Origin of the sequence: Luteimonas galliterrae (assembly GCF_023374055.1) — a bacterium.
Lineage (GTDB): Bacteria > Pseudomonadota > Gammaproteobacteria > Xanthomonadales > Xanthomonadaceae > Luteimonas_C > Luteimonas_C galliterrae.
The window spans coordinates 457,108-513,501 of record NZ_JAMBEP010000001.1 but is presented as its reverse complement, the minus strand read 5'-3'; the positions used below and the strand labels follow the sequence as shown (position 1 = coordinate 513,501).

At 65.6% G+C, this 56,394-nt stretch carries 54 protein-coding genes and 1 pseudogene (2 of these 55 cut by a window edge); 23 read left to right on the top strand and 32 right to left on the bottom strand.

Going from position 1 to position 56,394, the window contains the following annotated elements:
- The 5 genes from M2650_RS02380 to M2650_RS02360 all read right to left on the bottom strand — a co-directional run.
- Positions 1–260, bottom strand: partial view of a hypothetical protein gene (locus tag M2650_RS02380; RefSeq protein ID WP_249470659.1) — the 5' portion only. The gene continues 199 nt to the left of window position 1, outside the view; 260 of the gene's 459 nt are visible here — the first part of the coding sequence; it begins with the start codon at positions 258–260; the stop codon falls past the left edge of the window.
- A 49-nt stretch (positions 261–309) separates the two neighbouring features.
- The gene (gene sdhA, locus M2650_RS02375; RefSeq protein ID WP_249470657.1) at positions 310–2,100 is read right to left on the bottom strand and encodes a succinate dehydrogenase flavoprotein subunit; all 1,791 of its coding nucleotides are present in this window, start codon (positions 2,098–2,100) and stop codon (positions 310–312) included.
- Positions 2,101–2,104: 4 nt separating this feature from the next.
- Positions 2,105–2,503, bottom strand: a complete 399-nt coding sequence (sdhD, locus tag M2650_RS02370; protein ID WP_249470655.1) for a succinate dehydrogenase, hydrophobic membrane anchor protein — start codon at positions 2,501–2,503, stop codon at positions 2,105–2,107.
- Positions 2,500–2,889 (bottom strand): succinate dehydrogenase, cytochrome b556 subunit, encoded by a 390-nt coding sequence (sdhC, locus tag M2650_RS02365; RefSeq protein WP_249470652.1) that lies wholly within the window; start codon positions 2,887–2,889, stop codon positions 2,500–2,502. The genes sdhD and sdhC overlap by 4 nt, the downstream gene beginning before the upstream one ends.
- A gap of 91 nt (positions 2,890–2,980) precedes the next feature.
- A complete protein-coding gene (locus M2650_RS02360; RefSeq protein ID WP_249470650.1) occupies positions 2,981–3,133 on the bottom strand; it encodes a DUF1674 domain-containing protein in 153 nt (50 codons plus the stop codon).
- 60 nt (positions 3,134–3,193) lie between these two features.
- Here M2650_RS02360 and ygfZ point away from each other — a divergent pair, with 60 nt between their 5' ends.
- The 5 genes from ygfZ to M2650_RS02335 all read left to right on the top strand — a co-directional run bounded on the left by ygfZ (position 3,194) and on the right by M2650_RS02335 (position 8,191).
- Positions 3,194–4,045, top strand: coding sequence for a CAF17-like 4Fe-4S cluster assembly/insertion protein YgfZ (gene ygfZ / locus M2650_RS02355; protein ID WP_249470648.1), 852 nt, complete (start codon positions 3,194–3,196; stop codon positions 4,043–4,045).
- Between the two features lie 158 nt (positions 4,046–4,203).
- Entirely contained in the window at positions 4,204–4,683 is a 480-nt protein-coding gene (locus M2650_RS02350) for an OmpA family protein (RefSeq protein WP_249470646.1), read from the top strand.
- Between the two features lie 97 nt (positions 4,684–4,780).
- On the top strand, positions 4,781–5,626 hold the full coding sequence (gene fdhD, locus M2650_RS02345) for a formate dehydrogenase accessory sulfurtransferase FdhD (RefSeq protein WP_249470644.1): 846 nt from the start codon (positions 4,781–4,783) through the stop codon (positions 5,624–5,626).
- The gene (locus M2650_RS02340; RefSeq protein WP_249470643.1) at positions 5,623–7,971 is read left to right on the top strand and encodes an FdhF/YdeP family oxidoreductase; all 2,349 of its coding nucleotides are present in this window, start codon (positions 5,623–5,625) and stop codon (positions 7,969–7,971) included. The genes fdhD and M2650_RS02340 overlap by 4 nt, the downstream gene beginning before the upstream one ends.
- Entirely contained in the window at positions 7,934–8,191 is a 258-nt protein-coding gene (locus tag M2650_RS02335) for a hypothetical protein (protein ID WP_425602495.1), read from the top strand. The genes M2650_RS02340 and M2650_RS02335 overlap by 38 nt, the downstream gene beginning before the upstream one ends.
- Before the next feature lie 101 nt (positions 8,192–8,292).
- On the opposite strand, the gene M2650_RS02330 is transcribed toward M2650_RS02335, so the two are convergent.
- The 6 genes from M2650_RS02330 to M2650_RS02305 form a co-directional block, all read right to left on the bottom strand.
- Positions 8,293–8,847, bottom strand: a complete 555-nt coding sequence (locus tag M2650_RS02330) for an NADPH-dependent FMN reductase (RefSeq protein WP_249470639.1) — start codon at positions 8,845–8,847, stop codon at positions 8,293–8,295.
- 239 nt (positions 8,848–9,086) lie between these two features.
- Positions 9,087–11,351 (bottom strand): thiamine pyrophosphate-dependent enzyme, encoded by a 2,265-nt coding sequence (locus M2650_RS02325; protein ID WP_249470637.1) that lies wholly within the window; start codon positions 11,349–11,351, stop codon positions 9,087–9,089.
- Between the two features lie 138 nt (positions 11,352–11,489).
- Complete coding sequence (locus tag M2650_RS02320) at positions 11,490–12,128, bottom strand: glutathione S-transferase family protein (protein ID WP_249470635.1); 639 nt, start codon at positions 12,126–12,128, stop codon at positions 11,490–11,492.
- Entirely contained in the window at positions 12,125–12,685 is a 561-nt protein-coding gene (locus M2650_RS02315; protein ID WP_249470633.1) for a GNAT family N-acetyltransferase, read from the bottom strand. The genes M2650_RS02320 and M2650_RS02315 overlap by 4 nt, the downstream gene beginning before the upstream one ends.
- Positions 12,686–12,872: 187 nt before the next feature.
- Complete coding sequence (locus tag M2650_RS02310; protein ID WP_249470632.1) at positions 12,873–14,036, bottom strand: acyl-CoA dehydrogenase family protein; 1,164 nt, start codon at positions 14,034–14,036, stop codon at positions 12,873–12,875.
- A gap of 125 nt (positions 14,037–14,161) precedes the next feature.
- Complete coding sequence (locus tag M2650_RS02305) at positions 14,162–14,977, bottom strand: glycine zipper 2TM domain-containing protein (protein WP_249470630.1); 816 nt, start codon at positions 14,975–14,977, stop codon at positions 14,162–14,164.
- A 172-nt stretch (positions 14,978–15,149) separates the two neighbouring features.
- On the opposite strand from M2650_RS02305, the gene M2650_RS02300 reads away from it, so the two are divergent.
- Both M2650_RS02300 and M2650_RS02295 read left to right on the top strand, forming a co-directional pair.
- On the top strand, positions 15,150–15,377 hold the full coding sequence (locus tag M2650_RS02300) for a DUF6116 family protein (protein ID WP_249470629.1): 228 nt from the start codon (positions 15,150–15,152) through the stop codon (positions 15,375–15,377).
- A 23-nt stretch (positions 15,378–15,400) separates the two neighbouring features.
- Positions 15,401–16,168: a TatD family hydrolase gene (locus M2650_RS02295; RefSeq protein ID WP_249474153.1), complete on the top strand. Its 768-nt coding sequence runs from the start codon at positions 15,401–15,403 to the stop codon at positions 16,166–16,168.
- Between the two features lie 93 nt (positions 16,169–16,261).
- Here M2650_RS02295 and M2650_RS02290 read toward each other — a convergent pair whose 3' ends face one another.
- A complete protein-coding gene (locus M2650_RS02290) occupies positions 16,262–17,056 on the bottom strand; it encodes a tRNA threonylcarbamoyladenosine dehydratase (protein WP_249470628.1) in 795 nt (264 codons plus the stop codon).
- Positions 17,057–17,118: 62 nt separating this feature from the next.
- Between M2650_RS02290 and M2650_RS02285 the strand changes: the two genes are divergently transcribed.
- Positions 17,119–17,556: a cytochrome c gene (locus tag M2650_RS02285; protein ID WP_249470626.1), complete on the top strand. Its 438-nt coding sequence runs from the start codon at positions 17,119–17,121 to the stop codon at positions 17,554–17,556.
- A 111-nt stretch (positions 17,557–17,667) separates the two neighbouring features.
- Positions 17,668–18,144 carry a glycine zipper 2TM domain-containing protein gene (locus tag M2650_RS02280; protein ID WP_249470623.1) on the top strand — a complete coding sequence of 159 codons (477 nt, stop codon included), beginning with the start codon at positions 17,668–17,670 and terminating at the stop codon, positions 18,142–18,144.
- 78 nt (positions 18,145–18,222) lie between these two features.
- On the opposite strand, the gene M2650_RS02275 is transcribed toward M2650_RS02280, so the two are convergent.
- On the bottom strand, positions 18,223–18,432 hold the full coding sequence (locus M2650_RS02275; protein ID WP_137265652.1) for a cold-shock protein: 210 nt from the start codon (positions 18,430–18,432) through the stop codon (positions 18,223–18,225).
- A gap of 246 nt (positions 18,433–18,678) precedes the next feature.
- Between M2650_RS02275 and M2650_RS02270 the strand changes: the two genes are divergently transcribed.
- The 3 genes from M2650_RS02270 to M2650_RS02260 all read left to right on the top strand — a co-directional run bounded on the left by M2650_RS02270 (position 18,679) and on the right by M2650_RS02260 (position 21,771).
- Positions 18,679–19,182, top strand: a complete 504-nt coding sequence (locus M2650_RS02270; RefSeq protein WP_249470622.1) for a DUF456 domain-containing protein — start codon at positions 18,679–18,681, stop codon at positions 19,180–19,182.
- 64 nt (positions 19,183–19,246) lie between these two features.
- Complete coding sequence (locus M2650_RS02265) at positions 19,247–20,611, top strand: mechanosensitive ion channel domain-containing protein (RefSeq protein WP_249474150.1); 1,365 nt, start codon at positions 19,247–19,249, stop codon at positions 20,609–20,611.
- Complete coding sequence (locus M2650_RS02260; protein WP_249470621.1) at positions 20,608–21,771, top strand: phospholipase A; 1,164 nt, start codon at positions 20,608–20,610, stop codon at positions 21,769–21,771. The genes M2650_RS02265 and M2650_RS02260 overlap by 4 nt, the downstream gene beginning before the upstream one ends.
- A 106-nt stretch (positions 21,772–21,877) precedes the next feature.
- Here the strand turns inward: M2650_RS02260 and M2650_RS02255 are convergent, their stop codons facing one another.
- Both M2650_RS02255 and M2650_RS02250 read right to left on the bottom strand, forming a co-directional pair.
- Positions 21,878–22,318 (bottom strand): CoA-binding protein, encoded by a 441-nt coding sequence (locus M2650_RS02255; protein WP_249470619.1) that lies wholly within the window; start codon positions 22,316–22,318, stop codon positions 21,878–21,880.
- Positions 22,318–23,880, bottom strand: a complete 1,563-nt coding sequence (locus tag M2650_RS02250; RefSeq protein WP_249470617.1) for a fumarate hydratase — start codon at positions 23,878–23,880, stop codon at positions 22,318–22,320. The genes M2650_RS02255 and M2650_RS02250 overlap by 1 nt, the downstream gene beginning before the upstream one ends.
- A gap of 134 nt (positions 23,881–24,014) precedes the next feature.
- Here M2650_RS02250 and M2650_RS02245 point away from each other — a divergent pair, with 134 nt between their 5' ends.
- The 5 genes from M2650_RS02245 to M2650_RS02225 all read left to right on the top strand — a co-directional run bounded on the left by M2650_RS02245 (position 24,015) and on the right by M2650_RS02225 (position 29,249).
- Complete coding sequence (locus M2650_RS02245; RefSeq protein ID WP_425602525.1) at positions 24,015–24,590, top strand: RNA polymerase sigma factor; 576 nt, start codon at positions 24,015–24,017, stop codon at positions 24,588–24,590.
- A complete protein-coding gene (locus M2650_RS02240) occupies positions 24,587–25,174 on the top strand; it encodes a hypothetical protein (RefSeq protein WP_249470615.1) in 588 nt (195 codons plus the stop codon). The genes M2650_RS02245 and M2650_RS02240 overlap by 4 nt, the downstream gene beginning before the upstream one ends.
- Positions 25,175–25,225: 51 nt before the next feature.
- Entirely contained in the window at positions 25,226–26,110 is an 885-nt protein-coding gene (locus M2650_RS02235) for a DUF4097 family beta strand repeat-containing protein (protein WP_249470613.1), read from the top strand.
- Positions 26,111–26,306: 196 nt separating this feature from the next.
- Positions 26,307–28,196: an ABC transporter ATP-binding protein gene (locus M2650_RS02230; RefSeq protein ID WP_249470611.1), complete on the top strand. Its 1,890-nt coding sequence runs from the start codon at positions 26,307–26,309 to the stop codon at positions 28,194–28,196.
- 327 nt (positions 28,197–28,523) lie between these two features.
- Positions 28,524–29,249 (top strand): NYN domain-containing protein, encoded by a 726-nt coding sequence (locus tag M2650_RS02225; RefSeq protein ID WP_249470609.1) that lies wholly within the window; start codon positions 28,524–28,526, stop codon positions 29,247–29,249.
- Between the two features lie 278 nt (positions 29,250–29,527).
- Here M2650_RS02225 and M2650_RS02220 read toward each other — a convergent pair whose 3' ends face one another.
- On the bottom strand, positions 29,528–30,070 hold the full coding sequence (locus M2650_RS02220) for a DUF488 domain-containing protein (protein ID WP_249470607.1): 543 nt from the start codon (positions 30,068–30,070) through the stop codon (positions 29,528–29,530).
- An 89-nt stretch (positions 30,071–30,159) separates the two neighbouring features.
- On the opposite strand from M2650_RS02220, the gene M2650_RS02215 reads away from it, so the two are divergent.
- The gene (locus M2650_RS02215; RefSeq protein WP_249470605.1) at positions 30,160–30,954 is read left to right on the top strand and encodes a ferredoxin--NADP reductase; all 795 of its coding nucleotides are present in this window, start codon (positions 30,160–30,162) and stop codon (positions 30,952–30,954) included.
- A 127-nt stretch (positions 30,955–31,081) separates the two neighbouring features.
- Here M2650_RS02215 and M2650_RS02210 read toward each other — a convergent pair whose 3' ends face one another.
- Positions 31,082–31,564, bottom strand: a complete 483-nt coding sequence (locus M2650_RS02210; protein ID WP_249470603.1) for a glutathione peroxidase — start codon at positions 31,562–31,564, stop codon at positions 31,082–31,084.
- A 90-nt stretch (positions 31,565–31,654) separates the two neighbouring features.
- Between M2650_RS02210 and M2650_RS02205 the strand changes: the two genes are divergently transcribed.
- Together M2650_RS02205 and M2650_RS02200 are read left to right on the top strand one after the other, a co-directional pair.
- Complete coding sequence (locus M2650_RS02205; protein WP_249470601.1) at positions 31,655–32,251, top strand: hypothetical protein; 597 nt, start codon at positions 31,655–31,657, stop codon at positions 32,249–32,251.
- Positions 32,252–32,452: 201 nt separating this feature from the next.
- A complete protein-coding gene (locus M2650_RS02200; protein ID WP_249470599.1) occupies positions 32,453–34,639 on the top strand; it encodes a M3 family metallopeptidase in 2,187 nt (728 codons plus the stop codon).
- Positions 34,640–34,824: 185 nt separating this feature from the next.
- On the opposite strand, the gene M2650_RS02195 is transcribed toward M2650_RS02200, so the two are convergent.
- From M2650_RS02195 to M2650_RS02175, 5 genes and pseudogenes are all read right to left on the bottom strand, one after another.
- Positions 34,825–36,123 (bottom strand): glycerophosphodiester phosphodiesterase family protein, encoded by a 1,299-nt coding sequence (locus M2650_RS02195; protein ID WP_249470598.1) that lies wholly within the window; start codon positions 36,121–36,123, stop codon positions 34,825–34,827.
- 215 nt (positions 36,124–36,338) lie between these two features.
- On the bottom strand, positions 36,339–38,786 hold the full coding sequence (ligD, locus tag M2650_RS02190) for a DNA ligase D (RefSeq protein ID WP_249470596.1): 2,448 nt from the start codon (positions 38,784–38,786) through the stop codon (positions 36,339–36,341).
- A gap of 15 nt (positions 38,787–38,801) precedes the next feature.
- Positions 38,802–39,710, bottom strand: a complete 909-nt coding sequence (ku, locus tag M2650_RS02185) for a non-homologous end joining protein Ku (RefSeq protein ID WP_249470594.1) — start codon at positions 39,708–39,710, stop codon at positions 38,802–38,804.
- A 121-nt stretch (positions 39,711–39,831) separates the two neighbouring features.
- Positions 39,832–40,494 (bottom strand): annotated as a pseudogene (locus tag M2650_RS02180) (UdgX family uracil-DNA binding protein); the annotation flags it as partial.
- Positions 40,495–40,598: 104 nt separating this feature from the next.
- Positions 40,599–45,011, bottom strand: a complete 4,413-nt coding sequence (locus M2650_RS02175) for a DEAD/DEAH box helicase (RefSeq protein ID WP_249470592.1) — start codon at positions 45,009–45,011, stop codon at positions 40,599–40,601.
- 257 nt (positions 45,012–45,268) lie between these two features.
- Here M2650_RS02175 and M2650_RS02170 point away from each other — a divergent pair, with 257 nt between their 5' ends.
- Complete coding sequence (locus M2650_RS02170; RefSeq protein WP_249470590.1) at positions 45,269–46,099, top strand: NAD-dependent protein deacetylase; 831 nt, start codon at positions 45,269–45,271, stop codon at positions 46,097–46,099.
- A gap of 105 nt (positions 46,100–46,204) precedes the next feature.
- Here the strand turns inward: M2650_RS02170 and M2650_RS02165 are convergent, their stop codons facing one another.
- The 7 genes from M2650_RS02165 to M2650_RS02135 form a co-directional block, all read right to left on the bottom strand.
- Positions 46,205–47,626 (bottom strand): amino acid permease, encoded by a 1,422-nt coding sequence (locus tag M2650_RS02165; protein ID WP_249470588.1) that lies wholly within the window; start codon positions 47,624–47,626, stop codon positions 46,205–46,207.
- A 181-nt stretch (positions 47,627–47,807) separates the two neighbouring features.
- Complete coding sequence (cfa, locus tag M2650_RS02160; RefSeq protein ID WP_249470586.1) at positions 47,808–48,938, bottom strand: cyclopropane fatty acyl phospholipid synthase; 1,131 nt, start codon at positions 48,936–48,938, stop codon at positions 47,808–47,810.
- Between the two features lie 191 nt (positions 48,939–49,129).
- A complete protein-coding gene (locus M2650_RS02155) occupies positions 49,130–49,960 on the bottom strand; it encodes a DUF3298 and DUF4163 domain-containing protein (protein ID WP_249470584.1) in 831 nt (276 codons plus the stop codon).
- Between the two features lie 137 nt (positions 49,961–50,097).
- Positions 50,098–50,307: a cold-shock protein gene (locus M2650_RS02150; RefSeq protein WP_137265674.1), complete on the bottom strand. Its 210-nt coding sequence runs from the start codon at positions 50,305–50,307 to the stop codon at positions 50,098–50,100.
- Between the two features lie 241 nt (positions 50,308–50,548).
- A complete protein-coding gene (locus M2650_RS02145) occupies positions 50,549–51,262 on the bottom strand; it encodes a pseudouridine synthase (RefSeq protein ID WP_249470582.1) in 714 nt (237 codons plus the stop codon).
- A 138-nt stretch (positions 51,263–51,400) separates the two neighbouring features.
- Positions 51,401–51,673 carry a GNAT family N-acetyltransferase gene (locus tag M2650_RS02140; protein WP_425602494.1) on the bottom strand — a complete coding sequence of 91 codons (273 nt, stop codon included), beginning with the start codon at positions 51,671–51,673 and terminating at the stop codon, positions 51,401–51,403.
- Positions 51,670–52,437, bottom strand: coding sequence for a hypothetical protein (locus M2650_RS02135; RefSeq protein WP_249470580.1), 768 nt, complete (start codon positions 52,435–52,437; stop codon positions 51,670–51,672). Before M2650_RS02135 ends, M2650_RS02140 begins: the two co-directional genes overlap by 4 nt.
- A 247-nt stretch (positions 52,438–52,684) precedes the next feature.
- Between M2650_RS02135 and M2650_RS02130 the strand changes: the two genes are divergently transcribed.
- Positions 52,685–52,882, top strand: a complete 198-nt coding sequence (locus M2650_RS02130; RefSeq protein WP_249470577.1) for a hypothetical protein — start codon at positions 52,685–52,687, stop codon at positions 52,880–52,882.
- 18 nt (positions 52,883–52,900) lie between these two features.
- On the opposite strand, the gene M2650_RS02125 is transcribed toward M2650_RS02130, so the two are convergent.
- The 3 genes from M2650_RS02125 to M2650_RS02115 form a co-directional block, all read right to left on the bottom strand.
- Positions 52,901–53,521 (bottom strand): rhomboid family intramembrane serine protease, encoded by a 621-nt coding sequence (locus M2650_RS02125; RefSeq protein WP_249470575.1) that lies wholly within the window; start codon positions 53,519–53,521, stop codon positions 52,901–52,903.
- A complete protein-coding gene (locus M2650_RS02120) occupies positions 53,521–55,113 on the bottom strand; it encodes a POT-type proton-dependent oligopeptide transporter (RefSeq protein WP_249470573.1) in 1,593 nt (530 codons plus the stop codon). Before M2650_RS02120 ends, M2650_RS02125 begins: the two co-directional genes overlap by 1 nt.
- Positions 55,114–55,186: 73 nt before the next feature.
- Positions 55,187–55,822 carry a glutathione S-transferase family protein gene (locus tag M2650_RS02115; protein ID WP_249474143.1) on the bottom strand — a complete coding sequence of 212 codons (636 nt, stop codon included), beginning with the start codon at positions 55,820–55,822 and terminating at the stop codon, positions 55,187–55,189.
- Between the two features lie 336 nt (positions 55,823–56,158).
- Between M2650_RS02115 and M2650_RS02110 the strand changes: the two genes are divergently transcribed.
- Positions 56,159–56,394, top strand: the start of a protein-coding gene (locus M2650_RS02110; protein ID WP_249470571.1) for a M14 family metallopeptidase. 1,537 nt of this gene lie beyond the right edge of the window; the window shows 236 of its 1,773 coding nt (coding positions 1–236); the start codon lies at positions 56,159–56,161; its stop codon lies beyond the right edge, outside the window.

Genomic DNA, 56,394 nt, shown 5'->3' with positions numbered 1-56,394 from the left:
TCGTGGCGCGGGCTGATCTTGCTGCCCTCGCCGATCGGCGCATCGTAGGTGTAGCGGAAGCGCGCGACGAGGAAATCGCCGGTGACCGAGTCGCGGGTGTCCTGCATCGAATCGTACATCGCCGGAAACGTGCCGCTGCGGCGGCCGAACACCGGCGAAAACCAAGTCTTGCCCGCTTCGCCGTTGAGCGACGGACGCTCCGGGCCTTGGACCCAGGCGTCGGCCTGCGGCTCCGCGGCCGCGGCGGCGAAGGCCGTCATCGACGATGCGATAAGAACCAAGTGAGCGCTGCGCACGGCGGACCTCCGGTCAGTAGACGCGTGGCTTGGGCGGCACCACGGCCACCTCGTCGGTGAGCGTGTACATGTGCACCGGGCGGTAATCGATGGTGGTCTTGCCGTCGTCGCCGACCCAGCACAGCGTGTGCTTCTGCCAGGTTTGGTCGTCGCGCTCGGGGAAATCCTCGCGCGCATGCGCGCCGCGCGACTCGGTGCGGTTCTCGGCGGACACGATCGTCGCCAGCGCCTGGCCGAGCAGGTTCTGCAGCTCGTAGGTTTCGATCAGGTCCGAGTTCCATACCAGCGAGCGGTCGCTGACCTTGACGTCGGCGAACGAAGCGTTGATCTCGCGGATCTTCTCGACGCCTTGGCCAAGCGTTTCGCCGGTGCGGAACACGGCCGCATCGGCCTGCATGGTGTGCTGCATGTTGTCGCGGATCGCCGCGGTCGGCGTGCCGCCGTTGGCGTTGCGCAGCCTGTCGAGGTTCGCGAGAGACTTGTCGCAAGCGTCTTCCGCCAGCCTGGAATGGCTTTGCCCCGGCTTGATGGTCTCGGCGCAGCGGTTGGCCACCGCGCGTCCGAACACGACCAGGTCGAGCAGCGAGTTCGAGCCCAGGCGGTTGGCGCCGTGCACGGACACGCAGGCCGCCTCGCCGATCGCATACAGGCCCGGCACGACCGCGTCGGGATCGCCGTTCTTCAGCTGCACCACTTCGCCGTGGTAGTTGGTCGGGATGCCGCCCATGTTGTAGTGCACGGTCGGGATCACCGGGATCGGCTGCTTGGTCACGTCGACATTAGCGAAGATCCTCGCGCTCTCGGCGATGCCGGGCAGCTTTTCGTGGATGTCTTTCGGGTCGAGGTGAGTCAGGTCCAGGTGGATATGGTCCTTCTTCGGACCCACGCCGCGTCCCTCGCGGATCTCGATGGTCATCGATCGCGACACCACGTCGCGCGAAGCCAGATCCTTCGCATTGGGCGCATAACGCTCCATGAAGCGCTCGCCCTTGTCGTTGCGCAGGATGCCGCCTTCGCCGCGCACGCCCTCGGTGATCAGCACGCCGGCGCCGTACACGCCGGTCGGGTGGAACTGCACGAATTCCATGTCCTGCAGGCCCAGACCGGCGCGCAGCGCCATGCCGCCGCCGTCGCCGGTGCAGGTATGGGCCGAAGTCGCCGAGAAATAGGCGCGACCGTAACCGCCGGTGGCCAGCACCACGCCGTGGGCGCGGAACAGGTGCAGCGTGCCCTCGGCCATGTCCAGCGCCAGCACGCCGCGGCAGGCGCCGTGCTCGTCCATGATCAGGTCGAGCGCGAAGTATTCGATGAAGAAACGCGCGTCGTGCTTCAGCGACTGCTGGTACAGCGTATGCAGGATCGCATGCCCGGTACGGTCCGCCGCGGCGCAGGTGCGTTGCGCGGTGCCTTTGCCGTAATGGGTGGTCATGCCGCCGAACGGGCGCTGGTAAATGCGGCCGTCTTCGGTGCGGCTGAACGGCACGCCCTGGTGCTCGAGTTCGATGATGGCCGGAATCGCTTCCTTGCACATGTACTCGATCGCGTCCTGGTCGCCCAGCCAGTCCGAGCCCTTGATCGTGTCGTAGAAGTGATAGCGCCAGTCGTCCTCGCCCATGTTGCCGAGCGCGGCGGAAATGCCGCCCTGCGCCGCGACGGTGTGCGAGCGGGTCGGGAATACCTTCGTCAGGCAAGCCGTCTGCAGGCCTTTTTGCGCCAGGCCGAACGTGGCGCGCAAACCGGCGCCGCCGGCGCCGACGACGATCATGTCGTACTTGTGTTCGGTAATCGGGTAAGCAGTCTTCATGTGGTCAGGCCATCAGCGCGATGCGGCCGATGGCGTAAAGGGACGCAACCGCCCCCAATACGCAGGCCAAAGTGACGAGGAGTTGCGACGCCACTTCCAGCGCGCGGGTATGGACGTAGTCTTCGATCACCACCTGCACGCCGAGCTTGGCGTGCCAGAACAGCGCGACGACGAAAATCGACAGTAGGATCGCGTTCCAAGGCCTGGCGACCGCCGCGCGCGCCGTTTCCAGATCGGCGCCGGCCAGCGACACCAGCAGCCAGACCAGCCACGGCACCATCAGCGCCAGCACGATCGCGGTGACGCGCTGCCACCAGAAATGGCCGACGCCGGACTTGGCCGAACCCAGGCCGCGGGCGCGGGCCAGCGGCGTCCTCATGTCGCGGATGCGCGAACCGCTCATGCGCCACCCCGCATTGCTAAGAACCACAGCGCCGCGGTGACGATGATGCTCAGCGCGATCACGGTGTAACCGGATTTGTAGACGGCCGGGATGTCGAAACCGCGCCCGGCATCCCAGAGCAGATGACGGATGCCATTGAACAAGTGATAGACCAGCGACGCGGTGAAGCCGAACAGCACGAACTTGCCCAGCGGCGATGCCAGGCACTGCGCGAAGTTCGCGTAATGATCGCCGCCGGCAGCCATCGCCAGCAGCCACCAGGCCAATCCGAACGCGCCGACCGCCAGGGCACAACCCGTAACGCGGTGCAGGATCGACATCGTCATCGTGATCTGCCAGCGGTAGACCTGCAGATGCGGTGACAGGGGACGTTCGCGGTTCGCCATCGTGCGGCTCTTTCTCTCGCTGGGCGGCCGGGGCCGCGTGGCTGGCGCAAACCCGGGAACGCCGATTTCTACCCGGGCGACATGCGGGACGTCAGAAATCGATGCAGCGGCCGTTCTTTTCCCAATCGCCGTAACGCGTCGGCTCGGGGCCTTCGCGGCCGCCGATCTCCTTGGCGGGCGTCGTTTCCGGGACGGACTGTTCGGCCTGCTCCGGTTCGGGTGTCGGTACGGTTTCGCCTATCATTCTGGGCCTCGTAACCCGCTAAGTTTAGTTCCCGCCCCCTTTCCGGACAAGCCACGCACTTTGCAGCCCTCGCCGTTCGCCCTGCCCGACCACCGTATCGTCGCCTTGAGCGGCCGCGATGCCGTGGCTTTCGCGCACGCGCAATTCATGAGCGAGGTGAAGGGATTGGCGGCCGGGCACTGGCAATGGAGCGGCTGGCTGACGCCGAAAGGCCGCGTGATCGCGCTGTTCGCGCTGCTCAAGCTCGACGACGAAACCCTTTGGCTGCTGCTGCAGGATGCCGATCCTATGGAATTCGCATCGGCGCTGCAGCGCTTCGTGTTCCGCAGCAAACTGGCGATCGCCGTGCGCGACGATCTGCATGCGACCGGACGGTTCGATGCGCCGACTAAGGCCGCCGGAGCGCAATTGTCGATAGGCGATAGCGGCGATGTCGCGCTGGACGCGGGCGCGGATGGCGGCGCCCGCAGATTGACGATCGCCCCTAGTCCGGCGGCCGCAACCGATGCCGCCCTGCACGCCCGCTGGACGGCCTTCGATCTCGCCCACGGCCTGCCGCGTCTGCCGTCTTCGCAGCGCGAACAATGGACGCCGCAACAACTCTCGCTCGACCGGTTGCGTGCGTACAGCGTCAAGAAAGGCTGCTATCCGGGCCAGGAAATCGTCGCTCGCACGCACTTCCTCGGACAGGCCAAGCGTGGGCTGGCGCTGTTCGACAGCGATGCACCGCTCACCGTCGGCATGCAGGTGAGCGACGGCGAACGCGCTATCGGCAGCATCGTCAGCGCGATCACGGCCGATGGCCGTTGGCGGGCCCTGGCCGTGCTGCCGCTGGAGCATGCCGCGACCGGCCTGCGCGCCGACGGCGCGGCCCTCCAGGCGTCGGACCTGCTGGGCGGCCTGGCTCGCTGAGCCGGATCGGGCGAGCGGCGGCATGGCCCGACCGCCGGCGGCAATGACACATTCGCCTTGTTATGCTCGGCTCCGGGGAAATCGCCGGCCATATCGCCTGTCCCAGGCGGTCCGACCGCGCGACCTCGTTCTTCACGCGCACTAGGGAGGGATACGCAATGAACAAGGCAAACATCGTAACCATCGCCATACTGGCCGCCGCACTGCTGCCGGCCTGTACCACAACGCAAACCAAACCGGCGGAGCCGACACCGCCGCCGATGTCCTACAACCAGAAGTTGTCGTCCGACAGCCTGTTCGCCTTCGGCAAATCGAGCCTAGACAACCTCAGCGACGAGGGTAGAACCCAACTCGACGCATTGGCAGCCGGACTCGGCAGCCGTCCTTACGAAATGGTGCACGTCATCGGCCACAGCGACCGCATTGGCAATGCCAAGGCCAACGTCGATCTGTCGACCCGGCGCGCGGACGCGGTGCGCGACTATCTTGTGCAGAAAGGCGTACCGGCCGACAAGATCACCGCAGTCGGCCGCGGCAGCGTCGAACCGGTGGTGGAATGCGACGACAAGGACCGCGATGCGCTGATCGCCTGCCTGGCGCCCAATCGCCGCGTCGAGATCCGGATCGTCGCGCCGTAACGGCTGCGCGGCGCCGCCGACACAGAAACCCGGCCTCGCGCCGGGTTTTTGCCGTTACCGGAAAAATCACGGCGTTTTCGCGATAATCCGCCGACAGATGAAACGCTCCGGACGCCAGCAAGAACCGCCGCAAGGCGCGGTCGAAAAACGCGTCCAGCGTCATCGCGGCTCGCGCATCGACGACACCCGAGACTTGGTCGCGGCCGAAATGCCCGTCGCCCTCGCCTACAACGGCGCGCCGTTCGCGGTGATGATGGCCACCCCCGGCGACCTGGAGGATTTCGCGCTCGGCTTCTCGTTGAGCGAAGGCATCGTGCCTTGCGCCGCGCAATTGAAGATCCTGGCCATCGACACGTCGCTGGAAGGTATCTCGATCGACATGTCGATTCCGGAATCGCTCGCCGCCGGACTCGAGGCGCGTCGCCGCAACCTGCAAGGGCGCAGCGGATGCGGCATCTGCGGCACCGCGTCGATCGAAGCCGTGCTGCGTCCGCCGCCGGCGTTGGAAGCCGATCCGGCGATCGCCGCCATTTCTCTAGACCGCGCACTGCGCGAACTGCAGGCCCAGCAACCATTGAATGCGCTGACTGGCGCGACCCATGCCGCCGCCTGGGCGCAAGCGGATGGCCGCATCGCGCTCGTGCGCGAGGACGTCGGCCGCCACAACGCGCTCGACAAGCTGATCGGCGCCCTGTCGCGCGCCGGCATCGAACCCTCGTCCGGATTCGCCGTGGTCACCAGCCGGGCCAGCTACGAGATGGCGATGAAGGCCGCGCAGGCCGGCATTCCGCTGCTCGCCGCGATCTCCGCGCCGACGACGCTCGCGATCGCATTGGCCGATTCCGCCGGCCTGACCCTGGTCGGTTTCGCGCGCGACGACGGCTTCGTCGTCTATTCCCATCCGCAACGCCTGCACGACGGCGCATCGGAAGCCGCGGCATGAGCGGGAAGAAAACCATCCGTCGTTACGACGGCCCCGCCGGCGGCTGGGACGCGTTGCGCAGCGCGACCAAACACCTTTTCGAACAGGACATCCCGGTCCGCGGCGCGCGCACGCTGCTATCGGCCAACCAGCCCGACGGTTTCGACTGCCCGGGTTGCGCCTGGCCGGACCGCGACCACACTTCCACATTCGAATTCTGCGAAAACGGCGCCAAAGCGGTCGCGGCGGAATCCACCAAGCGCCGCGCTACGCCCGAATTGTTCGCGAAATACAGCGTCGCCGAACTGTCGCGCTATAGCGATCATTGGCTGGAGGACCAAGGCCGGCTGACCCATCCCATGTGCTGGGACGCCGCCAGCGACCGCTATTTGCCGCTGTCGTGGGACGAAGCTTTCGCAACCGTCGCCGCGCATCTCAACGGCCTGGGATCTCCGGATCGCGCGATCTTCTACACCTCCGGCCGCACCAGCAACGAAGCCGCCTTCCTGTATCAATTGTTCGTGCGCGAATACGGCACCAACAATTTCCCGGACTGCTCCAACATGTGCCACGAGCCGTCCGGCACGGCGATGACGCCGCAGATCGGCGTCGGCAAGGGCACGGTGTCGCTGCACGACTTCGAACTGGCCGATGCGATCTTCATTTTCGGCCAGAACCCCGGCACCAACCATCCGCGCATGCTCGGCGAGTTGCGCAAGGCGTCCAAGCGCGGCGCGGCGATCGTCTCGTTCAATCCGCTGCGGGAGCGCGGACTGGAGCGCTTCGCCGATCCGCAGGACAAGCTGGAGATGCTCAGCGGCGGCTCGACCCGGATTTCGTCGGACTATTTCCAGCTGCGGATCGGCGGCGACCTGGCCGCGGTCAAAGGCATCGTCAAGCATGTGCTCGAGACCGATGCGCAGGCGCAGCGCAGCGGCGCGGCGCGCGCGATCGACGCGGAGTTCATCGCTGCGCACACCGTGGGTTTCGATGGCTTCGCGGCGGACGTGGCCGCCGAAAGCTGGGAAACGATCGAGGCCGAATCCGGCCTGTCGCGCGGGCAATTGCGCCGCGCCGCCGACATCTACCTCGCTGCGGACGGCGTCATCTGCTGCTGGGGCATGGGCATCACCCAGCACAAGCATTCGGTGGCGACGATCCATATGATCGTCGACCTGCTGCTGCTGCGCGGCAATATCGGCAGGCCGGGCGCCGGCGCCTGCCCGGTGCGCGGCCACAGCAACGTGCAGGGCGACCGCACCATGGGCATCTACGAAAAGCCCGCGCCCGAATTCCTCGACAGGCTACGCGACGTGTTCGGCTTCGAGCCGCCGCGCGAGCACGGGTTCGACACCGTCGGCGCGATCGAAGCCATGCTCGACGGCCGCGGCAAAGTGTTCTTCGCGATGGGCGGCAATTTCGCCACGGCCACGCCGGATACGGCGGCCACGCACCGCGCGCTGCGCAATTGCGACCTGACCGTGCACGTGGCCACCAAGCTCAACCGCAGCCACCTGGTGCACGGCCGCGAAGCGCTGATCCTGCCTTGCCTGGGCCGCACCGAAATCGACATGCAGGAAACCGGGCCGCAGGCGGTGACGGTAGAAGATTCGATGAGCATGGTGCACCTGTCGGCCGGCATCAACGCGCCGGCGTCGACGGAGTTGCTGTCCGAACCTGCGATCGTGGCGCGCTTGGCCGAGGCCACCTTGGGCACGCGCAGCAAGACGCCGTGGCGCTGGCTGATCGCGGACTACGGGCGGATACGCGACAAGATCGCCGAAGTGTTCGACGATTTCCACGATTTCAATCGTCGCGTGGCCGTGCCTGGCGGCTTCCGCCTGAGCAACGCCGCCGGACAGCGGCAGTGGCACACGCAGGCGGGCAAGGCGATGTTCGTCGCGCACGCCGTGCCGACCGACCTGCCGGTGCATCGCGCGCGCGCCGCCGCATCGTCGCCGGTCTTCACGCTCACCACCGTGCGCTCGCACGACCAGTACAACACGACGATCTACGGATGGGACGACCGCTACCGCGGCGTCTTCGGCGAGCGGCGCGTGCTGTTCGCCCACGCCGACGATATCGCCGCGCTGGGCATGAGCGCCGGCGACTGGGTCGACATAGAAAGCCTCGGCGACGACGGCGCGCACCGGCGCGCGAACCGGTTCATGCTGGTCGAGTACTCGATACCCCGCGGCTGCCTGGCCGCGTACTACCCGGAGACGAACGCGCTGGTGCCGCTGTCGAGCTTCGCCGACGGGGCGCGCACGCCCACTTCGAAATCGATTCCGGTGATCGTGCTGCCGCATGCGCAGGACGGACCGACGGATGCGCCGCGTGACATCCCCGTCGCCGTCGTTCGCTGACGCCTTGCTCGCCGAACTCGCGCGCGAGCCGGACGGCGTCTCGCTGCCGCGCCTGTGCAAGCGGCTGGACGTGCGCATGAGCGTGCTGCTGCGCGAACTCGCGTGGCTCGGCGACGACAGCATCGGCGGCGAATCCGGGCCGGGATGGGTGCGGGTCGAGCGCCGTGGCGAGCTGGACATCGCCGTGCTCACCGACCGCGGCCGCAACCACGCACCGTAGGAGCCGCTTTTGTAGGAGCGGCTTCAGCCGCGAGTTTTTTCGCTGACGGCAAAAAATCAAAAGCTCGCGGCTGAAGCCGCTCCTACAAAAAGAAAACAGGGTCAGGCGCGGTGCTTGGCCACCCAGCCCACATACTTGTCGACGAAGCCCTGCAAGAACTTGCGCGTATCGTCCGGCCCGATGCTGCCGTCGTCGTCGAACATCCCCTCCTTGAAGTGGATGAAGACTTCGGGCTGGGCCAGCGTCGGCACATCCACGAAGGCCAACGACCCGCGCAGGTGCTGCTGCGCGATCGCCGTGCTGATCGGGCCGATCGAGGCGCCGATCACCGCGCCGGGTTTACCCGCAAAGGAATTGGTGCCCCAAGGGCGCGAGGCGATATCGATGGCGTTCTTCAGCACGCCGGGCACGGAACGGTTGTATTCGGGGGTGACGAACAACACCGCGTCGGCGGCTTCGATCTGCTGCTTCAGGCGCTTGGCTTCGGCGGGATAATCTGCGTCGAAATCCTGGTTGTACAGCGGCAAGTTGTCGATGCGGACGTAGTCGAACTCGAAATCGGCCGGCATCAGTTTTTCGACAGCCCTGGCAAGCTTCTTGTTGATCGAGTCCTTGCGCAAACTGCCGACGAAGACGGCGACTTTGGTCTTGCTCATGGCGGCACTCCGATGTTGTCCGCGCACAGACTATCGGCCCGGAAGCGTTTTTAGGGCGTCAAGTCCGGAAGGGATCGTCCCATCGATGTCGGCAATGCCCGGGCTCTTCGTGGGAGCGGCTTTAGCCGCGAGCTTTTGATGTGTATTCGGACGGAAGAGCTCGCGGCTAAAGCCGCTCCCACGAAGAGCAGAAGCCGAAGCGGCGGAGCAAGCTCCGCCCTACAGAGCCGGCAAGCGGGTCAGGCCAGCGAATCCGCCGCCGCGATGATCTCTTCGTCCGACGGAATCACCAGGAACGCCGCGCCGGCCAAAGGCGTGAACGTATCCGCGCCGACCACGCGCTTGAACGGGCGCGCGCCGTAGCCGCCTTCCGCGATCGCGGTGATGATGCCCTCGCCCACGCCGGCGCTGTGCCGGCCCTCGTCGACGATGACGATGCGCTTGGCGTGGCGCGCCTGTTCGACGATGAAGGCCTCGTTCAGCGGCACCAGCCAACGCAGGTCGACCACGCGCGTCTTCCAGCCGTGCTTCTTCTCGACCGCACGCGATGCGCGCAGGCTCATCGGCACGCCGTTGCCGAAAGTGAAAATCACCAAATCGTCGCCATCGCCGTAGACCCGGCCCTCGCCGAGCGTCATCGCCTGGTCCGGCGACGGATACTCGGTCAGCCACTGGCCATCGCCCGGTTCGTACAGGTCCTTGGCCATGTACAAGGCGATCGGCTCGAGGAAGGCGCAGACGCGGCCGTCGACCTTGGCCAGCGCGGCGAGCGTGCGCAGCATCGTCGCCGCATCGTCGCCGCGGCTCGGACAGCCGACCACCAGGCCTGGGATATCGCGCAGCGCGGTGATCGAATTGTCGTTGTGGAAATGCCCGCCGAAGCCGCGCTGGTAGCCGAGCGAAGCGATCCGCATCAGCATCGGATTGCGGTACTGGCCGTTGCTGAAGAACTGCAGGCTGGCCGCCTCGCCGCGGATCTGGTCGCAGGCGTTGTGGAAATAGGCCAGGTACTGGATTTCGGGCAGCGGCAGCATGCCCATGTTGGCGTAGCCCTGGGCCAGGCCGAGGATGACGGTTTCGTCGAGCAGCGTGTTGAACACGCGCTTGTTGCCGAACGCCTTGTGCAGTCCCTTGGTGACGGTGTAGACGCCGCCTTTCTGCGCCACGTCCTCGCCGAACAACAGCGCTTCCGGATATTTGCAGAACAGGTCGTGCAAGGCGTTGTTGATCTGGATCGCGAGATGCCTGGGCGCCTGTTTTTCGGGCAGTTTCGCTTCCCCGCCGAACGTCGCGGCGCGCTTGTCGGCATAGTCCGAGCGGACCGCCTCGGCGTGCACCTTGTCCGGTGTGTACGGCGCCAGCGGCGCCATGACGTCTTCCAGCGACGACAACCGCGGCCGCCGGTCGGCGTCTTCCGCGGCGGCGAAGCATTTCTTGCGGGTTTCCTCGTACAGGGTGAGGATTTCGTCCTTCGACATCAGCCCCGATTCCAGCGCAATCGCGGCGCTGCGCAACAACGGATCGGTCGCTTCGACGGCGCAGAGCTCTTCGATGCTGCGCCATTCGATTTCGAAATCGGTGCCGGCATGGCCCATGATCCGGGTCGTGCGCAGATGCAGGAAGGTCGGCCGGCGCGTGCGGCGGCAATGCTCGACCGCCTTCTGCACATCGCCGTAGCCGGAGGCCAGGTCCAGGCCGTCCGCATAGAAATAATCCAGGTCGCGGCGGTCGCGGAAGTTCTGCGCCACCCAGCCGTTGGGCGTCTTCACCGAGATGCCGATGCCGTTGTCCTCGCATACGAACAAGACCGGCGCCGGCAGCTTCTGGTAAGCGGTCCAGGCAGCCGCGTTAAAAGCGGTCTGCGCCGTCGCGTGGTTGGAACTGGCGTCGCCGAACGAGCAGATCGCGATGCTGTCGTCCGGAATCGGCAAGGCGTGGCCGATCCGCTTGCCCTGCTCGATCGCCACGGCGGTGCCGAGCGCTTTGGGCAGGTGCGAGGCGATGGTCGAAGTCTGCGGCAACACCCACAACGGCTTGCTGCCCCACACTTTGTGGCGGCCGCCGGAAGCGGGGTCGTCTTTGCTGGCGGCGAACGACAGCGCCGAATCCATGATCGGATCCATGCCAGGCAGTTTGCGGAAACGCTCGGCCATGAAGCCGCCGCTGCGGTAATGCAGGAAGGCCGGATCGGTATGGCGGGTGAGCCGCGCGACCATCGCATTGCCTTCGTGGCCGCTGGAGCCGATGGTGTAGAAAACCTTGTTCTGCACGCGCAACACGCGGGCCATCAGGTCGAGATGGCGGGAGATCAGCTGGGATTCGAACAACTCGCGGAATCCGCGCGCATCCAGCGCGCTGCCGTCGAGGATGGCTTCGCCCGGCGCCGGCTTCGCATCGGCGCGGCCGCCCCACCCGCGCACGAATTCGCTGAAATTGACGTCGCAGATCTCGGCGCGGTTGACGCCTTTCATGCGGGCGGGGATCGGGTTGGGCATGGCGGTCATGGCGTTTTCTTTTTTCCTGTCATCCCGAACGCAGTGAGGGATCTGTTGGGATTGCGAGCATATCCATCGCTGCGTTCGGGATGACAACGAGGGGCTTTGGGATGACGACAAGGAGGTGCGGGATGAGGCGCATGAGAATCAGATCGCGAGCAGAGCGGCATTCTCGGGAGCAGGATCCGGCATCGCGACGAAGCCTGGCACCGCGCGCACGCGCGCGAGCCAGCCGCTCACGGCGGGATAGCGGCCGAGGTCGAAGCCGCCGTGATGCGCGACGTCGGTATAGGCGAACAGCGCGATGTCGGCGATGCCGTACTCGGAGCCGGTGAACCATGCATTGGCGGCCAGGTGCTTTTCCATCACGGCCAGCGCCTGATGCCCGCGTTCCATGCAGCGCGCCAGTTCGGCGGCGCGCCGCGGCGAGTCGGCCGGCGTCCAGCCGCGGATGAACCGCGCAACGGCGACATAAGGCTCATGGCTGTACTGCTCGAAGAACATCCAGCTCAGCGCTTGCGCCTTTTGCCAAGCATCGGCGGGCAGGTAAGGCGTGCCTTCGGCCAGGTAGCACAGGATCGCGTTGGATTCGGCCAGCACGCGGCCGTCTTCGAGCTCGATGATCGGCACGCGGCCATTGGCGTTCTTGGCCAAGTATTCCGGCGTGCGCGACTCGCCTTTGGAGCTGTCGATCTCCACCCAGCGGTATCGGCGGCCCAGCTGCTCCAGCAGCAGGCGCAGCTTGTGGCAGTTGCCGGAAACCGAATAGCCGTAGACGGAGATCATGCGCCGGCCTTTTCGGATGCGCGACGCGCGAGCCACTGTTCGCGGGTCTGTCCCCAGACGTCGATCGGATGGTCTTCGCTCGGCGGCGGCAGCTTGCCGGGGCCTTTGTTGCGCGATCCGAGGCGCTCGGCCACGCGTTGCGACGCTACGTTGCCGGGATCGATGCAATGGATCACATCGCTCCAGCCCAGGTTCGCGAAGGCCCAATCCATCGCCGCCGCACCGGCCTCGGTGGCGTAGCCCCTGCCGTGCGCATCGGGATGGAACACCCAGCCGACTTCGTTGCCCGGCCAGCCTTCGGGGCGCCAGGGGCCTAGCTGGCCTAACCACAAGCCGCTGTCCTTTTCGACGACCGAAAACATCGCAAACCCCTGCACCTGCCAGGCGCCGGGCATCTGCAGGAACTTGCGCCATGCCGAAGCGCGCGGCAGCGGGCCGCCGAGGAATTTCATCGCGCCTTCGTCGGCATGCAGTTCGGCGTAGCGGTCGAAATCTTCGATCCGCGGCAGGCGCAGGACCAATCGTTCGGTTTCGATGCGGATATCTTCGGTCTTCAAAAAACTGCTCCTAAGCCCCTCTCCCGCCGGGAGAGGGGTTGGGGTGAGGGTTCGGAGAAGCTGCGTAGCTCACGGTCGCCCGCAGTGGCAAGACGACGATTACTTCCGCGATCAGAACCATCATCGCTGCGCCGAACCCTCATCCGGCGCTGCGCGCCACCTTCTCCCGATGGGAGAAGGAAAACCATCAGAACGCGTTGATGCCGGTCAACTCGCGCCCAACCACCAGCTGGTGCACCGTTTCGGTGCCTTCGTAGGTGATCACCGATTCCAGGTTCAAACCGTGGCGGATCGGGCAATGTTCGGTGGTGATGCCGGCGCCGCCGAGCAGGTCGCGCGCTTCGCGGGCGATGTCGATGGCCATGCGGCAGTTGTTCCATTTGGCCAGGCTGACCTGGGTGGGCTGCATCTTGCCGGCGTCCTTCAGGCGGCCGAGCTGCAGCGACAGCAGCTGCGCCGAAGTGATGCGACGCGCCCAATCGGCCATCTTCAGCTGTGCGCTTTGGGTGGCGGCCAGCGGACGATTGAACAGGATGCGCTCCTTGGAATAGTTCAGCGCTTCGTCCAGGCAGGCGATCGCGGCGCCGATCGGGCCCCAGGTGATGCCGTAGCGGGCCTGGGTCAAGCAACCCAACGGCCCCTTCAGGCCTTTGACGTTCGGCAGGCGGTTGGCTTCCGGCACGCGCACGTTGTCGAAGAACAGCGCGCTGGTCACCGACGCGCGCAGGCTCATCTTGTGCTTGATTTCCTGCGCGGTGAAGCCGGCGAAGCCCTTTTCGACCACGAAGCCCTGGATGCCGTCGTCGGTCTGCGCCCAGACGATGGCGATGTCGGCCAGGTTGCCGTTGGTGATCCACATCTTGGAGCCGTTGAGGATCCAGTCGGCGCCGTCCTTCTTGGCGTGGGTCTTCATGTTGGCCGGGTCGGAACCGCCCTGCGGCTCGGTCAGGCCGAAGCAGCCGACGACCTTGCCGGCGGCCATGTCCGGCAACCAGCGCTTGCGCTGCTCTTCGGTGCCGTAGGCATAGATCGGATACATGCACAGCGAGGACTGCACGCTGGCGAAGCTGCGGATGCCGCTGTCGCCGCGCTCCAGTTCCTGGCAGATCAGGCCGTAGCTGACGGCATTGAGGCCCGAGCAGCCGTATTCCTCGGGCAACGTGGCGCCCAGCAGGCCGAGTTCGGCCATCTCGGGAATCAATTCTTTCGGGAAGCGGGCCTGGTCGAAGCAGTCGCCGATGATCGGCAGCACGCGCTCGTCGGTGAAACGGGCCACGGTCTCCTGTACGGCGCGCTCCTCTTCGCTGAGCAAGGAACGGACGTCGTAGAGGTCGTAGGGATGCAGGGCCATGGCAGGTTTCGACGAGCGGAAACCGTCATTGTATCGGGCCGTGCTACAGCGCGGCACCCCGCACGGACGCCGGAAAAGAACGGGCCCGGCATTGCCGGGCCCGTGGAAACGCTTACTTGTGCTGCTTACTGCTGCGGCGCATCGTCGCTGCCGCTCGCAGAAGCCACCTGGGTCACGACCTGGCCGTCGATCACCGGCAGGCGATCGCCCGGCTTCTGGTCCATGCGCACGGTGCGCTCCTGGCCCTGGTAGCGGTAGGTGACGTCGTAACCGGTGGTCACGTCCTCGTCGCCGAGCAGGATGCGCTCGCCCGGCTTGCTGCCGGTGCGCATGGTGCCGGTGGTGCCGTCCGGATTGCGGTAGGTCACGTTGTAGGCGACCACCTTGGTCGACGACGACGTACCAGAGACGGTGTGGCACTGGCGCTGGGTGCGGTTGACGACCTGGCCGCCGACATGGCGGCGGTCGATCTCGCGGCCCGCGAAGCCGCCGCCGACCGCACCGGCCACCGTGGCCAGCTTGCGGCCATTGCCGCCGCCGATCTGGTTGCCGACCAGGCCGCCGATCACCGCGCCGGCCACCGTGCCGCCGACGTTGCCGTCGCGCTCGGGCAGGCGTTCCTGCACCACGACGTCGTTGCAGACTTCGCGCGGGCTGGAGCTGGTGACGGTCTCGCGCACCGGCTCGGTGCCGATCACGGTCGCGTAGAGCTTCTCCTTCTCGGTGATCGGACGGGCGTCGATCACCTGGGCGTATTCGACGCGGCCGCCGGCCGGGATGCCGTTGTCGAGCGCTGCGTCGTCGAGCGGGCCCGGCTGCAACTGGGACTGGCCAGCCACCGAATAATCGGGCTGCTTGTCGCGATTGTTCTGGAACGCCGCTACCGCCACGCCACCGACCAGCAGCGAAGCCAGTGCGATTGCCAAAGTGTTGTTCTTCATTGCTATCTCCCGAGGCGAGGCCCGTGTTGTCCGTGGTGGGGATTGCAGCACGCCGTTGCTGAACCGAAAGGTGAAAATTTCGTGGCAAGCTGTCGGGCAGATGAACTAAATCGCCTGCCGCGCGTCGGACTGGCGTGGTAGCGTGATCGCAATCCCACTCGAGGAATCGGCGATGGCCAATCCCCTGCTCGCGCCGGTACTGCGCTGGTTCGGCCGCCTGCGCTTTCCTTATTTGTTCCTGGCGACCGCGGGCCTGTTCGTAGTCGACGCGCTGGTGCCGGATCTGATCCCGTTCATCGACGAGATCCTGCTCGGCCTGGGCACCCTGCTGCTGGCCAACTTCAAGAACCGCAAACTGGATCCGTCGGCACCCGTCGAAGGCGGATCCGGACGGCGGTAAACCGCGAGCGGCCATACCTAGTGCTGATCGACAGCCACTGCCATCTGGATGCATCGGAGTTCGACGCCGACCGCGCCCAGGTAGTAGCGCGCGCCGCCGCCGCAGGCGTGGCGCGACAGATCGTTCCGGCGATCGCCGCAGCCAGCTGGCCCAAGTTACGGGAAGTGTGCGCCTCGGCGCCCGGCCTACATCCGGCCTACGGTCTGCACCCGATGTACCTGGCCGAACACGAACCTGCCCATCTTGCCGATTTGCGCGACTGGATCGAACGCGAGCGGCCGGTGGCCGTGGGCGAATGCGGGCTGGACTATTTCGTCGAAGGGCTGGACCCCGAGCAGCAGCGACGCTACTTCGAAGGCCAACTCGCGCTGGCCCGCGAATTCGGCCTGCCGGTGATCGTGCATGCACGGCGCGCGGTGGACGCCGTGATCGCTGCGATCCGGCGCATCGGCGACCTGCGCGGCGTGGTGCATAGTTTTTCGGGCAGTCCGGAACAAGCGCGGCAGCTTTGGCAGTTGGATTTCATGATCGGATTGGGCGGACCGGTGACTTACGAACGCGCTAACCGTCTGCGCCGGCTCGTTGCGGACATGCCGCTGGAATATCTATTGCTGGAAACCGATGCGCCCGACCAACCGGATTCGGGCATCCGCGGCCAGCGCAACGAACCTGCGCGATTGGCTGGAATTTGCGAGACGATCGCAGGGCTGCGCGACGCGCGACCCGAAGACATCGCTTCTGCAACAAGCGAAAACGCGATCCGCCTGTTCGGCTTGCCGACCAGCCCGTAGCCCAGGTGGAGCGCAGCGATAGCCGGGATTCGATCCCGCATCCGAGCGAAAAGCCCCGGCTATCGCTGCGCTCCACCCGGGCTACGGGAACGGCTATCCGCCTTTGGGTTTGAGGAGGATTTCGAAGGCCTTGCCCACCGCCGCGAACGCGAACGCACCAGTGATGTGCGTCGCAGCGCCCAACCCCGCCCCGCAATCCAGTTTCAACGCGGCATCGGGGCCCATTTTCGGCCGCAGGCCGGAGACGCTGCCGTCGGCCTGCGGATACTTCACGTTCTCCAGCGAATAGATCGCCGGTATGCCGAAATAGCGCTGCGGGCTTTTCGGAAAATTGAATTCGCCCCTCAGCTTCTTGCGGATCAGCGCCAGCATCGCATCGTGCTCGGTGCGCGAAAGGTCGCGCACCCGCACCAGCGTGGGATCGGTGCGCCCGCCCGCCGAACCGCAGGCGATCACCGGCTGCTTGCGGCGCCGGCACCAGGCGATCATCTCGACCTTGGCGCGGAAACTGTCGCAAGCGTCGAGCACCAGATCGAAACCCTCGCCCAGCAGCGGCTCGAGCGTGGATGGCGTGACGAAAGCCTGCGCGGCCTCGACACCGATCTCCGGATTGATGGCGCGGCAGCGCTCGGCCAATGCCTGAGCCTTGTTGCGCCCGTACTGCCCCTCCAGCGCCGGCAGCTGCCGGTTGGTGTTGGACAGGCACAGGTCGTCGGCGTCGATCAGGGTCAGGTGGCCCACGCCGGAACGCGCCAGCGCCTCCACCGCCCACGAGCCGACGCCGCCGACGCCCACCACCGCTACCTGGCACTGCGCCAGGCGTGCGACGGTGCCGCGCCCGTACAAGCGGTCGACACCGGCGAAACGTTGTTTCCATTCTTCTCTCATGGACGAAGTTTAACGTCGCGCGGCCCGTGTTATGTTCGCCGCAGATTCCAACGGAGCCCGCCATGTCGACCACGCCAGCCCCGAAACCCTCCAATGCCACCCGCTACCTGTTCCTGTTCCTCATCGGCTTGGTGGTCGGTATCGTCGCCACGGTGATGGCGACGCGGGCCATCGATGCCCGCAAGGATCACTTCCACGGCGCCGTGATGCACGTGCAGCAATGGCACTTGGGCCAGCTCAAGGCCAACGTGGAGCAGAACCGCTGCGGCGCGACCGACACCCTGCCCCACCTGCAGGCGTTGCGGACGATGGCCAACGACATCGACCCGGCGTTCCCCGAATTGCGCGAAGACCAGCGTTTCATGCAGCACACCAGCCGGATGCGAGCGGCCCTAGATGCCGCGCTAGCTTCGCCGCCGTTGAATTGCCAGGGCGTCGGCGCGACGGCGGGCAAGATCGGCGAAGCCTGCAAAGCCTGCCATCAGGATTTCCGCAACTGAATTGCCGATAACGAGCCATCGGTGGTTGACGGGCCGTTCATCGTGAAGGTTCTAAGTTCCGTGTCGGCGAGCGGGCATAAGTCCCGCCCGCACACCCAACAGGAGAGCCGCATGAACATCCGTCTCATCAGTCTCGCCGCCGCCGCCTCGCTGGCGCTGGCCGGCTGCGCCACCACCTCCCCCGGTTACGGCGGCGGATACAACAACCCGCCGCCGCCGTCGTACGGCAGCAGCAATAGCGCGTGCTACGACTGCGGCCAGGTGATCGCCATCCAACGCGTCGCCGGCACGGGCGCTCCGCGCGCGACAGGCGCGATCCTGGGCGGCATCGTCGGCGCAGCGGTCGGCCGCGAGATCGCCGACGACCATACCGACAGCAAGGGCCGCAAGAACACGGCTACCGTCGCCGGCGCGGCTGCGGGCGCATTGGCCGGCAACGCCATCCAGAACCGCACCACCAGCGCGGAAAACGACATCACCGTGCGCATGAACGACGGCCGCACCGTGACGATCCGCCAGACCGATATGAATGGCATCCGCCAGGGCGCCTATGTCCGCGTCTACAACAACCACGTCTGGCCGCAATAAGCGCCCGGTTCGGCAACGCGCAGAAACAAAAACCCCGGCATCGCTGCCGGGGTTTTTTTGATGCGATGATCGGCCGGGTTACATCGGTTCCACGGCGTCGGCCTGCAGGCCCTTCTGGCCCTGGACGACGGTGAAGCTGACCTTCTGGCCTTCTTTCAAGCTCTTGAAGCCCTGCGACTGGATCGCACGGAAATGCACGAACACGTCCTCGCCATTCTCGCGGCTGATGAAGCCGAAGCCCTTGGCATCGTTAAACCACTTGACGGTACCTGTTTCACGGTTCGACATCTGTCTTGCTCCTTGAAGCAGTTTGGTAAACGGCGCGAACCACTCGCGACGATGCTGGTTACAAGGAGGAAGCGAGGAACAAGGATGTAGCGGATCGACGAACAGGGATCTACCGCATCAGGCCACGATTCACGGTGACCCTTGAAACTCAGCGAAAGCAACTTACCCCGGCATTTGTGAAAATGCAATCGGCCGCCAGCGGACCCTGAAAACCGACCTGCGTCCCACTTTTCCAGAGGAAATACGATGGATCCGAACACCGTTTATTACGTCGTCGCCGCAGTGCTGGTCGTGGTCGGCGTGGTCGGCACCGTACTGCCGGCGCTGCCGGGCCTGCCGCTGGTGTTCGCCGGCATGCTGCTGGCGGCATGGGCGGGCGATTTCGAGCGGATCGGCATCCCGATGGTGGTGGTGCTGGCAGTGATGACGCTGCTGTCGATGGCAGTCGATTTCTGGGCCACCGCGCACGGCGCCAAACGCGTCGGCGCCAGCCGCAAGGCGCTGGTCGGGGCGGTAGTCGGCACTTTCGCCGGGCTGTTCGTGTTTCCGCCCTTCGGCCTGTTCGTGGGTCCGTTCGCCGGCGCGCTGATCGGCGAATTGCTGCACCGTCGCAACGTAGACCGGCAAAGCCTGGGCCATGCCGCAAAGATCGGTTTCGGCACTTGGCTGGGCATCGTGCTCGGCGTGGTGCTCAAGCTGGGCATCGCCTTCGCGATGATCGGCCTGTTCGCGCTGGCCTGGCTGTGGTGACCGCGTCGACACGTCTTTCAGCGCGAATGCGTACACTGGCCTGGAATCCGGACCTTCGATCGTGATGCCCCTCATCGAACGCAAGGCGCGAACGCGCGTCCATCGCCTGTCGCCGAGCAGCCCTGTCGTGTGGCTGCTGTGCCTGCTGGTCGCCTGCATCAGCGGCGCGGCCTGGTCCCTGCCCGCGGCGCTGATCGCAAAACCGGCCAAGCAGACGCAGACGGCCGCCGCCGACCCCGCGGCCGACCGAGCCGCCCGGGACCGACTCGCCATGCAGTTGCGCGCGGCCGGATTGCAGGCCGTCGTCCCGGAAGTCAGCAACGGCGTGGCCACGCTCGAAGGCATCGTCCGCAACGAACAGCAGCGCAAGGCCGCCGCGGCGATCGCGGCCAAGGTGCCCGACGTCGTCAAGGTCGAGAACCGGGTGGAATTGCATGTCGGCCTGTCCACGCGTCTGCGCGCGGCTTTCGACATGATGGTCGCCAAGCTGATCCGTTTGCTCGCGGCGACGCCGCTGCTGCTGGTGGCGGTGGCGATCGTGATGCTGGCGGCGTGGATCGGCGGGTTTTTCGCCAAGCGCCTGCACTGGCTGCGGATCAAGAGCAGCAACCCCTATATGGATGGCCTGCTCAGGCGCGTGGTGCAAACCATCGCCGTGCTGATCGGCGTTCTGATCGCGCTGGACCTGCTCGGCGCCACGTCGCTGGTCGGCGCCGTGCTCGGTTCGGCGGGCGTGGTCGGGCTGGTGGTCGGCTTCGCCTTCCGCGACATCGCCGAGAACTACGTGTCGGGCGTGCTGCTCAGCATACGCCGGCCGTTTTCGCCGGGCGATCATGTGATGATCGACACGCGCGAAGGCAAAGTGGTGTCGTTGAGTTCGCGCGCCACGGTGCTGATGACCATGGACGGCAACGAATTGATGATCCCCAATGCGATGGTCTTCAAGTCGGTGATGCTGAACTACTCGCGCAATCCCAAGCGCCGGTTCGAGTTCGCCATTACGGTCGATGTGACCGAATCCATCTCCAAGTCGATGGAACTGGCCCTGGCGCAGCTGGTGAAAGTGCCCGGCGTGCTGGACGACCCCGCGCCTTCGTCGGTGGTCAAGGATTTCGCGCCGACCGGCATCGTGCTGCAGTTCTTCGGCTGGGTCGACCAGCGCGAAACCGACTTGGGCAAGAGCCGCGGCGAGGCGATCCGGCTGGTGAAGGCGGCGTTCGCGAACGCGGGCATCGATCCGCCGCAGACCACCTACAACATCGTCAGCCGGCGCGCGAGCGGCGAAGAGGCCGCGCCGTCCAAGGAACGCGAATCCACCCGCGGCGCGCAGGCCGACACGTCGGTGAACCGCGACATCGACACCCAACTCGCCGCAGCGCAGCGCGCCGACGACAAGAACCTGCTGGATCACGGAGAAAACAAGCCATGACGGGAAGGCATCGGCGCTCGCGCCGCGCAATCGGCACGGTCTTCGCGCTCTTCGGCGTCGCGGCCCATGCGCAGAACTACCAGCCAGGCAGCCCCGAAGCCTGCACCGCGATCGCTTCCGATGCCGAGCGCCTGGCCTGCTACGACACGGCCCTGCAGCGGCAGGCGCCTGAGACGCAGCAGGCCGATGCCGCGGCCGCCGCGGCATCGGCCGAATTGAAGGCGAAGCAGGAAGCGCGCAGCAGCGAACCGTTGACGGCGAAGGAACGCGCCCGGCGCGCCGTCGACGGCTTGTTCGGCCGCGACCTGGTCAGCAGCGACGCCGATGCGATCGCCAACGCCGGCAAGGGCTCCCTGCTCGATCGCCGCTGGGAATTGGCCAAGGATTCCAAGCTCGGCCCGTTCCAGCTTCGCGCCTACAAACCGGTCTATCTGTTCCCGGTGTTCTGGACCAGCAACAAGAACGAGATGCCGCAGTCGCCGAACCCGAACAATTCGGTGACCGAGCCCGAACCGCTGGACCCGCTGGAAGCCAAGTTCCAGCTCAGCTTCAAGACCAAGCTGGCCGAGAACCTGTTCGGCGACAACGGCGACCTGTGGGGCGGCTATACGCAGAGCTCGCGTTGGCAGGTCTACAACTCGGAGATCTCGCGGCCTTTCCGCGAGACCGATTACGAGCCCGAAGTGATGCTGGTGTTCCGCAACAACTACAGCATCGGCGGCTGGAAGGGCCGCATGACCGGATTCCAGTTGACCCACCAGTCCAACGGCCGCAGCGACCCGCTGTCGCGCAGCTGGAATCGGGTGATCCTGAATTTCGGCTTCGACCGCGAGAACTGGGCGCTGACCGTGCGTCCCTGGTACCGCATCCCCGAGGACGAAAGCGACGACAACAATCCCGACATCGAGGATTACGTCGGCCGCGCCGACGCCACCCTGGTCTACAACAAAGGCGGCCACGAGCTGGCGCTGATGGCGCGGCATTCGCTGCGCAGCGGCGACCGCTCGCACGGCGCGGTGCAGCTCGACTGGGGTTTCCCGATCAACAACCTGCTTCGCGGGCATGTGCAGGTGTTCGACGGCTACGGCGAGAGCCTGATCGACTACAACCACCGCGCGACCTACATCGGTCTGGGCATTTCCCTGCTCGAGTGGTACTAAGGTTGTTGTGGGAGCGGCTTCAGCCGCGAGCTCTCATCGGGTAACGCCGTTATCGAAAGCTCGCGGCTGAAGCCGCTCCCACAAAAATCCAACGAGCGGCCGCAGATCAGGCGCCGCTGCGCCAACGCCGGTGTTCCACCATCAGGCACTGGTCCTGCACCACGTCGATGCCTGCCTGCAGCAGGCGCTCGGCGAAAGCGTCGTGGCGGATGCCGGTCTGCAGCCACACCGCGCGCGGCCTGGCTTCGATCAGGTCGTCCAGGTGCGGCTCGAGATCCTCGGGCTTGCGGAACACATCGACCAGATCGACGCGCCCGGGTATCGCCGACACGCTGCGATGCACCGGCTTGCCGAAGACTTCGGCCAGATCCGGGTAATACACCGGCACCGGCACGATGTCGTAGCCGACTCGGTGCAGATACGCCGGAATCATCTGCGCAGGCGCAGGCGCGCGGTCTTCCGGCTTGATCCCGAGCACGGCGATGCGCCGCGTCTGCGACAGCAGCCGGTCGATGTCGCGATGGTGCTGCAGCAACGTTCCGCGCATCAGGCCGGCTCCTTGGCGGAATGCTCCACCACGACGGGAATCTTGCCGATCCGCGCCTGCCATTCGCGCGGCCCGGTCTTGTGCACCGACTCGCCGGCGGAATCCACGGCGACCGTCACCGGCATGTCCTGCACGGTGAATTCGTAGATCGCTTCCATGCCCAGGTCTTCGAACGCGACCACGCGCGCGGCCTTGATCGCTTTGGACACCAGGTACGCAGCGCCGCCCACGGCCATCAGATACACCGACCGGTGCTTGCGGATCGCTTCTATCGCCGACGGTCCGCGCTCGGCCTTGCCGACCATCCCGAGCAGGCCGGTCTGGCTGAGCACTTGTTCTGTGAACTTGTCCATGCGCGTGGCAGTGGTCGGGCCGGCGGGGCCGACGGCTTCGTCGCGCACCGGATCGACCGGGCCGACGTAATAGATGAAACGCCCGGCAAAATCGACCGGCAGCGGCTCGCCCTTGTCGAGCATGTCGACCATGCGCTTGTGCGCGGCGTCGCGGCCGGTGAGCAATTTGCCGTTGAGCAGCAGCACCTCGCCCGGTTTCCAGGACGCGACTTCTTCGCGCGTCACCGTATCCAGATCCACGCGGCGGCCTTTCGAAGCGTCGTAGGTCAGCTTGGGCCAGTCTTCCAGCGAGGGCGGATCCAGCATCACCGGCCCGCTGCCGTCGAGCACGAAATGCGCGTGGCGCGTGGCCGCGCAGTTCGGGATCATCGCCACCGGCAGATTGGCCGCGTGCGTCGGGTAGTCCTTGATCTTGATGTCCAGCACCGTAGTCAGGCCGCCCAGGCCCTGCGCGCCGATGCCCAACGCGTTGACCTTGTCGTAGATCTCCAGACGCAGCTCTTCCAGCCGGTTGGCCGGCCCGCGCGCCTGCAGGTCGACGATGTCGATCGGCTCCATCAGCGCTTCCTTCGCCAACAGCATCGCTTTCTCGGCGGTACCGCCGATGCCGATGCCGAGCATGCCCGGCGGGCACCAGCCGGCGCCCATCGTCGGCACCGTCTTCAATACCCATTCGACGATCGAATCGGACGGATTGAGCATCGCGAACTTGGATTTGGCCTCCGAGCCGCCGCCCTTTGCGGCGACGATCACATCGACCGTATTGCCCGGCGCCACCGACACGTTGACCACCGCCGGCGTGTTGTCGCCGGTATTGCGGCGGCGGCCGGCCGGATCGGCCAGCACGCTGGCGCGCAGCTTGTTGTCCGGATGGTTGTAGGCGCGGCGCACGCCTTCGTTGACCATGTCTTCAACGCCCATCGTGGCATCGTCCCAGCGCACGTCCATGCCGATCTTCAGGAACACGGTGACGATGCCGGTGTCCTGGCAGATCGGCCGGTGGCCTTCGGCGCACATCCGCGAATTGATCAGGATCTGGGCGATGGCATCCTTGGCCGCGGCGGATTCTTCGCGCTCGTAGGCCGCGGCCAGGTTCCGGATATAGTCGACCGGATGGTAATAGCTGATGTATTGCAGCGCGTCGGCGACGCTTTCGATGAGGTCGTCTTGGCGGATGAACGCCGGGCGAATCGCGGTACGGGAAGTCATGGTCACGGCTGGCGGAAAGGGTCGCTGGCGAGTCAGTCGCCCATTTTAGCGCGCCGCGCGGTGCCGGCCCGCCGGCCCGCCCGTTAAACCTTCGGCCGTCCTCCGGCATCTGAATGAGTATGCTGATGGCCACGATGACCGAGCTGATGCCCGCCACAGGCCCGGCCGCGCCTGCCGAGGAGACCGACGAAGCCCTGGTGCGCGCGTCCAGCGCCGGCGACATGGCCGCCTTCGAAGCGCTGTACCGGCGGCACCTGGGCCGGGTGCATGGCGTGATCCTGCGCCTGGTCGGCGGCCAGCACGGACGCGCCGAGGACCTGACCCAGGAAGCTTTCGTGAGGGCATGGCAGGCATTGCCTTCCTACCGTTTCGAAAGCGCGTTCGGCACCTGGCTGTACCGTCTGGCGGCCAACACGGCGCTGATGGAATTGCGCTCCAGGCGCAGCCAGCCGCTGATGGACGCCGACGACGGCTACGATGGGATCGGCAGCGTCGATTCGGCAGGCCACACCACGGCGCTGTCGACCGATTTGGAGCGCGTCGTCGCCACCCTGCCCCCGCGGGCGCGCGCGGTGCTGGTGCTGCACGATGTGGAAGGATGGAAACACGAGGAAATCGCCGCCCAGTTGGACATGGCGGTAGGCAGTTCGAAAGCCCAGTTGCACCGCGCGCGCATGCTGTTGCGCACGCGGCTCGGAGGTGAAGCATGAACCACAACGACAACGACAAGATGCAGGCCCAGGACCACGGCGACGACATGCCCGACGCCCTGCGCTGGCAGCTGCGCGGCCTGCGCCGCGACGCCATGCCGCAGCGCGACCTGTGGGCCGACATCGCCGGGCGCATTTCCGCACAAGCGCCGGCGGCGCCTTCCCTGCCGTCGAACGTCGCCGTCCTGGACCGGCGTCCGCGTGCGCTGGGTTGGCTGGCGATGGCGGCCTCTGTCGCGATCGCGCTCGGCATCGGCTGGCAAATGCGTCCGGCCGCGCTGCAAGCGCCGCCGCAGGCCGCGCCTTTCGCTCAGACCGCCTCGGACCACCCCAACAATCCCACCGCAGCCCTGATCTCGCGCGAAGCCGCTGCGATGACATGGGAGTACAAAGCCGCCCTGCGCGAAATCGACGCCCAGAACACGACGGTCGCCGACGCCGGCGCCCTGAAGCAACTGGACCGCAGCGCCGCGCTGGTGCGCAGCGCGCTGGCCCAGGATCCCGAGGCCCGCTTCCTGCTCGAACGGCTGCAGAAGTTGTACGCGCAGCGGCTCGCCCTGACCCAACGGCTTGCGCTGAGTTGATTCCCTTTTCCGAAACGATTTTCAGCTGAACCCGATTCCCGGAGAAACACCATGAAACTGCAAATGCTCACCCTGGCCTTGCTGGCCGGACTTTCCGCCCCGGCCTGGGCGGCGAAACCGATCGACCAGACCCACCCGCTCAATGCGCGCGGCACGGTCAGCGTCGAGAACGTCAAGGGCCGCATCGAAGTGCGCGTCTGGGACAAGCCCGAAGTGCACATCGGCGGCAGCCTGGGCGACGGCGTGGAGCGTTTCGAAGTGGACGGCGACCGCGACCGGCTCGACATCGAAGTGAAATACCCCAACAACAGCCGCAACTCCGAGCCCACCACGCTGATCCTCAAGGTGCCGACCTTGGCCAGCCTGAACATCGACGGCGTCGCGGTGGACATCGACGTGGTCGGCACGGCCGGGGCCGAATTGAGCATCGACAGCGTCAGCGGCAACGTCGCGGTCGCCGGCGCGCCGGGCGAGGCCGATATCGAAAGCGTCAGCGGCGATGTGCGCGTCACGCTCAACAGCGCCAACGTCAGCGTGCAGTCGGTCAGCGGCAACATAGACTTGCGCGGCCGCTTGAACGGCGACATCGAGACCGAGACGGTGTCCGGCGACCTGCAGGTCGACACGCGCGGCGAGCGCGTCCGCAACGTCAGCGCCAGCAGCGTGTCGGGCGACATCACGATCCGCAGCGGCCTGGCCGACGGCGGCAGGATCGGCACCGAATCGGTCAGCGGCGACATCACCCTGATCATGCCCAAGTCGCTGTCCGCGCGTGTCAGCGGCGAAAGCTTCAGCGGCGACCTGAGCGCGCCGGGCGCCAGCGTCAACCGCGCCAAATACGGCCCGGGCTCGGACTTCGAGCAGCGCTACGGCAGCGGCAACGGCGATATCCGGATCGAGACTTTCTCCGGCACCGGCAAGCTCGAATTGAACTGAGCAGACGCGCTTTGCGCGATGACCCAAGCCGCTCTCCGCCAAGAGAGCGGCTTTCGCTTTTTGTAGGAGCGGCTTCAGCCGCGAGCTTTTTCTTGGATCGCGGCGACCCGCAAGAGCTCGCGGCTGAAGCCGCTCCCACAAAAGCCCCATCGAACCCGATCACGTGAACGATCCCGGCCTCGGGCACAATCTCCCGATGCCGACCGCTGCCGCTCCACCCGCCGCAGAACCCAGGCCGCCGAAACGCGCCGGCAACCCCAGCCTGCGCGAGCGCTTCAACGCGATGCGCAACCTGCCGCCTTTCCTGCGGCAGATCTGGGCGACCAGTCCCGCGTTGACCATCACCAGTCTCGGCCTGCGTCTGATCCGCGCGTTGATGCCGGTGGTGACGCTGTACATCGGCAAACTGATCATCGACGAGGTAGTGCGGCTGGTCGGCGCCGGCGTCAGCTTCGACAGCCTGACCAGCGCCTGGCAAGGCGGCCAGCTCAATCATCTACTGCTGCTGCTGGCGCTGGAATTCGGCCTGGCGATCGCGTCGGACCTGCTCGGCCGCATCGTCAATTACGCCGACTCGCTGCTGTCGGAACTGTTCACCAACGCCACCAGCGTGCGATTGATGGAGCACGCGGCCACGCTCGACCTAGAGGATTTCGAAGATCCCGACCTGCAGGACAAGCTCGACCGCGCCCGCCGCCAGACCATGGGCCGGATGAGTTTGATGAGCCAGCTGTTCGGCCAAGTGCAGGACGCGATCACCGTGGTCAGCTTCGCCGCCGGCCTGCTGGTCTACGCGCCGTGGCTGATCCTGCTGCTGGCGGTCGCATTGATCCCCGCATTCGTCGGCGAAGCGCATTTCAACGCGATGAACTACTCGCTGAATTTCCAGTGGACGCCCGAGCGGCGGCAACTGGAATACCTGCGGCAGATGGGCGCCAGCGTCGAGACGGCCAAGGAAGTGAAGATCTTCAATCTTCATACCTTCCTGATCGAACGCTACCGCTTCCTCGCCGAAAAATTCTTCAAGGCCAGCCGCGCCTTGGCCAAACGCCGCGCGTTCTGGGGCACGCTGCTGGCCGCGCTCGGCACGCTGGGCTATTACGTCGCTTACGGCTATATCGCTTGGCGCACGGTGAAGGGCGATTTCTCGATCGGCGACCTGACTTTCCTGGCGGGCAGCTTCCGGCGCCTGCGGCAATTGCTGGAAAGCCTGCTGATCGGCTTTTCGCAGGTCGCGGGACAAGCGCTGTACCTGGACGACTTGTTCTCGTTCTTCGAGATCGAGCCGGAAATCGCCTCGCCGCCGAACCCGGTGCCGGTGCCGCGGCCGATCATGCAGGGTTTCGCGTTCGAGAACGTCGGCTTCCGTTATCCCGATGCCGAACGCTGGGCTTTGCGCGGCCTTAATTTCGATTTGCGCGCCGGCGAAGTGCTGGCGCTGGTCGGCGAGAACGGCGCCGGCAAGACTACGCTTGTGAAACTGCTGGCGCGGCTGTACGACCCGGACGAGGGCCGCATCCTGCTCGACGGGCGCGACTTGCGCGATTACAGCCTCGAAGACCTGCGCGCCAACATCGGCGTTATCTTCCAGGATTTCGTGCGTTATCACCTGACCGCCGGCGAGAACATCGGCGTCGGCCAAGTCGATGCGATGGACGACGAAGCCCGGATCCGCGAAGCCGCGCGCCGGGCGATGGCCGAAGAAGTCGTCGCCGGCCTGCCCCACGGCTACGACCAGCTGATCGGCCGCCGCTTCAAGACCGGCGTGGATTTGTCCGGCGGCCAATGGCAGAAAATCGCGATCGCCCGCGCCTACATGCGCGATGCCCAGGTGATGATCCTCGATGAACCGACCGCGGCGCTGGATGCGCGCAGCGAATTCGAAGTGTTCCAGCGCTTCAAGGAACTCAGCGACGACCGCACTGCGGTGCTGATCTCGCACCGTTTCTCCAGCGTGCGCATGGCCGACCGCATCCTGGTGCTGGCCGAGGGGCGGCTGGAGGCGTCGGGCACGCACGAGCAGCTTCTCGCGCAGGGCGGGCGGTATGCGGAATTGTTCGAGTTGCAGGCATCGGGTTATCGCTGAGTCTCGGCTTCGCTTTTAGCCGTCATTCCCGCGAAGGCGGGACAAGCGCGTAGCGCGCAGGACGTCCGAAGGACGGCCCCGAAGGGGTGAGCGAAGCGAATAATCCAGTGACTTGGCTTTAGCCCTCTCCCGCTTGCGGGAGAGGGTTGGGTGAGGGCGCGCGGGACAGCAGGTCGCATCGTCGCTTTTTGGAGAAGCCAAAGTCACTGGATTCCCGCCTTCGCGGGAATGACGGCTAAAAGGCCCGGAACAACAAGCAGACGTGAAAACTCCCGGCAAGCTGTTCTGACCCCAAGCTTCGGGTTACCGTTGGACACAGGAGGCCCCATGCCCACCCCGACCCGCGTCCCCAGACTGGCCCTGCTGATCGACGCAGACAACGCCAACGCAGACCGCCTGCCGCAACTGCTGGCGGAGATCGCCAAGTACGGCAATGCCAGCGTCCGCCGCGCCTACGGCAACTGGACCTCCGGGCATCTGAGCGGCTGGAAGGCGGGACTGCTCAGCCATTCCATCCAGCCGATCCAGCAGTTCAACTACACCACCGGCAAGAACGCCACCGACAGCGCGCTGATCATCGACGCGATGGACCTGCTGTACGGCGGGCACCTGGACGGGTTCTGCATCGCCTCCAGCGACAGCGATTTCACCCGGCTGGCCGCCCGGATACGCGAACAGGGCTTGACGGTGTACGGCTTCGGCGAGCGCAAGACGCCGCAAGCCTTCGTCGCTGCCTGCGACAAGTTCGTCTACACCGAAAACCTCGGCGACGACCAGGCCAAGGCCGCGTCGCCCACTCCAGTCAAGCTGAAACGCGACAAGGTACTGGACAAGCTGCTGCGCGAAGCGGTGGAAGCCGCCTCCGACGACGCGGGTTGGGCGCATCTGGGCGCGGTCGGCAGCAATCTCATCCGTCTGGCCTCCGATTTCGACGCGCGCACTTACGGGTTCGCCAAATTGAAAGACCTCGTTGCAGCACATCCCAGCTACGAAGTCGAAGTGCGCCCAGGTAGCGACGGTAAACCCAACGCGGTTTTCGTGCGCAGTGTTTGACGTCCAAACAGATACCCTTTCTTTCCCGTTCGGTTTTTTGCCCTCGGCCGTCATTCCCGCGAAGGCGGGAATCCAGTGACTTTAAGGCCTCTCCAGATCGTGACGAGACGATCTGTAATCCCGCGCGCCCTCACCCAACCCTCTCCCGCAAGCGGGAGAGGGCTAAAGCTCAAACTCACTGGATTATTCGCTTCGCTCACCCCTTCGGGGCCGTCCTTCGGACGTTCTGCGCGCTACGCGCTTGTCCCGCCTTCGCACGATGACGGCTGAGAGCAGAGCTAGAAGAGCCCAGCTTGCGGATCCGGCGGCAGCGAATAATCCAGCCGGCCACCCACGATCCGCGCCGCCGACGTATACGGATGCGGCTCCGCGCGCCCCGGCGCCATCAGATGGACGACTTCCCAGCCGCGCGATTTGAAATCGTCGGCGATCAGGCCGCGATGGCATTGCCACCACACCGCTTCGGCGCACATCACCGCAGTGCGCCGTTCGCTCGCCAACCCCTCCAATCGCGCCCGGGCGGCCGCATAGGCGTCGCTGCCCATGTAATCGGCATAGCCGCGGAAGCCGGCGTTGCGCCAGGCCGTGTTGGGCGAATCCGGGCGCGGCGGCCTGCGCCCGCCAAGCTCGGGCATCGGCAGGTAGGCGATGCCGTCCTCCGGCAAGGCCCGCGCCATGGTTTCGCCGGAGAATTGCGGATGGCGCCGCGAACCCGCGAAACGCCGCACATCGGCCAATACGGCGATGTCCGCTTCGCGCAGCATGGCGACGAAATCGTCCCAAGCCCGGGTGGAATGGCCGATGGTCCAGAGCGTCCGCATCGGTTCCAGGATAGGCTGGCGGCCGTGGACGAGATGAGAACGGCTCTCATCCGGTACAATGGCTGCGTTTCCCCTGCGCAACCCACTTCATGTCTTCCGCATTTGGCACCGAGACGGTGCTGGATGTCCGTCACTGGACGGACGATTACTTCAGCTTCACCACTACCCGCGACGACGGTTTCCGCTTCGAGAACGGCCAGTTCGTGATGATCGGCCTGGAAGTGGCCGGCCGCCCGCTGCTGCGCGCCTATTCGATCGCCAGCGCCAATTGGGAGGAGCAGCTCGAGTTCTTCAGCATCAAAGTGCCCAACGGCCCGCTGACCTCGCGGCTGAAATCGATCCGCCCCGGCGACAGCGTGCTGATCGGGCGCAAGCCCACCGGCACGCTGCTGATCCACGACCTGCATCCGGGCCGCAACCTGTACCTGCTGGGTACCGGTACGGGCCTGGCGCCGTGGCTGGCGGTGATCAAGGATCCGGAGACGTACGAACGCTTCGACAAGATCGTGCTGGCGCACGGCGTGCGCAGCGCCGGCGACCTCGCCTATCGCGACTACATCGTCAACGAGCTGCCGCGTCACGAATTCCTCGGCGAGCAGATCGCCGCCAAGTTGAAGTACTACCCGGCGGTCACCCGCGAGGATTTCGATTTCGCCGGCCGCGACCAGCGCGGCCGGTTGACCGAGCTGATGGACAGCGGCCGCATGCAGGAACAACTGGGCATCGAAGCGCTGGACGGCGAACGCGACCGCGCCATGATCTGCGGCAGCCCGCAGATGCTGGCCGACTTCCGCGCCATTCTCGATGCCCGCGGCTTCAGCGCGGCGCCGCGGATCGGGGTGCCTGGCCAGTACGTCTTCGAGCGCGCTTTCGTCGAGAAATAAACCTTGCTTTTTGTGGGAGCGGCTTCAGCCGCGAGCTTTTTCCGGATGTCGAAGAAGCAACATCAAGAGATCGCGGCTGAAGCCGCTCCCACAAAACCGCTCCTACAAAGTCGCCTCGCAAACGAGATCAACCCAAGGCGGCTTCGATGTCCTTCGCCAGCGACTCGGGCGTATCGGTCGGCGCGTACCGCTTCAGCACGCTGCCGTCGCGGCCTACCAGGAACTTGGTGAAGTTCCACTTGATCCCATCGAAGCCCAGCAGACCGCCCTTCTCGTCCTTCAGCCATTTCCACAACGGATGCGCAGCCGCGCCATTGACGTCGATCTTGGCGAACATCGGAAAGTCCACGTCGTAGGTCAACGAGCAGAACTCCTTGATCTCCGCTTCGTTGCCGGGTTCCTGGTGGCCGAACTGGTCGCAGGGAAAGCCGAGCACCACCAGGCCACGCTCGCGGTAGCCCTGCCACAGCTTTTCCAGGCCCGCGTATTGCGGCGTGAAACCGCATTTGGAAGCCACGTTGACGATCAGCAGCGCCTTGCCGCGATAGTCCGCCAGCGGGCGCGTCTGGCCGTCGATGTCGATGGCGCTGAAGTCGTAAGCAGTGGTCATGGATGCGCTCCGTAACGAACTTGCAGTTTACAGCACGCGCAAGCCGGGCCGCCGCTTGCGGACCCGGTACGCGGTGGCCACAATCCCGGCATGGACCCTGCCCCGCATACGGATTCGCTGGCCAGCCTGTTCCTGCATGTGCGGGTGCTGCTGGGCATGGTGGTCGGCCTGGGACTGACCCATCTGATCCGCCATTTCGCGCGGATCATCGATCGCCCGGTGCGCGAACGCGCGTACTGGGTGCATCTGGTGTGGGCGGTGTCGATGTTCCTCTACCTCTTGCATTTCTGGTGGTGGGAATTCCGCCTATCCGGCACGGTCCACTGGACCTTCATGCTGTACCTGTACGTGGCGCTGTACGCGCTGCTGCTGTATCTGTTGTGCGCGATCATCTTCCCCGACAGCCTGGAGGGTTATGCGGGCTACGAGGATTATTTCTATTCGCGACGCAAATGGTTCTTCGGCCTGCTGGGGCTGGCGTACGTGGTGGATCTGGGCGATACCTGGATCAAAGGCCAGGAGTATTTCGGAAGTTTCGGTCCGGAATTGGAACTGCGCAGCCTGGCCTATGTGGTGCTGTGCTTGGTCGCCATCGCCACGCCGAACCGGCGCTTCCACGCGGCGTTTGCGGTTGTGGGGCTGCTGTACCAGATGTCGTGGATCATTCGGCAGTTCGAGACGCTTTGATTCCCTGCCCGTCATCCCAGCGAAAGCTGGGACCCAACTTGATCTTGGTTTTCTGCGCAGACCGTTAAGCAAAATGGGTCCCAGCTTTCGCTGGGATGACGGAAACGGACCGAAGACAGCCACCCCTGCCGAAAGTCACAGGTAGCCCGCCCCCGCGGCCTGGGCTAGGCTGGGCGCCACTTTCCCGACACTGCCCACTCCATGAAGCATCCGCTGACCCTTGCGCTGACCGTGGCCATCGCCGCCCTCGCCTCCACCGCCTGCAACAAAGCCCCTACGCCTGTGAACGAAACCGCTACCGCCGCGCCCGCCGCTTCCGAATCGAATCCTTTCTTCGCCGAAAGCCCGCTGCCGCTGCATTACCCGCAGTTCGACAAAATCAAGGACAGCGATTTCGGACCGGCCTTCGACCGCGGCATGGACGAGGAACTGAAGGAAGTCGCCGCGATCGCAGACAGCGCCGACAAGCCGACCTTCGACAACACCATCCTCGCGTTGGAGAAATCCGGTCGCACCCTGTACCGCGCCCGCGTCGTCTTCGACAACCTGGTCGGCGCCGACACCAACGAAACCCGCGACAAGCTGGACGCCGACTACGCGCCGAAGTTCGCGGCGCACCGCGACGCGATCCGGCTCAACTCGAAGCTGTTCGCGCGCATCCAGGCGCTGTACGACCAGCGCGCCTCGCTCGGACTCGATGCGCAGGGCGTGCGCCTGATCGAGCGCTACTACAGCGACTTCGTCCGCGCCGGCGCCAAGCTGTCGGAAGCCGACAAGACCAAGCTGAAGGCTATGAACGCCGAACTGGCTTCGCTGGGGACCCAGTTCAGCCAGAACGTGCTGGCCGAAGTCAACGATTCGGCGATCGTGGTCGACACCAAGGAAGAATTGGACGGCTTGACGCCGGAGCAGATCACCGCAGCCGCCGACGAAGCCAAGAAGCGCAAGCTCGACGGCAAGTACGTGCTGACCCTGCTCAACACCACCGGCCAGCCGCCCGAAGCGCAGCTCACTAACCGCGCCACCCGCGAAAAACTGCACAAGGCCTCGGTCGCACGCGGCAGCCGCGGCAACAAGTTCGACAACACCGAAATCGTCGCCAAGGTGACCAAGCTGCGCGCCGAACGCGCCAAGATGATGGGCTACCCCAACTACGCGGCTTTCGTGCTCGAAGACGAGACCGCCAAGACGCCGGAAGCCGTCAACAAGATGCTCGGCCAATTGGCCCCGGCCGCCGTCGCCAACGCCAAGCGCGAGGCCGCGGATCTTCAGGCCATGATCGACAAGGAACAGGCGGCCAAGGGCGAGCCGACCTTCAAGCTCGAGCCGTGGGATTGGTCGTTCTACACCGAGAAGGTGCGCGCGGAGAAATACGACTTCGACGAGTCGCAGCTCAAGCCCTACCTCGAGATGAAGAACGTGCTCGAGAATGGCGTCTTCTACGCCGCCGGCCAGTTGTACGGCCTTAAGTTCAAGCAGCGCACCGACCTGCCGGTCTACAACCCCGACGTCACCGTGTACGACGTGTTCGACGCCGACGGCAAGCAGCTGGCGATCTTCATCGCCGACATGTACGCGCGCCCGTCCAAGCGGGGCGGCGCGTGGATGAATTCGTATGTCGACCAGAGCGAAATGTTCGGGACGTTGCCGGTGGTCGCCAACCACCTCAACATCCCCAAGCCGCCGGCCGGCCAGCCGACGCTGCTGACCTGGGATGAAGTGACCACCATGTTCCACGAATTCGGCCATGCCCTGCACGGCATGTTCTCGAACGTGAAGTACCCCTACTTCACCGGCACCAACGTGCCGCGCGATTTCGTCGAGTATCCGTCGCAGGTCAACGAGATGTGGGCCGACTGGCCGTCGATCCTGGCCAACTATGCCAAGCACTACCAGACCGGCGCGGCGATGCCCAAGGAACTGCTGGACAAGGTGCTGGCCAGCGCCAAGTTCAACCAGGGTTTCGCCACCACCGAATATCTCGGTGCGGCGATGCTGGACCAGAACTGGCACCAGTTCGCCAGCCCGGACCAAGTGCCCGACGCGAAGGGCGTGATGGCCTTCGAAGCCGCTGCGCTGAAGAAGGACGGCGTCGACTATCCGCCGGTGCCCCCGCGCTACCGCACGCCTTATTTCAGCCACATCATGGGCGGCTATGCGGCCGGCTATTACGCCTACATCTGGTCGGAAGTGCTCGACGCCAACAGCGTGGAGTGGATGAAGCAGCACGGCGGCCTGACCCGCGCCAACGGCGACCACTTCCGCAAGACGCTGTTGTCGCAGGGCGGCAGCAAGGACGCGTTGCAGCTGTTCCGCGATTTCGCCGGCCACGATCCGAAGATCGAGCCGTTGCTGGAGAAACGCGGGTTGACCGCCTCGAAGCCGTAAGCGCGGGCATGCCTTCTCCCTTCGGGAGAAGGTGGCGCGAAGCGCCGGATGAGGGTTCGGCGGAGCTGTACGCTTACCGGTCGTGGCGCAGATCGTGAGCTGACGAATGTCTATGCGATCCGACAACTTCGCTTCGCCGTACCCTCACCCCAACCCCTCTCCCGATGGGAGAGGGGCTTTGAGCTTTAACGATCGCGCGACTGGCGATTAAGATCGAGAAAAATCTCGCGCGCCGCCACGCCCACATCCGGCTGGTCGATGAAGAAACCCTGCACGCCCATGCCGTAGAGCTGCACCGCTTCGGCCAGAGCCGTTTGCGACACGCCGTTCGGCGTCTGGGTGAGGAAGCTCTCCTCCGCACGCAGCGTGTACGGATGCACCTGCAGTCCGGCTTTCAGCGCGCGACCCAGCATCGGGTGCACGATACCGGTATTGCGCGTACCCAGTTCGGCCTTGCCGTCGCCGTTGGCGTCGACTTTCGGATCGAGCGCGGTACGCGGCAATAGATTCACCTTCCACGGCCCGATGCCGGAAGCGTAATTGGCCTTCATCCAGTTCAGCACCGGCTGCGTGACGAACGAACCGTAGCCGGTATCGGGACCAATGCCGCCTTCGATCTTCTGCGCCAGGCCGCCGTAGATCGCGGCCAGATCGGCGCCGTGGGCGACGTTGTAGACGATGTCGTAGGGCTTGGCCGCGGCGATGTCGTCGTAGAGCTGCACCAGCGGAACGCCCAGGCCGGCCATCGGCATGAGCTTTTTCTTCAGCTCGATCAGGTTCTCGACTTCGAAGCTCTGGATGTAGATGCGCTCGGGATCGGTGAAGCCTTGCGCGACCAGCGTTTCCACCAGCTTCGCCCCGAGCGAAGTCGCAATGAGGCTGCCGTCGATGCGGCGGCCTTCCTTGGCGAAATAGGTCGGGTGCTTGGTTTCCGGATAGATGCCGATCTTGCGGTCGCCGCGGCTCTCGCGCTTGGCGAGCTGGATCACTTCGGCGAAGGTCGGGATCTGATACAGGCCGTCGTAGCGCTTGTTCTGCGGACGGATCTCAGGAATCCGTTCCTTGGCGCGCAGCGTCTTGATCTCGGCGAGGGTGAAATCCTCGGTGAACCAACCGGTCAGCGCGACGCCGTCGATGGTCTTGGTGGTCTTGCGGTCGGCGAATTCGGGACGATCGGCGACATCGGTGGTGCCGGAGATTTCGTTCTCGTGGCGCGCGACCAGCACGCCGTCCTTGGTCGCTACCAGATCGGGTTCGATGAAATCGGCGCCCTGCCGGATCGCGAGCCTATAGGATTCGAGCGTATGTTCGGGGCGATAGCCGCTGGCGCCGCGGTGGCCGATCACGATCAGGCCGTGGTGGTCGTCGTCATGGTGGCGGGCGGGTCGATCGGTCACAGCGGGCCCTTGTGCGCAGGCGGCGCCGAAGGCTAACAGGGCGGCCGCACCCAGCGTCCAGGCGAGTTTAGTGCAACGCAGACTCATGGCTTCGAACCTCTGTGGGAAGTCGGGGGATACCGACTCCCCTGTCAGCCGGCCTGCGTAGGGTCGGCGACCAAGGTTGCGAACAGTTGACGATTCTCGGCGCAAATTTCCCGGTAGAGCTTTTTTTCGACACGGATAAGAGCGGATAAGGGCGGATGGGTCGCTTTATCTGCCTTATCCGCTCTTATCAGTGTCGAAAAAAATGCTCCTCGACTTCACTCCAGCGCCACCAGAGACTGCTTCGTGGCCTTGTTCCAGCCTTCCCACACGGTCTTGCGCAGGCGCGAGGCGCGCGTCAAGGCGCGTTGCATCGTGAACTCCGCCCCGGATTTGGTGCGGCCCAGCTCGTCCCAGCGCAGCGGCATCGCCACGCCCGCTCCGGCCCGCGCGCGCAGCGACCAGCTGGCCACGCTGGTCGCGCCTCGGCCGTTGCGCAGCCAATCGATGAAGATCACGCCCTGCCGTTTGGCCTTGCTGGCGGTGGCGACGTAGCGATCCGGCGCTTGCGTGGCCATCGCATCGGCGAAAGCTTCGCAGAAGGCTTTGGCCTGTTCCCAACTCGGACCGGGCTTGATCGGCAGCACCACATGCAGGCCCTTGCCGCCGGACAAGCGCACGAAGCTGTGCATGCCGATTTCCTCCAGCCTGGCGCGCACGTCGCGGGCCGCGGCGATCACGTCCTTCCACTTCACGCCGGGCCCTGGATCCAGATCGAATACCAGCAGGTCGGGATGCTCGATGTCATCGATCCGCGATCCCCACGGATGCAGCTCTAGCGTATTCATCTGCACCAGATCCAGCAGGCCCTCGACATCTTCGACATAAAGATAGTCGTCCTTGCCGCCGTCCTTCTCGCGTATCGGAATGGCATGAACGTACTGGCCCAGCGTTCCTGCGTGATGCTTCTGGAAGAAGCACTGGCCGTTGAGTCCGTCCGGGCAACGCAATAGCGACAACGGGCGGCGTGCGATTTCGGGCAATATTCGCGGCGCGATCGCACGATAGTAGTCCGCCACCATTTGCTTGGTGATGCCGCTTTCCGGATACACCTGCTTGTCCGGACTGGTGATGCGCTGCCCGGTATCGCCTCCGATGTCCTTCATGGCTTTGTCCTCGCGCAATCGGATGAAACTGCCTTGGCGCAGCAGGCCTTCCTTGGCCCAGCCGCGGAATTCGATTTCGGCGATGAGCTTGGGCTCCACCCAAGTCACCGTCCGCAGCGACAGCGGGATATGCGGCGGCAGGTCGACGACGGGCTTTTTCCGTTCCAGCCTGCGCAGCGTCTTGGTCAGGCTGCGCAAGGTCTCGTCGTCGAAGCCCGTCCCCACCCGGCCGACGTACTTCAAATTCGCACGCTCCCGTGTCGCCAACAGCAGGGAGCCGAAACCGGTTCGCGAGCGCCTGGGCGCGGTGTAGCCGACCACGACGAACTCGTCGCTCTGCGCATGCTTGACCTTGATCCAGGCGTCCGAGCGGCCGCTGCGGTAATGCGCAGCGACATTCTTGCTGATGATGCCTTCCATACCTTGCTGCGCGCTGGCGGCGAAGACCTCGTCGCCGTGGCCGACGATGTGCTGGCTGTAGGCCAGGATCGGAGCGCTGCCCTGCAGTAGCGACTCCAACAATTGCTTGCGTTCGAGCAGCCGCGTCCGCGACAGGTCGATGCCTTCCAGCGCCGGCATGTCGAACAGTACGTAGCGCAGCGTGGCGTTGGCGGTGCCGGCGATCGTGTGCTGCAACGTGGAGAAATCGTCCCTGCCTTTGGCGTCGAGGGCGATCAGCTCGCCGTCCAAGTCGGCATCGCTTATGCCCAACGATTCGAGCGCAGCCACGATCTCCGGATAGTCCGCGGTCCAGTCCAGGTTCTTGCGCGAGCGCAGCTTGGCCTTGCCTTTCTCGATCCTCACGAGCAGGCGGTATCCGTCCCATTTCAACTCGTGCAGCCAACCGTCTCCCGGCGGCGGCGTTTGGCGCAAGCTCGCCAGTTGCGGCGCGGGCAATGTGCGGTCGCGCAGCACCCGGGCGCCCTCGAGCGCCTGCGCCGAAGCGCGCCAGTCGCGCTTCGGTTTGCGTTTGCGCGATGCGGGCGATTTTTTCGCGGTTTTGGCCTTCGATGCGGCCGCCGGCCTGCTGGATGCCTTGCCCTTTTTTCCGACCAAATCGTCGGCCTCCGCGTCCTGCGCGAATTCGTCGTCGCGCTTGATCAGCAACCATTGCGGCTGGCGTGCGGATTTTGCGGTGCGCACCAGTTTCCAGCCGCCGTTCAATTTGCCGCCGTGCAGGACGAAGTCGATCTTTCCCGCCGCCAGCGCTTCCAACGGGTCGCCGTTGGAACTCCATACCCCGTGATCGAAGCGGTCGACATGGCCGGCGCCGTAGTGGCCTTGCGGGATGTCGCCTTCGAAATCGGCGTAACCGAGCGGATGGTCTTCCACCTCCACCGCCAGCCGTTTCTCGCCCGCCCGCAGGGACGGGCCTTTCGGCACCGCCCAGCTCTTCAGCGTGCCGTCCATCTCCAGCCTGAAATCGTAGTGCCGCGCGCGCGCATGATGCAGTTGCACGACAAAGGTCGGCCGGTGCCCGTGCCGGCCTACGCCGGCATCGCCGGCGGGCTCCGGCGTCTGGCCGAACCGGCGCTTCCTGGCGTACTCGCGTAGGCTCATGCTCGACGCGTTGCGTCAGGCCGATTTCCGCTTCCGCGCGGGCGCTTTGCGCGCTTTCGCCGCTTTCTTCGCCGCCTTGCGCGGCGCCTTTTTGGCGGCGACTTTCTTCTTGGCCGGCGTGCGCTTGTTGCGATCGATGCTCTGCTGCAGCAGCGACATGAAGTCGACCACGTTGGTCGCCGCGTTCTCGGCGACATCCTGCTCGTCTTCTTCCTTCTTCGCCACCACGCCTTTGCTCTTCATCCTCTTCTTGATGACCGCGTGCAGCCGGGCCCTGAATTCGTCCTTGTATTCCGACGGCGACCAATCGTTGGACATGCTGTTGATCAGCTGTTCGGAGAATTCCTTTTCTTTCGCGGTGATGCGGTACTCCGATGGCTTTCCTTCCGGTATGTTGTATTCCTCCACATCGACCAGCTCCTGCGGATAGCGCATCATCAGCAGCAGCAGCGCGTCGCCTTGCGGGACGATCGCGCACAGATGCTCGCGCGTGCGTATGACCACGCGCGCGACGCCGATCTTCTTGGTGCTGGCCAGCGCCTCGCGCAGCAGCACATAGCCTTTCTCCGCCTTTTTGGCCGGCACCAGCACATAAGGCTTCTCGAAGTACTGCGGGCCGATGGCGTCCGCGTCGACGAAGGCTTCCACGTCGATCGCGCTGTGGCTTTCCGGCGCCGCCGACTTGATATCTTCCTGCTCGAGGACGACATAGCTTCCCTTGTCGTATTCGAAGGCCTTGACGATGTCCTTCCAGGCCACTTCCTCGCCGGTCTCGGCGTTGATCCGCTCGTAGCGGATCGGCGAGTTGTCGCGCGAATCCAGCATGCGGAACTGGATGTCGGTGCGCTTTTCGCCCGACATCAGTTGGACGGGGATATTGAGCAACCCGAAAGACAGGGTGCCGTTCCAGACGGGACGTGCCATCGCATTCTCCGGTGGCGGCCGATCAGGGCCGCCGTTCGATCGTCCCAGTATCGGTACGGCCGCGTGATGCGGCCGTTGATTGGCGTGTTAGGTTTTCGTGAGCGCGGCGCCCTCGCCTTCTTCACTTCAGGCGCACGCCGCGCAACAGCGACAGGTCGTCGACGAAGTTGGCGTAGGCCTCGTGCCGGGCATCGTCGCCGCGCTGACGCAACACCCAGGACGGATGCACGGTGGCGAAGGCGCGGGTGCCGTCGGGCAGTTTCTGCCAGACGCCGCGCTCCTCCATCAGCTTGAACTTGCTGCCGAACACGGCCTTGGCGGCGATCGCGCCCAAGCACACGATCACATGCGGCCGGATGGTGGCGAGTTCGCGTTCCAGCCAGATGCGGCAGGCCGCGCGCTCGGACGGATCGGGACTGCGATGCAAACGGAACTTGCCGCGGCGCTCGAACTTGAAGTGCTTGACCGCATTGGTCACATAGAAACGCGCGCGGTCCAGGCCGAGTTCCTGCAGCGCGCGATCGAACAGCTTGCCGGCCGGGCCGACGAACGGCCGGCCGCTGAGGTCCTCGGCATCGCCGGGCTGCTCGCCGACCACCAATACCCGCGCGTCATCGGGGCCTTCGCCGAATACGGTCTGCGTGGCGGGCTTCCACAGCGGACAACGCCGGCAGCCGGCCGCGGCTGCGCGCAGGGCGGCCAGGCTTTCGTCTTCCGGCATCGGCGCCTCGCCTTGGCGAACGACGACGCGCTTGCGTGCTTCTGCTTTCGCAGCCGTCTTTTTTCCGGATCTCTTGCCGGGTTTGCGCGTAGCCAACCGTCCTCTCCGCATCGAGGATGCGCCCATCATCCTCGCAGCGGGTCAAGAGCAGTTGAAGAAAGGTTAGGTCAATGCACCGCGATCGCGGTGGGCGCCGGCACCGGCGCAGAATCGGGCTCGCGCAACAACGCCTTGCGTGCTGCGCGCTCCTCTTCGGGGCTCAGTGTCGTGAGCAGTTCGACCTGTCCCGCGCTCAGGGTCGCCAGCGGTACGCCATCGCGATACAGCACCCGCGATCCGGTCAGGCGCGGCAGCTTGCTGCCAGGCAACAGCGTGCCGACCAGGTTCAACGGATCGGCCGCGGACAAGCAGACCGGTGCGCCATCGTGCGCGCGCTGCCGCACCTGGCGCATCAGGCCGATGGCTTCCGGCAGCGCGAACTGCTCGCCCGACAAACCGGCGATGAAACGGCCGCCGCGGATCTCGCCGCGCGCTTCCAGGCGATGGTAGACGCGCAGCAGTTCGCGCCACGGCGGCAGCCAGGACGCTTCGCGCTCCAGCAGGCGCCAGCACACCACGCCGTAGCGACGCAGCAGCACGCGGGCGATGTGTTCGATCGCCTCCGGATCGGGCTTGGCGCCGGCAGCGGAAGGAGCGCGGCGGATCGGCGCCCAGCGTCCGGCGTCCTCGATCCCGAACAGCGACGCGCGGCGGCGGCGATGCGAAGACGCGCTGGGCCGCTTCGACGCCGGCACCAGCAAGGCGCGCAAGCCGGCGTAGCTGTCGCAGTGCACGCGGCCACGCGCAACCAGTTCGGCCAGCGCGTCTTCCAGTTCCGTGCGCAGCAGGTGCGCGCCGGAGACGAGTTCGTCGAAGAACGAAGCGCCGTGTTCGCTTAGATAGTCGACGACCCGTTGCGCGCGCGAAGACAGCGTGTCGTCGGCGGCATGTCCGGGCGCAAGCCGCGTCCAGGCCGAGGCGTGGCGGCGCGGCAGCAGCACGATCGGCGTTGCGCGCACCGGCGTGCTGCCGCGACTGCCGCTGGTATCGCCGGAACTCACCCGCAAACGCGTCCACATCGTGCGGCCGGCGGTGCACAGATCGTCCAGCCACGAGATCGAGTAGTCCTTGACGCGCGCCGGCAGCAACTCGGATTCCCAGGACGCCGCCGGCGCCTCGAAGCCTTCCAATTGCGCCAGCACCCCGGCCAGCGCTTCGGGGCCGCTGACGCGCGTGCCCGGACTCACGCGTTGCCAGTCGAACAGGAAGCGCATGAAATCGCGCGGTTCGACCGGTTCGATCTCGCGGCGCAGGCGCTTGAGCGTATAGCGGTGGATGCGCGCCAGCAGATGCCGTTCGCACCACTCGTCGACGCCGATGCCGGGCGTGAAGCGGCCCTGCATCACATAGCCCTCGCCTTGCAGGCGCAGCAGCGCCATTTCGACTTCTGATTGCGGTATCGAAAGCGTTTCGGCCAATTCCGCGGCGGACGTCGGGCCCAGGCCGGTCAGGCGCGAACGCAGCAATTCGAGCGTGGCATCCTCCCGTGTCCAGGTTTGCTGTGCGTATTCGCCGGGCGCTTCGATCGGCGGTTGCAGGGCCGCATCGGGGTGCAGCGCAAGCAATTGTGGGAGCCGCTCGGCAGTGACCCACAACTCAAGATCAAACCCATCCCCATTCCCACCCAACCCTCCCCTTGAAAGGGAGGGCTTTAGAGCCGCAGCGCGGTGGTCTTTCGCAAGGCGCTGCAACCATTCGGACCAGCCATGGCGATCCGCCTCGTCGCTTCTCACGACGCCAAGCCCCATCAACGCCTCGTGCATCTCGTCGGCGTTGCGCACCTCGGGCCAGGCTTCCTCGCGAACCGCATCGATCGCATCGATATCCAGCCGGCCCAGATCGTCCGCGCTCTGCGGATCGGCGTAGCGGCGGGTTTGCACCGCTTGCGTGCGGCGCTCTTCCAGCGGCGCGTCGTCGAGGAAGGCGTAGGGGCGCGCATTCAACGCCTCGGCGGCGAACGGCGATGGCGCGGTCAGGTCGCGCGCGGTGACCTGCACCTTGCCCGATTCCAGCGCGCGCAGCAGTTCCAGCCAACCGTCGACGTCCATCGCCTCGTGCAGGCAGTCGTGCATGGTCTGCGCGACCAGCGGATGGTCGGGCACCTGGCGTTCGCCGACGATGTTCTCCAGGCAGGCGACCTGGTCCGGGAATACGGTCGCCAGCAAATCCTCGGACTTCATCCGCTGCAGCTGCGGCGGCGTCTTCTTGCCGCCGGTGAAGCGCGGCAAGGCCAGCGCGGTGGTCGCGTTCCAACGCCAACGCACGCCGAACAGCGGTGCGTCCAGCAGCGCTTGGATCAGTACGTGTTCGGCCGAGGCCGAATGCAGATAGCTCGCCACTTCGATCAGGGGGAAGCTGTGGCTGGTGGACAGCGACAGCACGATCGCGTCCTCTGTCGCCGCCGCCTGCAATTCGAAATTGAACTTGCGGCAGAAGCGCTTGCGCAGCGCCAGGCCCCAGGCGCGGTTGATGCGGCTGCCGTACGGCGTGTGGATCACCAGCTGGGTGCCGCCGGATTCGTCGAAGAAACGCTCCAGCACGATGTTGTCCTGGGTCGGCATCGCTCCGAGCGAGACCACCGTGGCGGCGAGGTAGTCCAGCAACTGCTGCGCGGCTTCGCCCGGCACGCCGATCTCGGCGACCAGCCAGTCGCGGGCCGCCGCCGCGCCGTGGTCGGAGAGACGCTCGACCACTTCCTCGCGCAGCCGCGACACCGCGAACGACAGTTCGTCCGTACGACCCGGCGCTTCGCCCAGCCAGAACGGAATGCTGGGCGGCGCGCCGTCGGCGTCCTCCACGCGCACCCGCCCCGGCTCGACGCGCAGGATGCGGTAGCTGGTGTTGCCGAGCTGGAAGATGTCGCCGGCCATGCTTTCGACCGCGAAGTCCTCGTTCACCGTGCCGATGTTCTGCGCCTGCGGCTCGAGGATGACGGTGTAGTCGCCGGTGTCGGGAATGGTGCCGCCGGACATCAGCGCGGTCATGCGCCCGCCCTTGCGGCCGCGCAGCTTGCGGTTGACCGCATCGCGGTGGAGGTAGCCGGCGCGGATGCCGCGGCGGGTGCTGAAACCCTCGGCCAGCATCCGCACCACATCGTCGTAGTCCTTGCGCGACAGATCGGCATAGGGCCAGGCGCGCCGCGACCATTCGTAGAGCGCGTCCTCGTCCCATTCGCGGCAGGAAACTTCGGCGACGATCTGCTGCGCTAGCACGTCCAGCGGCGCGATCGGCATGATCAGCGCGTCGAGTTCGCCGCGGCGCACGCCGTCGAGCAGCGCAGCGCATTCGACCAGTTCGTCGCGCGTCTGCGGGAACAGCCGGCCCTTGGGCACGCCGCCGACATGGTGGCCGGCGCGGCCGACGCGCTGCAGGAATGCGGCGATCGAACGCGGCGAGCCGAGCTGGCAAACCAGATCGACATCGCCGATGTCGATGCCCAGTTCCAGCGACGCCGTGCACACCAGCACGCGCAGGTCGCCGCGCTTGAGTTTTTGTTCCGCATCCAGGCGGATTTCCTTGGCCAGGCTGCCGTGGTGGGCTGCGACTGCCTCTTTACCGAGCAATTCGCCGAGCTCGCGCGAAGCGCGTTCGGCCATGCGCCGGGTGTTGACGAACACCAGCGTCGTGCGGTGCTGGGCGACTAGGTCGGCGATCCGCGCGAACACCTGGCTCCACTGGTCGCCGGACATCACCGCGCTCAGCGGCGTCGGCGGCAGTTCCAAGGCGAGGTCGCGCTTCTTGGCGTAGCCGATGTCGACGATTTCGCAATCGGGTGCGCCGTCCTGCGTTACCGCGCCGGCGCCGACCAGGAACCGCGCGACTTCGTCGATCGGCTTCTGCGTGGCCGACACGCCGATGCGCGTCAGCCGGCGCCCGCACAGGGCTTCCAGCCGTTCCAGCGACAGCGCCAGATGGCTGCCGCGCTTGCTGCCGACCATCGCATGGATTTCGTCGACGATCACCGTGCGCACGGTACCGAGCATCGCCCTGCCCGATTCTGATCCGAGCAGGACGTAAAGCGATTCTGGCGTAGTGACCAGGATATGCGGCGGCTTGCGGCGAGCCAACGCGCGCTCCGCCTGCGGGGTGTCGCCGGTGCGCACAGCGGTGCGGATCTCGATATCCGGCAGGCCCATGCGTTCCAGTTCGGCGCGGATACCGGCCAAGGGCGCTTCCAGATTGATCCGGATATCGTTCGACAACGCCTTGAGCGGCGAGACGTAGACCACCGTGGTCTGGTCCGGCAGCGCCGACTGCTGGCCCAGCAGGTCGCAGCCGCCTTGCGCCAAGCCTTCGCGCACGAGGCCGTCGATCGCGGTCATGAATGCCGTCAGGGTCTTGCCCGAGCCGGTCGGCGCCGCCACCAGCGTATTGCGGCCGCCGCGGATCGCCGGCCACGCCGCAACCTGCGCCTCGGTAGGCGCCGGGAACGCGTTGCGGAACCAGTTGGCGACCGCGGGGTGGAAGGCTTCTAACGGCATCTGGGGGGATTATCGCGCCGGGCAAGATGGATGGGCGGAACAAGAAAATCGGGCCGATTCGGGCCGAATTCAATCGCGGCCGGATCCTCATCCAGCGAACCTAAACGCTGGCGATCTCATCGGTTGAGACGCGTTCTTCGTAGCCCGGGTAAGCGAAGCGCACCCGGGATCCCGCGCGCCCCGGGTGCGCTTCGCTTACCCGGGCTACGGATTACGAATCTGAATCCTTCAGTCGCACCGGGCGTTACGATACGGCTATGCATGCGCAGCCCACCGACCGCTCCGCAGACCCGTTGCGCGAATGGCTATCGCCGTTTCGTCAGGTATTCGTGCTCACCGGCGCAGGCTGCAGCACCGGTTCCGGCATCCCCGACTACCGCGACGCCGACGGCCAATGGAAACGCACGCCGCCGGTGACCTACCAGGCGTTCGTCGGCGATGCCCAAGTCAATGCGCGTTATTGGGCGCGCAGCTTCATCGGCTGGCCGCGAGTGGCGGAGGCGCAACCCAATGCCGCGCATCGTGCGCTGGCGCAGTGGCAGACGCGGGGCGGCGTCTCGGCGCTGGTCACGCAGAATGTCGACGGCCTGCACCAACGCGCCGGCAGCGCGCCGGTGATCGATCTGCATGGGCGCCTCGACCACGTCGTGTGCTTGTTTTGCGACGCGGTGCTGGCGCGTGCGGATATGCAGCGCTCGCTCGCCGAGCGCAATCCGGATTGGGCCGGATTGGAAGCGATGACCGCGCCGGATGGCGACGCCGATCTCGACGGCCGCGATTTCTCGCGTTTCAGCGTGCCGCCCTGCCCGCACTGCAGCGGCTTGCTGAAGCCAGATGTGGTGTTCTTCGGCGAGAACGTGCCGCGGCCGCGTTATTTGCAGGCGCAGTCGGCTTTGCAGGCATCGGATGCGGTGCTGGTCGTCGGTTCTTCGCTGATGGTCTATTCCGGCTATCGCTTCGTGCGCGGCGCGCACGAAGCCGGCCTGCCGATCGCCATCGTCAACCGCGGGCGCACACGCGCTGACGACCTTGCGACGTTGAAGATCGATGCGGAAGCCGGCGCGGCGTTGGGCACTGCGCTGGCGTAGCCCGGGTAAGCGAAGCGCACCCGGGACCGCCGTAAACCCCATGAAAAGCCCCGGGTGCGCTTCGCTTACCCGGGCTACATCGGTGCATTCGTGGGAGGAAAACCTCTAGGCGTCCTGCGAGCGCGCCAGCAGGCTGCTGCGCCGTCCATAAGCCAGATAGGCGGCCACGCCGATCGCATTCCACACCAGGAACCACAGCTGCGTGCGTTGCGGCAGGCTCCAGAACAGGTACAGGCAACCGAGGATCGCCACCGGCCCCACCACCCAGGCGAACGGCGTGCGGAACACGCGCGGGCGCGAAGGATCGCGCTTGCGCAGCACCAGCAGGCATACCGCCACCGCGGTGAATGCGGCCAGCGTGCCGGCATTGGCCAGCGCCGCGATCTCGTCCAGCCGCGCCACGCCGGCCAGCGCTGCGACCAGCACAGCGGTGAACAGCGTGATGGCCACCGGCGTGCCGGTGCGTGGATTCACTTTCGACAAACCGCGCGGCAACAGGCCATCGCGCGACATCACGAAGAAGATGCGGCTTTGCCCGTAGAAGAACGCCAGCAGCACGGTCGGCAATGCGACCACCGCGGCGCCGGCGACGATCTTGGCGGCCGTGCCCTGCCCCAGTTCACGCATGATCAAGGCCAGCGGCGCCGGGCTCTGCGCGAAGACCGCATAGCTCATCGCGCCCACGGCGGCCAAAGCGACGACGATGTAGATCAGGGTGCAGGCGACCATCGATCCGATGATGCCGATCGACAGGTCGCGCTCGGGATTCTTGGTTTCTTCGGCCGCGGTGGAAATCGCATCGAAACCGTAGAAGGCGAAGAAGATGATCGCCGCGGCCGCCATCACCCCGCGCTCGATGCCATCCGGACCCATTTGCTTGGCGAAGCCGAAAGGCATGAACGGCTCCATATGCGCAGTGTCGAAATGCGGCATCGCGATGGCCACGAACACCACCAGCGCCACGACCTTGATCACCACCAATACAGCGTTCAAAGTCGCGCTTTCGCGCGTGCCTACGATCAACAAGCCCGCCACCACGAAGACGATCAACACTGCGGGCAGGTTGATCACGCCGCCGGCATGCGGACCGGCCGCCAATGCCTGCGGGATGTGGATGTCCATTCCGTTGAGGAATTCCATCACCGAACCCGACCAACCCACCGCCACCGCACTAACGACGAGCGAATATTCCAGGATCAGGCTCCAACCGACGATCCAGGCGATGCTCTCGCCGAGCACCGTATAGCTATACGTGTAAGCGCTGCCCGCGGCGGGCATCAGCGTGGCCATTTCGGCATAGGCCAGCGCCGCGCAGGCGCACACGACACCGGCTACCAGGAAGGAGATCAGCACCGCCGGACCGGCCAGGTTGGCGCCGACGCCGATCAGGGTGTAGATGCCGGTGCCGACGATGGCCCCGATGCCTAGTGCGACCAGGTGCGGCCAGCTCAAGGTGGGCACCAGCCGTCGCCCTTCCTCGTGCACGGTGACCAGGTCGATATCCTTGCGGCGGAGCCATGACTGCATAGAACCCTCGTATCGGATGGCGGACAGGCGCACATAGTGGGCCATCGCGCGCGGCGATGCGAGATGAGGCGGCTTTTGTGGGAGCGGCTTCAGCCGCGAGCTTCTCTAGTGCGAGGCGACCTGGCAAGAGCTCGCGGCTGAAGCCGCTCCCACGAAAACCGCTCCTACCGAAAAGCTGAGATCAGCGCGGCGCGATGTAGCCGCCGCGCACGCCCCGCGGCGACAGCACCAACTGCCACAGTTGGATGCGCCGCGCGCGGAAGGCCGCCATCGATGCGGAGAGGTAGTAGCGCCACATGCGTCGGAAGCGCTCGTCGTAGCGCGCCGGCAGGCCATCCCATGCGCTTTCGATGTTGGCGCGCCAGGCCTGCAGCGTGCGGTCGTAGTCGGTGCCGAAATTGTGCCAGTCCTCGACCACGAACACGTCTTCGACCGCAGTGGCGATCTGCGCCGCCGATGGCAGCATCGAATTGGGGAAGATGTAGCGGCCGATCCATGGATCGGTATGCGTGACCGACTGGTTGCCGCCGATCGTATGCAGCAGGAATAGGCCCTCGTCCGACAGGCAGCGCCGGGCCATTTCGAAATAGGCGCGGTAGTTCTTGACGCCGACGTGCTCGAACATGCCGACCGACAGGATCCGGTCGAAAGGCTCGTCGACTTCCCGATAGTCCTGCACGCGGATCTCGATGGGAAGGCCGGCGCACAATTCCCGTGCATATGCGGCCTGCTCGCGCGAAATCGTGATGCCCACGCCGCTCACGCCGTAGCGTTCGGCCGCGAACTTGAGCGCCTCGCCCCAACCGCAGCCGATGTCCAGCACGCGCATGCCGGGGCGCAGGCCCAGTTTGCGGCAGATCAGGTCGAGCTTGGCCTCTTGGGCGTCGTCCAGGTTGTCCGCCTCGCGCCAATAACCGCAGCTGTAGACCAGTCGCTTGCCGAGCATGGCCTGGTAGAGGTCGTTGCCCAGGTCGTAGTGGCGCTCGCCGACTTCGAAGGCGCGCCGCCCTTTCTGCAGGTTGAGCAGGTGTGCGCGCAATCCGTCCCAGATTTCGGCCAGGCTGTGCGCGCGCTGGTCGATGTGCGCATCGAGCAGGCGGAACAGGAGGCCGTCGAGCGATGCGGCATGCCACCAGCCGTCCATATAGGACTCGCCCAGACCCAGCGAGCCGCGCGCCAATACGCGTGCGGCCAAACGCGGATCGTCGATCTGCAGGTCCCAAGGCCTGCTGCCGTCGATGCGCACATCGGCGTCGCTCAGCAAAGTTTGCAAGCGGTCCTGGAAAGGATGCAACGCGACATCGGCTTTCATCGCCAACTCCCGCATTTCCACTACAACGAATATCGAAGCTGCAGATTATCGCAACTGCCCGGATCCCACGATTGCGATCGTGGAACTCTATGTAGCCCGGGTGGAGGCGCAGCCGATACCCGGGAATACGCCGCACGGGAACGAAGAGCCCAGGTATCCCCCGGATCAAGTCCGGGGCTCACCCGGGCTACTCAGCCGCCGGAAAAATAGCCGCGATAGGCCGGCGCGATATGCGGCAACAGGATCGCGGCCGGCACTTCCACGGTCTGCGTGCCGTCGGCGTACGGCCCGACCTGGTACGGCGGAAACACGAAGCGCAGAGCGCTCAGCTTCCCGTCGGCGCCGATCACCGGCTCGAACTGCGAGAAATTGTCGGCCTCGGCCTCGCTGCCCTCGTCGATCATCTTGCCGGCGTCGCGGATCATTTCGGCGCGCTCGGCGGGCGGCAGCTCGTCGGCATCGGCGCGCTCGGACAGCTTGGTGTGCAACTGCTCGCGCACGTAGTCGGAGATCGGCTTCCATCCGGCGGCCTGCGGCACCAGCTCCTTCGATGTCAGCAGCTTGTCCTGCTGCGGCAGCCAGACGAAGCGCGCGATCAGGGGGCTGCCGTGCGCGCCGCCCGTGTAGCTGCTGCCGTCGGCGGCGATCGCCACGATCTGCGGCGTGTCGACCAACTCGGTGAAACTCAGGCTCAGGTCGTAGGGCGCGGTCGGCTTGTCGTTGCCCAGGCCGCCGACGGCCTCGAGCAGCTCGGCGCGGGCGGCCTCTGCGTATTGCTGGAGTTGCGCCGCCAGCCCGGGATATTTGCGCGCGGCCGGCGGATAGCTGATGCCGATCACATAGCGCTCGTTGCTCTCGACCACGTCCTTGAGCTCGACCGGCTGTGCGGGCGTCGCCGGCGCCGGCTCGGTGCCGGCAGCGGGCGCGGTGGCCGGCCCTGCAGGCGTCGCCTGTTCCGTGCCGCGATTGCAGGCGGCCAGTGCGAGAGCGAATAGCAGCAGCGGCAGTGTCGAACGTGTCATGGCGCAGTCCTTGGCATCGATCCTCACAAATTATCGCGCGCCGCGTGATGCCCGCATCCACGCCGCGGCGCCTTCCGGGCAATAAAAAACCCCGGGCGTCGCCGCCCGGGGTCCGGTGTCACGATGAAGCTACAGGCTTACAGGGCCTGCACTTCGTCGGCCTGCAGGCCCTTCTGGCCCTGCACGACCTTGAACGAGACCTTCTGGCCTTCCTGCAGCGACTTGAAGCCGCTGCCCTGGATCGAGCGGAAGTGGACGAACAGGTCCTGGCCGCTTTCCGGGGTGATGAAGCCGAAGCCCTTGGCGTCGTTGAACCACTTGACGGTACCGGTCTGACGATCAGACATTTTGTTACTCCTTGGAACAGTTTTTAGATTGGAACACGGCCTGCGACACGCATGGCCGAGACTGTCGAGCAAGGGGTAACGCGAGAGCGATGGAGCGGATCGTCGGATCTACCGCATCGGAGCCACGATGTACCGTGATCCCGGCTTTGAACAGTGGGCGCACCATACCCTACTTTCCCCCTTCTGTGTGAATAGGGAGATTTTTCCCTGAACGGACCGACGAGCGGTCGTCGGGCGGGGGCTACCAGTCCTGCCGCTGCGGCAGCAGCCCGCGCAGCTCGGCGTCGGTCAGGTTGCGCCACTGGCCGGGCTTCAGATGGCCCAGTTTGACGGTGCCGATCCGCACCCGCAGCAGCTGTTTCACTCGGTGGCCGAAGTGTGCCGCCATCAGCCGGATCTGCCGGTTCAGGCCCTGCACCAGCACGATCCGGAAGCCGAACCGCCCCAGCTTGCCGGTCTTGCACGGCAGTGTCGTCTCGCCGTGTACGGGCACGCCGCGGGCCATGCCGCGCAGGAATTCGTCGGTGACGGCGTGGTTGATCGCCACCAGGTATTCCTTCTCCAGCTTGTTCTCGGCGCGCAGGATCTCGTTGACGATGTCGCCGTTGCTGGTCAGCAGGATCAGGCCTTCGGAATCCTTGTCGAGCCGGCCGATAGGGAAAATGCGCTGCTGGTGGCCGATGAAGTCGACGATGTTGCCCTTCACCGCCGACTCGGTGGTGGTAGTCACCCCGGGCGGTTTGTTGAAGGCGATGTAGACATGCTTGCGCTGGCCCTTGGCCGCAGTGCGCGGGCGCAGCGTGGCGCCGTCGACGCGGACCTCGTCGCCCTCGCCCACTTCGGCGCCGATCCGCGCGCGCAGGCCGTTGACGGTGACCCGGCCTTCGGAGATCAGCCGGTCGGCTTCGCGCCGCGAGCAGAATCCGGTGTCGCTGATGTGTTTGTTGAGGCGCATGGGCCGCGCATTCTACCCGCCTGCCTCCGCTTTCTCCCCTTTGAAAAAGGGGGACACAGGGGGATTTGCTTTTGGGGCGCAGTCAGATCAAGAGCAAATCCCCCTCGCCCCCCTTTTTCAAAGGGGGAGGAACAGCCCTCAGACGACCAGGTCGTCGTACTCGCGATGACGCTTCAGATAGGCCGCCGCATATTCGCAGCGAGGCTTCACTTTCAGGCCCGCGTTGCGCGCGAATTCCAGGGCCGCCTTGACCAGGTCGCCGGCGATGCCGCGGCCGCCGATCTCCGGCGGCACCCCGGTGTGGACGATGGCGATGGCGCCATCCTCGGGGACATAGACCAGCTCCGCCTCATGACCGTCGACCTCGATGCTGAAACGGTGCCGTGCCGGGTCATGGATCAGCTCGCTCACGATTCGTCGCTCCCGCCGCGGTTGTCGCGTTTGCCCTGGTTCTTGCGGTCCTGGGTGCTGATGCTGCCCTGGATGGCCTGGACCCGGCTTTCGGCCTCGTGCAATTCCTCCGCCTTGGCCGCCGCTTCAGGCGATTGCGGGCCCGCTTGCGGCGCCGCGGCATGGGTCGGGTCGAGCGCATGCCAGGGCTGGGCCTGGCGGTCGTGCTGTTTCTTGGCTTCCAGCAGCGCGCGCGTGTTGGCCAAGGCTTGGCCCGGCGTGATCTTGCCCGGCTCGGCCGGCCTCGAGGCCGGCGCGGCGGGCTTGGTGGCCTTCTTTACCGGCGCGGCGGGCGGGGCCTGCGGAATGGGTTGCTGGCGCGGTTGCGGGGCTGCGGCGGGCACTGCGGAAACGGCGGGCGCGGTTTTCTTGGTCGCTGCCGGGACGGGCTTGGCCGCAGCCGGCTTGGCGGCGGCGGGTTTGGCGGCCGCTTTTTTCTTCGCCGGGGCCGCGGCCTTCTTGGTCGCGATCTTCTTGCCGACGGCCTTCTTGGCAGCGGCCTTCTTCACGACGGTTTTTTTCGCGACTGCTTTCTTGACGGCTGGCTTCTTGGCGGCGGTCTTCTTGACCGTCTTCTTCGCCGAACGCTTGGCTGGGGACGGCTTGGCGGGGCGCTTGGCGGCTGTCCGGGTAGTCTTGGCCGCTTTTTTAACGGCTTTCTTGACGGCCTTCTTCTCGGCCGTCTTCTTGCCGGCAGCGGACTTCGGGGCTCGGGCTGTCGCCATTTTCTCCTCCAGGGCTGGTTGGCTGCGTCTTTGGGGGTGCTACGAGCCGGGTGATACCACCCTGCCCATTCAAGAGGAGTGAGCGCCTGTAGACCGGAAACGAGCGCCGAGAGGCGTCAAACCGCTACCCCACGCGGGCGCTCAGTGACGCACCGCGTCACAAGAATGAACGCTAAGCCACTGAATTGGCTGGCATGGTTGGTGCGTCTATCCCGTTTACTCAGACGATAGGGATGGGAGAACGACCATGTCAGACCAGAACAACCAGGCCGGGACCGCGTCGATGAGCGACGACATGCTGCTTTCCCGCCTGTTCGAGCTCGTTACGGCGGGCGAACTGGACAGCAACGAACTCGCCCAGCTCGACGCCACCATCAGCCAGCGGTTGCAGCAGAACTACGAGAACGGCCAACAGCCGGTCGTGAAGCTGGTGCGGGCCGCCTGAGCCCCCAGCCATCAGCCGTCAGCCGAACGACGGGCTGGCGAGCTTCTGCAAGAACGCAGCCGCCGCGCGCGGCTCCACGAATAGCGTGAACATGATTCCGTAAGCCGCGCCGTACAGGTGCGCGCTATGGTTGATGTTGTCGCCGCCGCGCTTGTCCATCCAGATGCTGTAGCCGACATAGATCGCGGCGAACACGAAGGCCGGTATCGGAATCGGGATCAGGAACAGGTAGATGCCCGACCACGGGTCGAGCAGGATGAAGGCGAACAGCACCGCCGACACTGCGCCCGATGCGCCCAGGCTGCGATAGCCGGCATCGTGGCGGTGCCGCATATAGGTCGGCAGGATCGCGATCACGATCGCCGACAGGTAGAACGCCAGGTAGCCGATAACGCCGATGCGTTCCACGTAGAACCTTTCCATGGTCGTGCCGAACGACCACAGCGTGATCATGTTGAACAGCAGGTGCATCCAGTCGGCATGGATGAAGCCGTGCGTGATCAGCCGGTCGTACTGCTTTTGCCGGTCGATCGCCGGCGGCCACAGGATCAGCCGGTCCTCCAACTGCCGGTTGTTGAACGCCAGCCACGAGACCAGGCAGGTGGCGGCGACGATGACGGCGGTCAGCGAAAGATCCATCAGGCGGCCCGGTAGTTGTCTTGCATGGGATAACGCCGCGCATACAGCGCGAACGCCAGCGCGGCGACGAAAGCGAAGCCTGCGAAGAAGAACATCAGGAACGCGTTCTCGCTGAGTCCGGTGCCGGCGATATGCGACATCACCGCCTCGTTGCGGACGCCGGCGTTGGTCAGCAGCACCCACAGGCTGCCGAAGGTGCTGGCCAGGTACCAGAACGCCATGATCACGCCCTTCATCGACGCGGTGGCCTGGCTATAGGCGAACTCCAGCGCGGTCGCCGATACCAGCACCTCGCCGAAGGTCAGCAGCGCGTACGGCAGCATCTGCCAGGCCAGGGATACAGGATCGCCGCCGTCGATCGCCAGCTGGATGATGCCGGCGAAGATCCAGGCCACGCCCGAGAACGCGATGCCGGCACCCATCTTGCGCAGCGCCGTGGGTTCGAAGCCCATTCGCTTCAGCGCCGGGTACAGCACCAGGTTGTTGAACGGGATCAGCAGCATCACCAGCGCCGGGTTCAGCGCCTGCATCTGCGCAGCGTCCTTCACCAGGAAGCTCGGCCACCACCACAGATCGTGCGGAATGGCCATCTGGTTGCCCTGCAGCACCCAAGTCGATGCCTTCTGGTCGAACAGCGACCAGAACGGCGTGGTCAGCGCGAAGATGATCAGGATGCGCAGCACCGAACGCACGCCGTCCACCGCTGCGGGCGGATGCGCGCCGCGTGCGCGTTCCAGTTGCATCGAAGTGCCGATGCCGCCGAACGCGATGATCAATCCCAAGGCCATGCAGGCGCAGATCACGAAGCCCAGTTTCGGAATCAGGAAGAAGGCGCCTACCGCCAGCGCGCCGCCGAACGCCGCCATCGCCAATCCCGGCCTGGCCTGCCCGGGCTCGCGCGTCAACAGCGCGGTGCGCGCCACGTGCAGGAACGAATGCGGATCCGAAGTCGCCGGCGGCACGCGGATGTATTTGCGGCGGCCCGCCCAGAAGATGACGGTCGCGACGAACATCAACGCGCCGGGGATGCCGAACGCGATCGCCGGCCCCAGCTCGCGCAGGAACAGCGGCATCAGCAGCGAGGCGAAGAAAGAACCGAAGTTGATCGTCCAATAGAACGCGTCGAACACGACCTTGGCGCGGTGCTTGTTGCTCTGGTCGAATTGGTCGCCGCAAAACGAAACCACCAGCGGCTTTATGCCGCCCGACCCCAGCGCGATCAGGAACAGGCCGGTATAGAAGCCGCTGCGGTTGTCCTCGAACATCGCCAGGCAGGCGTGGCCTGCGCAGTAGATCAGGGAGAACCAGAGAACCGTGTTGTACTTGCCGAAAAAGCGGTCGGCCAGCCAGCCGCCGAGCAGCGGGAAGAAATACACGCCGATGACGAAGGTGTGGAAGACGTCCTTGGCCGCGCCCTGACGGTCCGCTTCGGGCAGATAGGCCAGCAGCACGCTGCTGGCCAGGAACTGCACCAGGATGTTGCGCATGCCATAGAAGCTGAAGCGCTCGCAGGCCTCGTTGCCGATGATGTAGGGGATCTGCCGCGGCAGCGGCGTGTGCTTGGGCTGCGCCTGCTCGGCGATGGTCGTCATCGGGCGGTTCCGGTTCCTGCGGCGGTCATCGGGACAAGCCTAGCCTATCGGCGGCGGGCGTGGCTCGTGCAGGTCAGGCCCACTCGGTCAGGCCTTCGCGTTCATACAGCGTCGCGAATGCGGGCCGGGCCTTCATCCGCTGCGCCAAAGCGGCCAGGTGCGGCCACTGCGTCGCGGGCCGGGGCATGTTGCGCGACCATCGCATCAGCATGGTCAGGTAAAAATCGGCGACGGTCGTCGAGGCGCCGAGCAGGTACGGACCGCGCGCGGCCAGGTGCGCTTCGATGCGGTCCCATTGCGCCTCGATCCGAACCTGCACGTGCTTGCGCACGTCGTCGGCGCGATCTGCGCCCGCGGGTTCGGCCGGGTACCACCACTGCCGGAACAGCGGCTGCACCATATTGGCCAGGTTGAACATCCATTGGTACAACTGCCGGCGCTCGCGCGTGCCGTGCGCCGGCGCGAAACCGGCTCCGGGGTGGCGATCGGCCAGATCCATCAGCAGGGCCGCGGCCTCGAAGGCGGGTTCGCCGTCGACCAGCAATGTCGGCACCACGCCGTTGGGGTTCAACGCCAGGTATTCCGGACGTTTCTGCTCGCCGGCCGAGGTGTCGACCAAGCGCAGCTGATGCGGCGCATCGAGCTCGAGCAGCAGCCAATGCACGACCATGCTGGCCGAACCGGGCGCGTAGTAAAGGGTGTGCAAGATCGAGCCCCGTAATCGATGAGCGGCAATTATGCGCGACGTTCTCCCCTGGAAAAAGGCGAACCGAAGGCGAGCCGCGTTGCCTGCTCTTCGTAGGAGCGGCTTCAGCCGCGAGCTTTTCACGTGCATCGCCGCGTTCTGATCGGAAAAGCTCGCGGCTGAAGCCGCTCCTACGAAGAGCAGAAACGGACTCGCCACCCGCACTGGAGCCATTTAGCGGGATGCGCACCGGGCCAATCCACCGCTACTGTCAATGCGCTGTCAGCAGATGACCTCCGGCAGCCGCACGCAAGCGCCGCGTCCGCTAAGATCGGCCGCTTCTTCCTGGGGATGCGACCGATGCCAAGACTGTCCTGCCTTCTCGCCCTGCTGACCGCGGCCGCCACGCCGGCGTTCGCGGCGGATCCGGCGCTGACTACCCTGTCCGAGCGCAGCGGCTTCATCAAGACCGGCCGCTACGACGAAGTCATCGCGCTATGCGCGGCCTTCGCGCAGCGTTATCCGGATGCGGTGCGATGCATCGATTTCGGCACCACGCCCGAAGGCCGGCCGATGAAGGCGCTGGTCGTCTCGCG

Coding starts and splice junctions, on each gene's coding strand:
- sdhC (WP_249470652.1), bottom strand. CDS start 2,889: ATGGCGAACCGCGAACGTCCCCTGTCACCGCATCTGCAGGTCTACCGC.
- M2650_RS02200 (WP_249470599.1), top strand. CDS start 32,453: ATGAAGCATCCGCTGACCCTTGCGCTGACCGTGGCCATCGCCGCCCTC.
- M2650_RS02305 (WP_249470630.1), bottom strand. CDS start 14,977: ATGAAGAACAACACTTTGGCAATCGCACTGGCTTCGCTGCTGGTCGGT.
- M2650_RS02300 (WP_249470629.1), top strand. CDS start 15,150: ATGGCCAATCCCCTGCTCGCGCCGGTACTGCGCTGGTTCGGCCGCCTG.
- M2650_RS02290 (WP_249470628.1), bottom strand. CDS start 17,056: ATGAGAGAAGAATGGAAACAACGTTTCGCCGGTGTCGACCGCTTGTAC.
- sdhA (WP_249470657.1), bottom strand. CDS start 2,100: ATGAAGACTGCTTACCCGATTACCGAACACAAGTACGACATGATCGTC.
- M2650_RS02125 (WP_249470575.1), bottom strand. CDS start 53,521: ATGGATCTTTCGCTGACCGCCGTCATCGTCGCCGCCACCTGCCTGGTC.
- M2650_RS02275 (WP_137265652.1), bottom strand. CDS start 18,432: ATGTCGAACCGTGAAACAGGTACCGTCAAGTGGTTTAACGATGCCAAG.
- ku (WP_249470594.1), bottom strand. CDS start 39,710: ATGGCACGTCCCGTCTGGAACGGCACCCTGTCTTTCGGGTTGCTCAAT.
- M2650_RS02280 (WP_249470623.1), top strand. CDS start 17,668: ATGAACATCCGTCTCATCAGTCTCGCCGCCGCCGCCTCGCTGGCGCTG.
- M2650_RS02235 (WP_249470613.1), top strand. CDS start 25,226: ATGAAACTGCAAATGCTCACCCTGGCCTTGCTGGCCGGACTTTCCGCC.
- M2650_RS02170 (WP_249470590.1), top strand. CDS start 45,269: ATGCATGCGCAGCCCACCGACCGCTCCGCAGACCCGTTGCGCGAATGG.
- M2650_RS02350 (WP_249470646.1), top strand. CDS start 4,204: ATGAACAAGGCAAACATCGTAACCATCGCCATACTGGCCGCCGCACTG.
- M2650_RS02175 (WP_249470592.1), bottom strand. CDS start 45,011: ATGCCGTTAGAAGCCTTCCACCCCGCGGTCGCCAACTGGTTCCGCAAC.
- M2650_RS02285 (WP_249470626.1), top strand. CDS start 17,119: ATGTCGACCACGCCAGCCCCGAAACCCTCCAATGCCACCCGCTACCTG.
- M2650_RS02230 (WP_249470611.1), top strand. CDS start 26,307: ATGCCGACCGCTGCCGCTCCACCCGCCGCAGAACCCAGGCCGCCGAAA.
- fdhD (WP_249470644.1), top strand. CDS start 4,781: ATGAAACGCTCCGGACGCCAGCAAGAACCGCCGCAAGGCGCGGTCGAA.
- M2650_RS02145 (WP_249470582.1), bottom strand. CDS start 51,262: ATGCGCCTCAACAAACACATCAGCGACACCGGATTCTGCTCGCGGCGC.
- M2650_RS02130 (WP_249470577.1), top strand. CDS start 52,685: ATGTCAGACCAGAACAACCAGGCCGGGACCGCGTCGATGAGCGACGAC.
- M2650_RS02195 (WP_249470598.1), bottom strand. CDS start 36,123: ATGAGTCTGCGTTGCACTAAACTCGCCTGGACGCTGGGTGCGGCCGCC.
- M2650_RS02335 (WP_425602495.1), top strand. CDS start 7,934: ATGCGCCGCGTGACATCCCCGTCGCCGTCGTTCGCTGACGCCTTGCTC.
- sdhD (WP_249470655.1), bottom strand. CDS start 2,503: ATGAGCGGTTCGCGCATCCGCGACATGAGGACGCCGCTGGCCCGCGCC.
- M2650_RS02330 (WP_249470639.1), bottom strand. CDS start 8,847: ATGAGCAAGACCAAAGTCGCCGTCTTCGTCGGCAGTTTGCGCAAGGAC.
- M2650_RS02310 (WP_249470632.1), bottom strand. CDS start 14,036: ATGGCCCTGCATCCCTACGACCTCTACGACGTCCGTTCCTTGCTCAGC.
- M2650_RS02245 (WP_425602525.1), top strand. CDS start 24,015: ATGACCGAGCTGATGCCCGCCACAGGCCCGGCCGCGCCTGCCGAGGAG.
- M2650_RS02270 (WP_249470622.1), top strand. CDS start 18,679: ATGGATCCGAACACCGTTTATTACGTCGTCGCCGCAGTGCTGGTCGTG.
- M2650_RS02265 (WP_249474150.1), top strand. CDS start 19,247: ATGCCCCTCATCGAACGCAAGGCGCGAACGCGCGTCCATCGCCTGTCG.
- M2650_RS02210 (WP_249470603.1), bottom strand. CDS start 31,564: ATGACCACTGCTTACGACTTCAGCGCCATCGACATCGACGGCCAGACG.
- cfa (WP_249470586.1), bottom strand. CDS start 48,938: ATGAAAGCCGATGTCGCGTTGCATCCTTTCCAGGACCGCTTGCAAACT.
- M2650_RS02325 (WP_249470637.1), bottom strand. CDS start 11,351: ATGACCGCCATGCCCAACCCGATCCCCGCCCGCATGAAAGGCGTCAAC.
- M2650_RS02155 (WP_249470584.1), bottom strand. CDS start 49,960: ATGACACGTTCGACACTGCCGCTGCTGCTATTCGCTCTCGCACTGGCC.
- M2650_RS02205 (WP_249470601.1), top strand. CDS start 31,655: ATGGACCCTGCCCCGCATACGGATTCGCTGGCCAGCCTGTTCCTGCAT.
- M2650_RS02240 (WP_249470615.1), top strand. CDS start 24,587: ATGAACCACAACGACAACGACAAGATGCAGGCCCAGGACCACGGCGAC.
- M2650_RS02150 (WP_137265674.1), bottom strand. CDS start 50,307: ATGTCTGATCGTCAGACCGGTACCGTCAAGTGGTTCAACGACGCCAAG.
- M2650_RS02255 (WP_249470619.1), bottom strand. CDS start 22,318: ATGCGCGGAACGTTGCTGCAGCACCATCGCGACATCGACCGGCTGCTG.
- M2650_RS02225 (WP_249470609.1), top strand. CDS start 28,524: ATGCCCACCCCGACCCGCGTCCCCAGACTGGCCCTGCTGATCGACGCA.
- M2650_RS02320 (WP_249470635.1), bottom strand. CDS start 12,128: ATGATCTCCGTCTACGGCTATTCGGTTTCCGGCAACTGCCACAAGCTG.
- M2650_RS02165 (WP_249470588.1), bottom strand. CDS start 47,626: ATGCAGTCATGGCTCCGCCGCAAGGATATCGACCTGGTCACCGTGCAC.
- M2650_RS02215 (WP_249470605.1), top strand. CDS start 30,160: ATGTCTTCCGCATTTGGCACCGAGACGGTGCTGGATGTCCGTCACTGG.
- ligD (WP_249470596.1), bottom strand. CDS start 38,786: ATGAGCCTACGCGAGTACGCCAGGAAGCGCCGGTTCGGCCAGACGCCG.
- M2650_RS02220 (WP_249470607.1), bottom strand. CDS start 30,070: ATGCGGACGCTCTGGACCATCGGCCATTCCACCCGGGCTTGGGACGAT.
- M2650_RS02250 (WP_249470617.1), bottom strand. CDS start 23,880: ATGACTTCCCGTACCGCGATTCGCCCGGCGTTCATCCGCCAAGACGAC.
- M2650_RS02120 (WP_249470573.1), bottom strand. CDS start 55,113: ATGACGACCATCGCCGAGCAGGCGCAGCCCAAGCACACGCCGCTGCCG.
- M2650_RS02260 (WP_249470621.1), top strand. CDS start 20,608: ATGACGGGAAGGCATCGGCGCTCGCGCCGCGCAATCGGCACGGTCTTC.
- M2650_RS02135 (WP_249470580.1), bottom strand. CDS start 52,437: ATGGCGACAGCCCGAGCCCCGAAGTCCGCTGCCGGCAAGAAGACGGCC.
- M2650_RS02360 (WP_249470650.1), bottom strand. CDS start 3,133: ATGATAGGCGAAACCGTACCGACACCCGAACCGGAGCAGGCCGAACAG.
- M2650_RS02340 (WP_249470643.1), top strand. CDS start 5,623: ATGAGCGGGAAGAAAACCATCCGTCGTTACGACGGCCCCGCCGGCGGC.